Raw genomic sequence first — 54,780 nt, 5'->3', positions numbered from 1 at the left:
CGAGGCCGAGTCGGGCGGACCCACCCCGTCCTGGCACGCCTGACGGACGGCGCGGAGCCGGCACCGCCCGACGGACGGCGCGCCGTCCGTCACATGCTCAGCGAGCGCGCGTAGTTGAGCTGTCCCATCACCCAGTGGATGGTGTCCGGGCCGGTCGCCGGGATCATCGTCGAGTGGTGCCGGCCGCCGCTGGTCACCGTGACCTGGATGAAGCCGGTCGTGGACTTCTCCTTCATCAGCAGGAACAGCAGGCCGAGCAGGCAGAAGATGAAGAAGATGACGGCCAGGACGATCGCGACCGTCGGCATCTTCTCCTCGGTCCGCGACATGTCCATCGCGTTCCACACCGCGCCCTTGAGCGGCATGTTGCCGGCTGGGGTGATGATCTGGTCGCCGACCACCGTGATGTCACCGAGGCTCAGCACGGGCCCCCCGCCGCCCATCGGACCGTGCTGCGGTGGCAGCTGCACGCCACCGGGCAGGGTCGGCTGGTAGGGCGGCGGCGACTGCGGGTACCCGTACCCGGGCGTCGCGTCCTGCGGGTAGCCGTACCCGGGCGTCGCGTCCTGCGGGTAGCCGTACGCGGGCTGCCCGGGCGCCCCGCCCTGCTGCCCCGGCCCCCACTTGTACTCACCGTCCGCGTAAGGGTTCGGCTCGCTCATCAGTCCCCGTCCTCCACAAAGAAAAAAGCCCGCTCCTGCACGCCGCAGCGTACAGAAGCGGGCCGGAGCACCGGACCAGGCGGTCAGAAACGACGCGTGATGAGCGCGCGCTTGACTTCCTGGATGGCCTTCGTGACCTCGATGCCACGCGGGCACGCGTCCGTGCAGTTGAACGTCGTGCGGCAGCGCCACACGCCGTCCTTGTCGTTCAGGATCTCCAGGCGCTGCTCGCCCGCCTCGTCACGCGAGTCGAAGATGAAGCGGTGCGCGTTGACGATCGCGGCCGGACCGAAGTACTGGCCGTCGTTCCAGAAGACCGGGCAGGACGACGTGCACGCGGCGCACAGGATGCACTTGGTGGTGTCGTCGAAGCGCTCGCGGTCCTCGGCGGACTGGAGGCGCTCGCGCGTCGGCTCGTTCCCCTTGGTGACCAGGAACGGCATGACGTCCCGGTACGCCTGGAAGAACGGCTCCATGTCCACGACCAGGTCCTTGAGGACCGTGAGGCCCTTGATGGCCTCGACCGTGATCGGCTTCTCGGGGTTGATGTCCTTGATCAGCGTCTTGCAGGCGAGCCTGTTCTTGCCGTTGATCCGCATCGCGTCCGAGCCGCAGATGCCGTGCGCGCAGGACCGACGGAAGGTCAGCGTGCCGTCGACGTCCCACTTGATCTTGTGAAGGGCGTCGAGGACGCGCTCCTTCGGGTCGATCTCGATCTGGAAGTCCTCCCAGACCGACGCGTCCGACACCTCGGGGTTGAAGCGGCGGATCCGCATGGTGACCGTGATGTACGGGGAGGCGGCGGACTCCGCCTCGACCTTGTCCAGTACGGGGGTAGCCATCAGTACTTACGCTCCATCGGCTGGTAGCGGGTCGTCACGACCGGCTTGTAGTCGAGACGGACGGTCTCGGAGCCGTCCTCGCCGACCTCGCGGTACGCCATGGTGTGGCGCATGAAGTTGACGTCGTCGCGGTTCGGGTAGTCCTCGCGGTAGTGACCGCCGCGGGACTCCTTGCGCGCCAGGGCCGAGACGGCCATGACCTCGGCCAGTTCGAGCAGGTTGCCCAGCTCGATGGCCTCCAGGAGGTCCGTGTTGAAGCGCTTGCCCTTGTCCTGGATGGACACGTTCTCGTAGCGCTCGCGCAGCTCGGCGATCTTGTCGACGGCCGTCTTGATGGTCTGCTCCGTGCGGAACACCATCACGTTGGCGTCCATCGTCTCCTGGAGCTCGCGGCGCAGCTCGGCGACCCGCTCGCTGCCCGTGGAGTTGCGCAGCTTCTCGATCTGCGCGACGACGAGCGACTCCGGGTCCTCCGGCAGCTCGACGAAGTCGTGCTTGGCGGAGTACTCGGCGGCGGCGATGCCGGAGCGCTTGCCGAAGACGTTGATGTCGAGCAGCGAGTTCGTGCCGAGGCGGTTGGCGCCGTGCACGGAGACGCAGGCGACCTCGCCGGCCGCGTACAGGCCCGGGACGACGGTGGTGTTGTCCGAGAGGACCTCACCCTCGACGTTCGTCGGGATGCCGCCCATGGCGTAGTGCGCGGTGGGCTGGATCGGGATCGGGTCCGTGTAGGGCTCGATGCCGAGGTAGGTGCGCGCGAACTCCGTGATGTCGGGCAGCTTGGCGTCCAGCTGCTCCGGCGGGAGGTGCGTCAGGTCGAGGTAGACGTGGTCGCCCTCGGGACCGCAGCCGCGGCCCTCGCGGATCTCCGTGTAGATGGAGCGGGAGACGACGTCACGGGACGCGAGGTCCTTCATGACCGGCGCGTACTTCTCCATGAAGCGCTCGCCGTCCTTGTTGCGGAGGATGCCGCCCTCACCGCGGGCGCCCTCCGTCAGCAGGATGCCCATGCGCCAGATGCCCGTCGGGTGGAACTGGAAGAACTCCATGTCCTCCAGGGGCAGACCGCGGCGGTAGCACGCGGCCTGGCCGTCACCGGTCAGGGTGTGGGCGTTGGAGGTCACCTTGAAGAACTTGCCGGTGCCGCCGGAGGCGTAGATGACGGCCTTGGCCTGGAAGATGTGGATCTCGCCGGTGGCCAGCTCGTAGGCGACGACGCCCGCGGAGTGCTTCACACCGTCGACCTCGGTGATCAGCTGGTCCAGGACGTAGAACTCGTTGAAGAACTCCACGCCCTCCTTGACGCAGTTCTGGTACAGCGTCTGGAGGATCATGTGGCCGGTGCGGTCCGCGGCGTAGCAGGACCGGCGGACCGGGGCCTCGCCGTGGTTGCGGGAGTGACCGCCGAAGCGGCGCTGGTCGATGGTGCCGTTCGGGGTGCGGTTGAACGGCAGGCCCATCTTCTCCAGGTCGAGGACGGCGTCGATGGCCTCCTTCGCCAGGATCTCGGCGGCGTCCTGGTCGACCAGGTAGTCACCGCCCTTGACCGTGTCGAAGGTGTGCCACTCCCAGTTGTCCTCCTCCACGTTCGCCAGCGCGGCGGCCATGCCGCCCTGCGCGGCGCCCGTGTGGGAGCGGGTGGGGTAGAGCTTCGTGAGCACCGCGGTGCGGCTGCGCTTCGTCGACTCGATGGCGGCGCGCATGCCGGCGCCGCCGGCGCCGACGATGACGGTGTCGTACTTGTGGATCTTCATGACGTGGATTACCTCAGCCCCGTGCCTAGCGGATGTTCGGGTCGAAGGTGAAGATCACCAGCGTGCCCAGAAGGATGGTGAACACCGTGGCGGTGTACAGCAGGCCCTTGAGCCACAGGCGCGTGTTGGCCCGCTCCGCGTAGTCGTTGATGACCGTACGGAGACCGTTGGCGCCGTGCAGCATGGCGAGCCAGAGCATCAGCAGGTCCCAGACCTGCCAGAACGGGGACGCCCAGCGGCCGGCCACGAAGGCGAAGCCGACCTTGGAGACGCCGCCGTCCAGGAAGAGCTGGATCAGCAGGTGGCCGAGGACCAGGACGACGAGGACCACGCCGGAGAGGCGCATGAAGAGCCACGCGGCCATCTCGAAGTTGCCGCGGGTCGCGCGCGGGGTCTTGCCCGTGCGCTTACGGGGGGCCTCGATGTACGGCGCGGGGTTGTCCACGTCGTAGTGCGCGCCGCCCTCGACGGGGCCGATCGCTGCGGAGGTCGTGTCAGCGGACATGAGTGGCGTCAGCTCCCGAACAGTTCACGTGCGGCGTGGCCGAGGATGGGGTACAGCGATCCGGCCATCAGCACGACCCAGATGCCCACGACGGTCCAGAGCATCTGCTTCTGGTAGCGCGGGCCCTTGGACCAGAAGTCCACGGCGATGACCCGGAGGCCGTTCAGCGCGTGGAAGAGGATGGCGGCGACCAGGCCGTACTCAAGGAGAGCCACGATCGGCGTCTTGTAGGTCGCGACGACCTCGTCGTACGCCTCGGGGGAGACGCGGACGAGAGCGGTGTCCAGCACGTGTACGAACAGGAAGAAGAAGATGAGGACGCCGGTGACTCGATGAGCCACCCAGCTCCACATTCCTTCCCGGCCGCGGTACAGCGTTCCAGCCGGCACGGAAAAACCCTCCGGGAGCGGGGATCGGGGTCGGCCGGCTTCTCTGTCGGTCTGACCCGGCCGGGTACGGTCCACCGGCCCCGGTCATCGTAGCGACGACTTGTCGGTTCGCTCGCGCGGGGTCCGCCAGTGTGATCAAACAGGCACGGACGGGCTATCGCGCAGGCCCGAATCGCCGCATTCCGGTCGAATTCACGGCGTGGTGACGGCGAACGTGAGGCGCGCCCGGGCCAGCCGGCGCAGCTCGTCGGCGGCCACCACGCGCTCCTCCTCCGGTTCGTTGCCGAGACGTGACCGGATACCGGCCAGTACGCGGTCGAGACGCTCCTCCGGCCGGACGCCGTCCAGGCTGATCACGAACGCGTGTCCGAAGCGGCTCTCGTACGCGGCGTGGGCCGCGCCGAGCGCCATGAGCGCGGCCGGCGGGGCGCCGGGGTGCGGGGCGGCGGCGGACTCGGCCGCGAGCGCCTCGTCCAGCTCGGCCCGGGACAGGTCGTAGGCGGCCTCGTCCGCGGCGGCGAGCAGCGCGTCGAGCGTCGGGTACGGGCGGTGCGCGCTCAGCCGCTCGGCCCATCGGCGGCTCGCGCAGCAGTCGAACAGGAGGGCCTCCGCCACTCCGGCCGGAGCGGCGTTGAAGCGGACGAGACCGGAGACGTGCCGCGCGGTGCCCTGCTGGGCAGGTATGGCAGGCGTGTCCGTGGAGCCCGGATTCCGGCAGGGGGCGTGCGTGTCGCTGGTCAGCGTGGGCTCCGGTGCTCCGGGACGAGTGGGGTGGGGTGGATGGGTGTGACGCAACGTTATCGACGGGATGAGGGAAGTGTCCGACGGATGCGCGATTTTCACCCGGAAGGGAGAGTTTCGGAACAGATGATGGACGATCGGGTTCCGGTCCTCCGCTTCCCCCGATTGGCCGGACCGTCGTTCGTGCGGGAGGATTCCGGGTGATGCGGTACTCCGTCCGGGGGTCCCACCGGGGCCCCGCACTTCTGGCGACCGCGGTGACACTGGCCACCGTGGCGGCCTGTTCGAGCGGTTCTCCGTCAGGTCCGTCGAGTCCCTCCGTGCCGTCCTCCGCGGGTGCGTCGTCGAGCGCGCCCGCCACGAGCGCCCCGCCGCCGAGCCCGACGCCGACGCCCACCCAGCAGTACCCGCTCTCCAGCGCGCCGCGCGCGATCCCCTCCGTCCGCTCCCACGAGGCCGCCCGCGGCCCCGGCTGGAAGCCCGCGCCCACCGGCGGGGTCGTCCTCGCCGCGCACAGCGAGGGCCTCGCCGACGAGGGCCGGCTGATCGCCGGGGAGCTCGGCATCCCGTATCGGGGCGCCGCCAAGGCCGGACCCGGGGACGTCGAACTGGCCCTCGGCGGGACGGGCGCCCCCGAGTCGTACACCCTGACGGTCCGCGACGGCCGGGTCCGGATCGCCGGACCCGACGAGGCCGGGGTCTTCTACGGCACCCGCACGCTCAAGCAGTCCGTGAAGGCCTCCGGGACGATGCCCGAGGGGACGGTGAACGACCGGCCGGCGAAACCGCAGCGCGGGCTCAACGTCGACATCGCCCGCAAGCCCTTCACCGCCGCCTGGCTTGAGGACCGGATACGCGAGATGGGCGACCTCAAGCTCAACCAGCTCGGGCTGCACTTCTCCGACGACCAGGGATTCCGGATCGAGTCCGCGAGCCACCCCGAGATCGTGTCGGCGGAGCACCTCACGAAGGCCGAGGTCCGCCGGGTCCTCGCCCTCGCGGCGAGCCGCCACATCACCGTCGTCCCCGAGATCGACTCGCCCGGACACCTCGGCGCGGTGATCGCCGCCCACCCGGACCTCCAGCTCAGGAGCGCGAGCGGCGGGACCCCGCGCGGGGCCGTGGACATCTCCGACCCCGACGCGGCCCGGATCGTCGACGACCTGCTGCGCGAGTACAGCCAACTCTTCCCCGGCTCCTACTGGCACCTCGGCGCCGACGAGTACGTCGCCCTCATGGCGAAGAACCCCGAGGCCAGCTACCCGGACCTGGCGGCGGCCGCGCGCGCGAAGTACGGCCCCTCCGGCCGGGTCCAGGACCTCGCGACCGGCTGGCTCAACGACCGCGCGGCCGTCGTCCGGCCCACCGGCAAGACCCTCAAGGCGTGGAACGACGGCTTCTTCACAGGCGGGGTGGTGAACGCGGCCCGGGACCTGGAGGTGGAGTACTGGACGGGCAAGGAGATCGGCGCCCGGCAGCCCGTCGCCTACCTGAGCGCGGGCCGGAAGCTGGTGAACCTCAACGACGAGTACCTGTACTACGTCCTCGGCCAGCCCAACGACTTCACGTACCCCACCGGCCGCCGGATCTACGAGCAGTGGACGCCGCTCGTCGTGCGCGGCACCACCCCCGTGCCGGCGCGGTACGACGCCCAGATCCTCGGCGCCCGCTTCGCCGTCTGGGGCGACCTGCCGAAGGCGCAGACACCGGCGCAGGTCGCGAACGGCATCCGACTGCCGCTCACCGCGCTCGCGCAGAAGCTCTGGAACCCGACGAAGCCCCCGCTGACCTGGGAACAGTTCACGGCGCTCGCGGCGAAGGTGCGCTGAGCCGAATTGCCGGCAGATCGGTGGCTGTGCGACGAAACTGGTCGCATGGCCACTCTCTACGTGCGGGACCTGTCCGAGGAAGTGCTGACCGAGCTGAAGACAAGGGCCGCCCAAAACCGGCAGTCCCTACAGGCGTACGCGCGCACCCTCCTGGAGCAGGAGGCCGCGACGCCGTCGCTCGAGACCGTGATCGCCCGCGTCGAGGAGCGGGCCACGGCGCGACTCCGCGCTGAGTCCGTCGCCGACGCGGGGCCGCCGGTGCGGCCCTGAGGGCGCGGTACGCGAACCTCTCCGCCTACGACGCCGTGTACGTCGCACTCGCCGAGGGGTACGACGTGCCGCTGGTGACGAGCGACGGCCGGATCAAGGACGGAGCAAGGGCCACCCGCGCGAAATGCGCGGTCGAGGTGTTCAACGACAGGACCCACGGTGCGCCGTAGGGGTGTCGTCCGACCTCTATGCAGCACGGCAGGGCCACTGGCATGATTCCGGCCGCGCAGTGACGAAAAAGCGCCCCCCGGCGCAGTAGGGGACGTACTGCGTCCGTATCGGGTGGCGAGGAGGCGTCCATGACGTCGGGGAACGGCCGGAGCCTGCTGGAACTGATCGACGGGGCCGACGAGCGGGGACTGGCCGCGGCCGGACTCGCCTGCCTCGACCGCTGTCTGCCGCTGCTCGCCCCCGACGGCGCCGACGCCCTGCGCCCCGTGTGGGCGGCCGTCGCGCGCGGCGACGGGGGCGCCTGGGGCGAGGCCGTCGCCAAGGCCCGCGTCGAGCTGGCCGCCGACGCCGACGGCACCGGGGACGCCGCCACCGTCCGCGCGATGCTCGCCGGGGCCCCGGAGGCCTGGACCGCCGCTGCCCTGCGGGTCTGGGCCGCCGACTGCTCCGTCGCGGCGCTCGCCCTGCACGGGCGGTACGACGCGGCCGGGACGCCCGACGGCCTCGTCGAGCGCTGCCGGGCCGGGGCCCCGGACGGCGCGGGCCCGCTGCTCGCCGGGGAGCTCCGCCGTCAGCAGGCCGTCCTGGAGACGGTCGCCCACGGCCCGACCGGACTGCGCCGGGCACGTGAGCTCTCCGTCGAGGGCGGCCGGGTCCTGCGCGCGGTCGTCTCCCGCCGGGCCCGTACGGCCTGACCGCGGTACTCGGACGCGGGCCCGCGGTCGTCTCCCGCCGGGCCCGCACCGCCTGACCGCGGTACTCGGACGCGGGCCTGCGGTCGTCTCCCGCCGGGCCCGCGTCCGCCTGACCGGGCTACTCGGACGCGGGCGCTTCGACCGTGACCGAGGCGACCGCCTCCGCGATCTCCCGCTCCGTCGTGGCCTTGTCCAGGCCGAGCCCGCTCAGCACGCCCCGTCCGTCCTCCTGCTCCAGCAGGGCCAGCAGGATGTGCTCGGTGCCGACGTAGTCGTGGCCGAGGCGCAGGGCCTCGCGGAACGTGAGCTCCAGGACCTTCTTGGAGTCCGCGTCGAAGGGGATCAGCGCGGGGACCGTCTCGGACCGCGGCGGCAGCGCCGGGGTCACCGCCTCGCGCACCGCCTCCTCCGTCACGCCGTGCCCGGTCAGCCACCGCATGGCGAGCGACTCGGGGTCGGCGAGCAGGCCGAGGGCGAGGTGGGCGGGCACGATCTCGGCGTGGGAGGCCGCCCGGGCCTCCTCCTGGGAGACGACGACCACCTTGCGGGCGCGCGGGGTGAAGCGGCTGAATCCCGCGTTCGGGTCCATCTGGGCGTCGTCGGGGCCCTTCGGGACGAAGCGCTTCTGGGCCGCCTGCCGGGTGACGCCCATGCTGCGGCCGATGTCGGTCCAGGAGGCGCCGGAGCGCCGGGCCTGGTCCACGAAGTGGCCGATGAGGTGGTCGGCGACGTCGCCGAGGTGGTCCGCCGCGATGACCGCGCCGGAGAGCTGCTCCAGGGCGTCCGGATGGACCTTCTTGATCGCTTCGATGAGCTCGTCGAGACGGACGGGGATCTTCGGGCCGACTGGATTCGTCATGAGGCAACCCTAGGTTGACACCCCTCCACTGTCAACGGTCGGTTGACAGTCGTCGCCGTCAATGGCCGGTTGACGATCGTCCGGCGACCACGGCCGGTCGACACTCGAAGGGTGGACTCCGCCCCGGGGCGCGCGAGATCGCGCGATCGGGTGAGAGGAGGCGCGGGAAGCACCGGCGCGGGGGAGGGAAAAGGGAGACGACCGGGGCCGCCACCCCCCACAGGAGAGGCCCCGGTCGTCGCCCACGGAGCCGCAGCACGACTCCGTACTCCTATCAGCGCCAGGGGTGCGGTTTCTGTCACACTCGCGCGGGCCACGCGAAGGTTGCAAGTTGTACAAAGACCCCGGACCGCGTGGACGTGACGCCGCGCCACGACGTAGCGTGCAGATGCGCGAGGCCGCGTGGCGGTGGTGACCAGCCGCGATGACTCGGGGCGCGACCACGTCACCGACGAACAGGGTTTGGGGAGTGCTGGGGGACGACGCGGAGCTGACCGCCGCGGTGCTCGCTGCGCAGGACGGGGACGAGGACGCCTTCCGTACTGTGTACCGCGCCGTGCAACCCCGGCTGCTCGGCTACATACGGACGCTGGTCGGCGAGGCCGACGCCGAGGACGTCGCCTCCGAGTCCTGGCTCCAGATAGCCCGCGACCTCGACCGCTTCGACGGTGACGCCGACCGGTTCCGCGGCTGGGCGGCCCGGATCGCCCGCAACCGCGCCCTCGACCACATCCGGATGCGCGGCCGCAGGCCCGCCGTGGGTGCCGACGAGACCGAACTGACCGACAAGCCCGCCGACTCCGACACGGCCGGCGAAGCCCTGGAGGCCCTCGCCACCGGCGACACCATGCACCTGATCGCCCAGCTGCCGCAGGACCAGGCCGAGGCCGTCGTCCTGCGCGTCGTCGTCGGCCTCGACGCCAAGAGCGCCGCCGACACCCTGGGCAAGCGCCCCGGAGCCGTGCGCACCGCCGCGCACCGGGGGCTCAAGAAGCTCGCCGAACTCCTCGGGGCCGACGGCGGGCAGGACGGTCCTGAGGGCACCGGCGCGGCCGTCGTCCCGCTGGACGGTGTCCCTCCGCAACGCGGACGCGCGCCGGGGGCCGTGGCCCCCGGCGGTGTGACGCAATCACGTCCGCGTACGCAGAAGGACATGTGATGGCCGACGAGCGCTACCAGTGGCTCGACCAGGAGGCCGCGGAGCGGCTGCTCCGGGGCGAGCCGGTCGAGGCCCTCGACGACCGGGCGCGCCACCAGGCCGAACGTCTCGCCCAGGCCCTCGGCGCGGCCCGCGTCCCCGCGACCCCGCCGGCCCCGGACGCCGAACTCCCGGGCGAGGCGGCCGCCCTCGCCGCCTTCCGCGAGGCCACCGCCGAGCGGGCCGCGACCGCCGCGCCCTCCGCCCTGTCCGCCGCCGCGGGCCGCGGCCGCGACCTCGGCCGGGTGCGGCTCGCCCCCGCCACCGCCCCGGCGCGCCGCTGGGGGCGCTCCGTGCGGTACGGCCTCACCGCCGCCTTCGCCGCCGTCACGGTCGGCGGCGTCGCCGTCGCCGCGGGCACGGGCGTGCTGCCGCTGGTCGGCCCGGCGCCCGCCACCTCCGTCTCGGCGGAGGAGACGGCGGACCGGCTCGTCTCGAAGGAACCCGGCATAGGCCAGGACCCCGAGGCACCTCCGACGGACCCGGGCCGGGGCGATCCCACGCCCGGTCCCTCGCCCTCGGCCGAAGGGTCCACCCCACCGACCCCCGGCGCCTCCGCGGGAGGCGGTCCGACGACCCCCGCCCCGCGCACGCCGGAACCGGGCAGGACGACCCCCCGCCCCGGCGCCACGGAAGACTCCGGCGCCACGGGCGACCCCGGCTCCGCGGACCTGCGGGAGAAGGTCCTCAAGGCCTGCCGGCAGTACCGCACGGGCCGGCTCGACGCCTCCGGCCGCCGGCAGCTCATGAACACCCTGCGCGGCGGCGAGACCCTGCGCCTCTACTGCGACCGGATCCTCTCCGGCGACACCGGCACCCCGAAGGGCGACGGCTCCCAGGGCAGGCCCGAGGGCGACGGCAAGGGCGACGAGGGCACCGACGGCGGCCGCAAGGGCGGCACCGGGCGCGGCGGCGAGGACCGCGCCCCCGGGGAGAACCACGGCGGCATCGGGAACGGCGGCACCGGCGGCATCCGGGACCGGGCCGGAAGCACCCTCCCCGACGCCCGGCTCCAGTCCGGAACCGCCGCCGCGGCGCCCGGCGGAATCACCACCGGGGCACGCCTCCCGCTCGGGGTGTAACACTTCTCGACCCGTCGGCGCAGTACGTAATGCCGACTGGTCATCGGCCGCGCAGCGAGCCGGGGTTCCCCCCGTACCTACGGCTCCGCGCACCCGGCGCGGGTGGGACACGTTCCCCCGGTCCCACCCGCGCCCTCTCCTCACTCCCGTCCGGCTACCAGTGGACGACGACCTTGTCGCCGGGCTTCACCTGGTCGAAGAGGGCCGAGAGCTTCGCCCGGTCCCGGACGTTGACGCAGCCGTGCGAGGCCCCGGCGTAGCCGCGCGCCGCGAAGTCCGCCGAGTAGTGCACCGCCTGGCCGCGGCTGAAGAACATCGCGTACGGCATGGGCGTGTGGTAGATCGTCGACGTCCATTCGCGCGCCTTCCACTCGACCTTGAAGAGGCCCTCGCGGGTCGGCGTGTTCTCCGAGCCGAAGCGGACGTCCATCGACGAGACGACGCGGCCGTCGATCATCCAGGCCAGCGTCCGGCTCTCCTTGCTGATGCAGAGCACCCGGCCGGTCATGCACCGCGGGTCCGGGGTGTCCAGCTTGTTCGTGGTCGCCGGCTTCAGCTCGTCGGCCGTCGGCTTCCGGCTCGCGGACAGCAGCTGCGACCAGGTCGCCTCGTCGACCGTGCCGGTCTCCGGCAGCCCCCGGCGCGCCTGGAACTTCTTGACCGCGCCCGCCGTCATCGTCCCGTAGAAACCGGTGGGGGCCCGGTCGAAGAAGTCGAGCTGCCGCAGGCGCGCCTGGAGCTCGCGCACCTGCTCGTTCTCGTCCCCGTCGCCCAGCAGCCGCTTCGCCGACGGCGTCCCGGACGGGTCGGCGGAGGCCGGATCGGACGGCGACTCGGTGGGGTAGGTCGCGGACGGGGACGGCGGCTTGCCGTCCGAGGTCGGCGCGTCGGTCGGCGTGGCGCCGGGCGTCCCCGCCGAGGCCGAGGGCGGCGCGGCGGGCGTACCGGTCCCCGTGCCGGACCCGTCCGGCGTACAGCCGGCGGCGAGCGCCACCGCCACCGCTGCCAGAACCACTCTGTGTATGACGGCCGAAGACCGCTTCATCGTTGCCCCCCGTGGTGCGTCGTGTGTACGTAGGGATGCTTCCCGCGCGCGTGCGGTTGCGCGCGACGGCCGCGGACCGCGCATCCTGTGAGGAGCAGGTCTATCGGGAGGCACACGCATGGCGCGCGAGTCGGAGTCGGGGCTGCCCATCGAGCCGGTGTACGGGCCGGACGCCCTCGACGGCTGGGATCCCGCGGAGAAGCTGGGCGAGCCGGGCGCGTACCCCTTCACGCGCGGGGTGTACCCCTCGATGTACACCGGGCGGCCCTGGACCGTGCGGCAGTACGCCGGCTTCGGCACGGCCGCCGAGTCCAACGCCCGCTACCAGCGGCTCATCGCCCACGGCACCACCGGCCTGTCCGTCGCCTTCGACCTGCCGACCCAGATGGGACACGACTCCGACGCCCCGATCGCGCACGGCGAGGTCGGCAAGGTCGGCGTCGCCGTCGACTCGCTCGACGACATGCGCGTCCTGTTCGACGGGATCCCGTTGGACCGGGTCTCCACGTCGATGACCATCAACGCCCCCGCCGCCCCGCTCCTCCTGCTCTACCAGCTCGTCGCCGAGGAGCAGGGCGTCCCTGCGGACGCGCTGACCGGCACGATCCAGAACGACGTGCTCAAGGAGTACATCGCCCGGGGGACGTACATCTTCCCGCCGAAGCCCTCGCTGCGGCTGACCGCCGACATCTTCCGGTACTGCCGGGCCGAGATCCCGAAGTGGAACACCATCTCGATCTCCGGCTACCACATGGCCGAGGCCGGTGCCTCGCCCGCGCAGGAGATCGCCTTCACCCTCGCCGACGGCATCGAGTACGTCCGGACGGCCGTCGCCGCCGGCATGGACGTCGACGACTTCGCGCCCCGCCTGTCCTTCTTCTTCGTGGCCCGGACGACGATCCTGGAGGAGGTCGCGAAGTTCCGCGCGGCCCGCCGGATCTGGGCGCGGGTGATGAGGGAGCGGTTCGGCGCGGAGAACCCCAAATCGCTGATGCTGCGCTTCCACACCCAGACCGCCGGCGTGCAGCTCACCGCGCAGCAGCCCGAGGTGAACCTGGTCAGGGTCGCCGTGCAGGGCCTCGCCGCGGTCCTCGGCGGCACCCAGTCCCTCCACACCAACTCCTTCGACGAGGCCCTCGCCCTGCCGACGGACCGGTCCGCCCGCCTCGCCCTGCGCACCCAGCAGGTCCTCGCCCACGAGACGGACGTCACCGCGACCGTCGACCCGTTCGCCGGCTCGTACGTCGTCGAGAGCCTGACGGACGACGTGGAGGCGGCGGCGCTGGAGCTGATGGGCCGGATCGAGGAGATGGGCGGCGCGGTCGCCGCGATCGAGCGCGGCTACCAGAAGGACGAGATCGAGCGCTCCGCCTACCGGATCGCGCGGGAGACGGACTCCGGCGAGCGGGTCGTCGTCGGGGTGAACCGCTACGCGATGGACGTCGAGGAGCCCTACGAGCCGCTCCGCGTCGACCCCGCCATCGAGGCCCGGCAGGCCGAGCGCCTCGCACGGCTGCGGGCCGGGCGCGACGGCGCGGCCGTGGACACGGCGCTCGCCGCGCTCCGGGCGGCCGCCGAGGGCACGGACAACGTCCTGTACCCGATGAAGGAGGCGCTGAGGGCCCGGGCCACGGTCGGAGAGGTCTGCGACGCCCTGCGCGCCGTCTGGGGCACGTACGTCCCGACCGACGCGTTCTGACGGTTCACGCGGTCTGCCCGATTTCGCCTGTTGAAACTTAAAGCGGAGGGTCGTACCGGTGTGCGACACTCCGCCTCATGCTGGGTGTCACCGATCTTCCGACCTATCTCGCCGGGCTCGTCCTCATCATCCTCCTCCCGGGGCCGAACTCGCTGTACGTGCTGTCCGTCGCCGCCCGCAAGGGCACCCGCACCGGATACAAGGCCGCCGCCGGGGTCTTCACCGGCGACGCCGTCCTGATGACGCTCGCCGCGCTCGGCGCCGCGTCGCTGCTCCAGACCACCCCGTTCCTCTTCATGATCGTGAAGTACGCGGGCGCGGGCTATCTGACCTGGATGGCGATCGGCATGCTGCGGGCCGCCCTGGCCATGTGGCGCACGAGGCACGAGGCCGCCGTCGAGACCGTGGGCGAGGCGGACGCCGGACCCTCCGAGCACCCGTACCGCCGGGCGCTGATCATCAGCCTGTTCAACCCGAAGGCGATCCTCTTCCTGATCTCCTTCTTCGTGCAGTTCGTGGACCCCTCCTACGCCTATCCGGCGCTCTCCTTCCTGGTCCTCGGCTCGCTGCTCCAGCTCGGCAGCTTCTTCTACCTGACCACCCTGATCTTCGGCGGCACCCGGCTCGCCGCGGCCTTCCGCCGCCGCAAGCGCCTCTCCGCCGGAGCCACCTCCGCCGCCGGCGCCCTCTTCCTCGGCTTCGCCGCGAAGCTCTCGCTCAGCAGCGCCGCTTGACCCTCACACCGTGTGAGGCCGTTCCGTAGGGGGCGTCATGTTCACCATCGGAGACTTCGCCCGGCACGGGCGGGTGTCGGTCCGGATGCTGCGCCACTACGACGCCATCGGACTGCTGCGCCCGGCCCACGTCGACCCGCACAGCGGCTACCGCTTCTACTCGGCGGACCAGCTCGCCCCGCTCAACCGCGTCATCGCGCTCAAAGACCTCGGCTTCACGCTCGTTCAGGTGGGGGCGATCCTCCGGGACGAGATCGGCGCGGAGGAGCTGCGGGGGATGCTGCGCCTGCGCCAGGCCGAGCTGGAAGCGGCCCTGGAGGCGGCGCGGGCCCGGCTCGCCCAGGTCGGTGCGAGGCTCCGCGCCATCGAGAGCGAGGGACGCATGTCCACCCAGGACGTCGTCGTCAAGAAGATCCCCGCCGTCCGCGTCGCCGAGCTGAGCGGGGTCGCCGCGAGCTTCGGGCCCGAGGACATCACCCCGGTCGTCGGACCGCTGTACGAGGAGCTGTGCGGCCGCCTCGAGGCCGCGGGCGTCACCGGCTTCGGCCCGGCGGTCGCGTACTACGAGGACGCCGGCGCGGGGGACGGTTCGGTCCGCGTGCACGCGGCGACCACCGTGCCCGAGGGCACCGTCGCCGAGGGCGTGACGGTGCACGTCCTGCCCGGCATCGAGGAGGCGGCGACCATCGTCCACCGTGGTTCCATGGACGCGATCCTGCCGACCGCGCAGACCCTCGCCGCCTGGATCGACACCAACGGCCACCGGTCCGCCGGCTATGCCCGTGAGCTCTACCTGGAGTGCCCGGAGGACCCGGCGGGCTGGGTCGCCGAGATCCAGGAGCCGATCGTCCGCGCCTGACCGCGCCCCCGCGGGCCCGGGACCCCCGCACGGGTTCCCGGGCCCGCCGTCCGTGGCGGGTCCGCTACCTCTTCAGCGCCTTGCGCAGCCGCAGCGCGCGGCGCGCGAGGCGGCGGACCTGCGGATGGCGCGGGATCGGCAGTCCGCCCGGCAGGTCCAGGACGGTGAGCCGGCGCCGGGTGAAGTGGTGCCGGGTGCGCTCGGCGAGCGGGCCCGAGAGGTGCCGTACGGCGGGCTCCCGCAGCTCCGGGCGGATCTTCGGCTGCATCGCGAAGCCCACCGCCGCGACCAGGTCGTTCAGCTCCTCCGTGCCGATCCCGGCGTCGGCGCCCCCGTCCTCCAGGGGCGGGACGACCGCGTCGACGACCGTGAGCGGGATCCGGTTGCTGTTCTGGAACGGTGCGAGCCGCTCCAGGAGGCCGCGCGTGCCGACCCGCGCGACCGGCAGCCCGTAGAAGGTCGCCGCCGTGAGCAGTGCCGTCGAGAAGCAGCCGACGACGAGCGCCGGCCGCAGCTCGCGGTAGAGCACCTCCGCGAGGACGGGCCGGTCCTCCACGGTCAGCTCGGCGCCGAGCTCCGCCGCCGTCTCCACGAGCGTCCGCGTCCAGGCGTCCGGGGCCGTCGGGTGCGGCTTGAAGACGAGCCGCCGGTGGCCGCGGGCGACCGCGCCCCGGACCATCCGCAGGTGCAGCTCCTCCTCCTCGGCGGCGGTCATCAGGTTCAGCGCCGCCAGGTACTGGCCCAGGAGCAGCACGGGGCCGTCCTCCCCGGTCCCGGCGGCCGGTCCGGCCAGCTCCGCGACGACCTTCGTGAAGGCCTCCGCCGGGACCGCCTCGGGCACCGCGCCGAACTCGGCGAGCAGCAGCGGCCGGAGCCCGGGGACGAGGTCGAGGTGGAGCAGCCGGCCCACGCGCCCGCCGATCAGCGGGTCGATCTTGTTGCGGGTCGGGCCGTAGCTCATGAGGCCGTCGGCGTAGACGGTGACCGGCGCGTCGGGAAGGAGCTGGGCGAGGGCGAGCGCGGGCGTCACCTGGAGGGACTCCAGGGCGATCTCGACGTGGTCGTCGCCGAGGTCCCAGAGCTTGCGCAGGTGCCGCTGGAGCATCGGCAGGTCGCTCGGGCGCGGGGTCCAGCCGGCCGGGTGGAGCGGGAAGATCGTCTCGTTCCAGGACAGCACGGAGTCGAAGCGGCCGCGCAGCCGCCCGAAGCCCTCGGCCTCGTCGAGGGCGGGGGTCGTCTCCGGCACGGCCGCGTTGTTGGTGACCAGCAGGACGCGCCGGGCGGCGGGCGCGAAGGCGCCGCTGTCGAGCGCGGCGGCGAGCGTCACGGCCCCGTAGAGGGTGGAGGCGCAGAAGATCTGGGTGGTGCGGCGGCCGTTCACGCGGCCACCTCCGGGGAGCCGGCGCCGCCGTCGCGGACCGGTGCCGCCGGTGGGGGCGCGGGACGGCGCCGGCGCAGCCGCCTGAGCGTCGTCGCGCGGTCCCCGCCCATCGCCGCCAGGGCCTCGTCGAGGACCCCCTGCGGCATCCGCCGCAGCGCGCCCGCGCTCATCGCCTTCAGCCGGCGGGCCACCTCGGGTTCGAACCTGTCGATCGAACCGACATGGTGGGAAATCACCGCGCAATAGGTACGGACGGCTTTCGGGAGAAGAAGATCCGCGTCTTTGTCCCGGGCCGTTTCCTCGATCACCTGGTCGAAGGCGCGGATGAAATCCAATTGCCGGACGTCGCCGATCTGGGTGAGTGAGGTCGACACCCCGCGCCGGTAGAACACACCGAGTTCTCCGAGGGCCGCGAACGATTCCGCCTCGCGGTGCAGTTTCCAGATCCACGGCCGGTCCTCCGCCGTCCGCAGGCCGTGCGGGAAGTGCAGCAGCCCCCGGTCCAGGAGCCGCCGGTGGTAGATCCCGGCCCAGGCGTACGGGTAGTCGACGGAGGTCGTCCGGTGCGACGGCAGAATCGCGTCCCGGGGGCGCAGCACCTCGCCGCGCCGGGGGACCGGCACCCGGCGCACCGCGCGGTTGCGGCCGGTCACCGTGACGTGGTCGGTGCGCAGGAAGTCGCAGCGCAGCTCCTCGGCGGCGGCGACGAGCCGGTCGTAGTAGCCGGGGGCGAGCCAGTCGTCGCCGTCGAGGAAGGCGATGTACTCGCCCCTGGCGGCGTCGAGGCCGGTGTTCCGGGCCGTGGCGAGGCCCTCGTTGCGCTCGTGCCTGATCAGGACGGCACCCGGGATCTCGCGCGCGGCCCGTTCGAGGAGCTCCGGGGTCCCGTCCGACGAGCAGTCGTCGACAAGCAGGAACTCGAAGTCCTCGCGGGCGTTGGCCCGCAGGCTCGTGAGGGTGTCGGGGGCGTATGTCTGCACGTTGAAGAACGGCACGACGACGGAGAGCTTGACCACGCGGCCGACGCTAGGCGCCGCCCCGGCATGGCCGCCGACCGCCGGGCGGCCTTTCGGTGAACACCAAGCGGCGGGCCGATTAACCGCCTTTACCCGCAGGGGAAATCAGCCGCGGCACGTCCGGAAAGCGATCTGCTTCAGCGGTCGGAGAGGCTCTGTTCACCGTTTGTTGTGGCCCAGTTGGGCCGAAAAGCGGAATGCCCTTCTAGCGTCCTCGACGTGCCAGCAAGTACCAGAGAAGCGGTACGGGTCGCCGTACTCGCCGACTCCGACACCCGGTGGAAATGGGGCGCCCTCACCGCGCGCCGCATCACCGCGGCCACCGCCGAACCCACCGGCTTCGTCCTGCGGGGAAGGGCCACGCCCACCGCGCGCCAGCTCGCCGAGACCGGGGTGTCCACGACCGCCCCGCGCGAGGTGACGGGCGCGGACTTCCTCCGGGCGATACGGGACGCGGAGGAGCGCGGCGAGGGCTACGACGTCCTCGTGCTCGCCCTGGTCGGCGGCACCGTCCGGGCCGTCCTCCAGGGGCTGGCCGACCTCGGCCTCCGGCGGCGCCCCGTGGTCGTCACCGGCTATGTCGGCGTCGTCTACGAGAAGCTCACCGACGGCCTCCTGCTGCGCCACGGCGCCGACGTCGTCCTCGCCAACTCCCGGCACGACGCGGAGCGGTTCCGCGCGGTGTACGAGGGCGTCGGCGCCGGCGCCGACTCGGTCGTCGAGGCCGCGCTGCCCTTCCTCGGCGGCACCCCGTACGCCCCCGAGCAGGGCCGCGACACCCTGGTCTTCGCCGCCCAGCCCTCCGTGCCCGCCACCCGCGCCGAACGCGCCTACGTGCTGCGGCGGCTGATCGGACACGCCCGCCTCCACCCGAGCCGCGAGGTGCTCCTCAAGCTCCGCTCCAAGCCGGGCGAACACACCACGCACCTGGAGGAGTTCCCCTTCCAGAAGCTGGTCCGCGAGCTCGACCCGCCGGACAACTTCCGCCTCGTGTACGGGCACATGGGCGAGGTCCTCGACCGGACCGACCTGCTGGTCACCGTCTCCTCGACGGCCGCCCTCGAAGCGCTGCACCGCCGGATCCCCACCGCGATCCTCACCGACCTCGGCGTCCGCGAGGCGCTCGGCAACCACCACTTCGTCGGCTCCGGCCTGCTCACCTCCTTCGACCGGCTCGACGAGGGCGGCGCGCCGGTCGCCGACGCGACCTGGCTCGCCCGGCAGGGCGTCGCGTCCGACGGTTCGTACGAGGGGGCCTTCGACGCCGCCCGCGACCGGGTCGCCGCGCTCCTCGCGCTCCCCGCGCTGCCCCCGATCAGCCCCTACTACACCGCGGAGACGGCCGCCGGCTACCTGCCCGGGATCCTCGCCCGCCACCGCCTGGACGTCACCGCGCCCGAGCCCCGCGAGAGCGGGCTGCGCCGGGTCGTCCGGGAAGCCGCCCGGGGCGCGTACCGCCACGGCGTGCAGCGCGTCGCCCCCGTCATCCGCCGCCTGGGAGAACTGTGATGCCGACCCCGACCGTGCTCGCCGTCGTCCCCGCCCGGGGCGGCTCGAAGGGCGTGCCCGCCAAGAACCTCACCCCGGTGGCCGGGATCCCCCTGGTCGCCCGCGCCGTCCGCGCCTGCCTCGGCGCCCGCACCGTCACCCACGTGGTGGTCTCCACCGACGACGCCGCCATCGCCGCGGCCGCCCGCACCGCCGGGGCCGAGGCCGTCCGGCGGCCCGCCGCGATCGCCGGCGACACGGCCACCAGCGAGGCCGCCGTCCTGCACGCGATGGACGCCTTCGAGGCCACCCACGGCCGCCCCGTCGACGTGGTCCTCCTCGTCCAGTGCACCAGCCCCTTCCTCACCTCCGCCGAGGTCGCCGAGACCGCCGGACGGATCGTCTCGGGCGCCGCCGACACCGCCTTCACGGCCGCCCCGTCCCACGGCTTCCTCTGGCGCGAGGACTCCGAAGGGGCCACCGGCGTCAACCACGACAAGGCCCACCGCCCGCGCCGCCAGGACCGGGAGCCCGAGTACCTGGAGACCGGCGCCGTCTACGCGATGGACGCGGCCGGCTTCCGCACCCACGAGCACCGCTTCTTCGGCCGCACCGCGCTCGTCGTCACCGACCCCGCCCGCGTCCTGGAGATCGACGACCCGCACGACCTCGCCCGCGCCAAGGCCCTCGCCCCGCTCCTCGACGAGCCCGTCACGCCCGGCTTCGCCGACGTCGACGCCGTCGTCCTCGACTTCGACGGCACCCAGACCGACGACCGGGTCCACCTCGACGCCGAGGGCCGCGAGTTCGTCTCCGCGCACCGCGGCGACGGCCTCGGCATCGCGGCCCTGCGCCGCGCCGGACTGCCCGTCCTCATCCTCTCCACCGAGCAGAACGCGGTGGTCGCCGCCCGCGCCCGCAAGCTCAAGATCCCCGTCCTGCACGGCATCGACCGCAAGGACCGCGCCCTCAAGGAGTGGTGCGAGGCCGAGGGCATCGACCCGCAGCGCGTCCTCTACGCCGGCAACGACGTCAACGACCTGCCCTGCTTCCACCTCGTCGGCTGGCCCGTCGCGGTGAGCAGCGCCCACGACTCCGTACGGGCCGCCGCCCGCGCGGTCACCGTCACCCCGGGCGGCTCCGGAGCGATCCGCGAGATCGCCGCCTGGCTCCTCGGACCCGAGCTGAACACCCCCAACCCGTAAGGAAGCACCATGAACACCCGTCTGCGCACCCTCGGCACCAAGACCGCCGGCCCGGGCCACTCCGTCTACGTCTGCGGCGAGATCGGCATCAACCACAACGGCGACCTCGACAACGCCTTCAAGCTGATCGACGTGGCCGCCGAGGCCGGCTGCGACGCCGTCAAGTTCCAGAAGCGCACCCCGGAGATCTGCACCCCGCGCGACCAGTGGGACATCGAGCGCGACACCCCCTGGGGCCGGATGACGTACATCGACTACCGCCACCGCGTGGAGTTCGGCGAGGACGAGTACCGCGCCATCGACGCGCACTGCAAGGAGCGCGGCATCGACTGGTTCGCCTCCCCGTGGGACACCGAGGCCGTCGCCTTCCTGGAGAAGTTCGACGTCCCCGCCCACAAGGTCGCCTCCGCCTCCCTCACCGACGACGAGCTGCTGCGCGAGCTGCGCGCCACCGGCCGCACGGTCATCCTCTCCACCGGCATGTCGACGCCGAAGCAGATCCGCCACGCGGTCGAGGTCCTGGGCAGCGACAACATCCTGCTCTGCCACGCCACCTCGACCTACCCGGCCAAGGCCGAGGAGCTCAACCTCCGCGTCATCCAGACGCTCCAGGAGGAGTACCCGAACGTCCCGATCGGCTACTCCGGCCACGAGACCGGCCTCCAGACCACGCTGGCCGCCGTCGCCCTCGGCGCCGCCTTCGTCGAGCGCCACATCACCCTCGACCGCGCCATGTGGGGCTCCGACCAGGCCGCCTCCGTCGAGCCGCAGGGCCTCCAGCGCCTCGTCCGCGACATCCGCACCATCGAGACCGCGCTCGGCGACGGCGTGAAGAAGGTGTACGAGTCGGAGCTCGGCCCGATGAAGAAGCTCCGCCGGGTCCAGGGTGCCGACGCCGCATGACCCGGCAGCTGGCGTTCGTCGAGAGCCCGGTCCAGCTGCTCAACGTCCTGGAATGGGCACACACGCAGAACCCCGCGGCGGGCTCGCGCCCCGCGGGGGTCCCCACGGCGCCCTCGCACGGGGTGCCGTCGCCCGGTGACCCGACGGCCACCGGCCCCACGGACGCGGCTCGCACGGCCACCGCCGGCACGACCACCCCGGCGGACGCGGCTCGCGCGGAGACCGGGCCGGTGGATGGCGCTCGCGCGGACGCGGGCCTCGCGTACGGCCGCACCACGGAGAGCGCCGCCGACGGCGGCCCCGTGGACGGCGGCTGCGCGGGCGTCACCCCGCCCCTCACCGTCGTGGTCCTCTCGCCGACCGACCCCATGTCGCGGGGCCAGCTGCGCCGGATGGCCCAGCTGGCCCGCGACCAGGGCCTCACCGTGCGCTGGCAGGAGGCCCGCGGCGGCCGGGGCTCGCTCGTCCGCACCCTGCGCGAGCTCGCCCGGCCGCTGCGCTCGGCGGAGCGGGTGATCATCGGGGACCCCTTCTCCCGGTACGTCCAGCTGCTCCTGACCCTCTTCGCCCCCCGGCACCTGACCGTCGTCGACGACGGCACCGCGACCATGGAGTTCGCCGCCCAGCTGGGCCGGGGCGAGCGCCTGGTCCGCTGGCACCGCAAGGGCAGCCTCGGCCCCCGCGAGCTGGTCCTCGCCCCGGTCACCAGCCTCGCCCGGCGCAAGCTCGCCCCCACCCGGGGCCGTACCGTCGAGATCTTCACCTCGCTGCCCGTCGAGGCCCCGCCGGGCGTCACGGTCACCGAGAACACGTACGCCTGGACCCGCGACACCTTCGGTCCGCCGAAGCTCACCGGGGGCGCCGACCTGGTCGGCACCTCGCTCGTGGAGACCGGCGTCGTGGACGCCGACCACTACGCGCGCGTGGTGAACGAGCTGGCCCGCGCCCACGGCGCCACCCGCTACTTCGCGCACCGCCGGGAGAGCGCCGAGAAACTGCACCGGATCGCGGTCGAGACGGGCCTCCAGGTGGTCCGGCCCGACCTGCCGCTGGAGCTGATCGCCCGGCGCGGCCCCATCGGGCGCACCGTCGTCAGCTTCCCGTCCACGGTCGTGCACACCCTGCCGCTGGCCCTCGCCGGGACCGGCGTCAAGGTCGCCGTCATCGAGATAGCGCCCGAGTGGCTGCGGGCGACCGCCTCGCCCCGCGCCCAGGGCTTCCTGTCCGGTGTGGCGGGCACCGCGGCCCACGAGGTCGACCGCCTCACCGCCCGGGCGGCCTCACCGGCCGACCGGCTCGAATTCGGCTGAGAGTACCCACAAGGAGTGAGCTTCATGCCTGAGAAACCGAGATTCTTTCCCCTAAGGGGCTGAAATTCTCGTGATCAACGGGCAGTTGACCTCTCCACGGGCCTACCCTTCAAAGGGTGAACCAGTTGAAGTCCCGTGAGCCAGGCTCCGTCACCCTGCCCGGAACGCTGTCCGACTCCCTGCGCGCCGAACTCGTGGCCTTCCGCAGGGACTTGCACATGCACCCCGAGCTCGGGAACCAGGAGTTCCGTACGACCGCCGCGCTCAAGGCCCGCCTGGAGGCGGCCGGCCTCGCGCCGGAGGTCCTCCCGGCCGGTACCGGGCTCATCTGTGACATCGGCACCCGGGACCCGGGCCGGGGCATGCTGGCGCTCCGCGCCGACCTGGACGCACTCCCCATCCCCGACGTGAAGACCGTCGCCTACCGCTCCACCGTGGCCAACCGCGCCCACGCCTGCGGACACGACGTCCACACCACGACCGTCCTCGGCGCCGGACTCGTCCTCGCCGATCTCGACCGCCGGGGCCTCCTGCCGAACGCCGTGCGGCTGATCTTCCAGCCCGCCGAGGAGGTGCTGCCCGGCGGCGCCGCCGACGCCATCGAGGCCGGGGTCCTGGACGGCGTCGGCCGGATCGTCGCCGTGCACTGCGACCCCCGCGTCGACGCCGGGAAGATCGGGCTCCGGATCGGCCCCATCACCTCCGCCTGCGACCGCCTGGAGATCACCCTCGACGGCCCCGGCGGCCACACCGCGCGCCCGCACCTCACCACCGACCTCGTGACCGCAGCCGCCCGGGTCGCCACCGACGTCCCCGCGGTCCTCGCCCGCCGCGTCGACGCCCGCTCGGGCCTCTCGGTGACCTGGGGCCGCATCGAGGCCGGTCACGCCCCCAACGTCATCCCGCAGCACGCCGAGCTCTCCGGCACCGTCCGCTGCCTCGACCTGCCCTCCTGGCGGGACGCGCCCGACCTGGTGCACGCGGCCATCGACGAGGTCGCCACCCTGCACCGGGCCAAGTCGACCGTCACCTACGTCCGGGGCGTCCCCCCGGTCGTGAACGCCCCGGTCGTCACCGAACTCCTCCGCGACGCCATGACGGCCCGCCGCGGAGCGCAGGCGATCGAGGACACCGAGCAGAGCCTCGGAGGCGAGGACTTCTCCTGGTACCTGGAGCACGTCCCCGGCGCCATGGCCCGCCTCGGCGTCCGCACCCCCGGCGACACCCGGGTCAGGGACCTGCACGCCGGCGACTTCGACGTCGACGAGCGGTGCATCGAGGCCGGGGTGGAGCTCTTCACGGCCGCGGCCCTGCTCGACGCGACGCCCCAGCACTGATTTCCGGCCGGACGAGCGGGCCCCGGGACACCCCGGGGCCCGCTCGCCCGTCCGGCCCCGCACGCGTCCCCCGTCCGGCCCACTCCCCGGCGCGTCGGCTCCCCGGCGCCGTCGGGCCGCCCCGTCCGGGCGCTATAACCGGCGGTACCGGGCCGAACGCCCCCAGTCGCCTCGGCTGGCCGGTTCGCGACGATCCGATAACGACTCATGAACGGGTCTTTAACTGACATCTACGCGCGTTACGATCGCCGCGAAACCAGCGCCGGAAGAGGCGCTTTCGGTCAGTCTTGAAGGGACCCTCCTCTTGCGCCGGATCACCAGGATCACGACCGTGGGCATCGCCACCGCGGCGCTCGCGCTCTCCGCCACCGCCTGCGGCAAGTCCTCCACCGACTCGGGTGCGAGCTCCAGCTCCAGCTCGGACTCGAAGGCGACCAAGGTCGCCATCGCGTACGACATCGGCGGCCGCGGCGACCAGTCCTTCAACGACGCCGCCTACGCCGGTCTGAAGAAGGCCGAGGACGAGCTCGGCGTCAAGGGCTCCGAGGCCGAGCCCTCGCAGGGCGAGAGCGACGCCGACAAGGTCGCGCGCCTCACCTCGCTGGCCCGCGCCGGGAACAACCCGGTCATCGGCGTCGGCTTCTCCTACGCCCCGGCCATCGCGAAGGTCGCCAAGTCCTTCCCGAAGACCACCTTCGGCCTCATCGACGACACCTCGGTGACCGGCCCGAACATCGCCAACCTCGTCTTCAACGAGGAGCAGGGCTCCTACCTGGCCGGCGTCGCCGCCGCCAAGGCCTCCAAGACCGGCACGGTCGGCTTCATCGGCGGTGTCGAGGTCCCGCTGATCAAGAAGTTCGAGGCGGGCTTCACCCAGGGCGTCAAGGACACCAACCCCAAGGCGAAGGTGCTCACCCAGTACCTGACCCAGCCGCCGAACTTCGACGGCTTCTCGAAGCCCGACCTCGGCAAGGCCGCCGCCCAGGGCCAGCTCGACAAGGGCGCCGACGTGATCTACGCCGCCGCCGGTCTCGCCGGTTCCGGTGCCATCGAGGCCGCCTCGGCCGCGGGCAAGTGGGCCATCGGCGTCGACTCCGACCAGTACAAGCAGGCGGGTCTGGCCTCGTACAAGAACCAGATCCTGACCTCGGTCACCAAGGACGTCCAGGGCTCGGTCTTCAACGTGATCAAGTCCGTCAAGGACGGCAAGCCGCAGACCGGTGAGATCCGCTACGGCCTCGCCACCAACGGCGTCGGCCTGGCCGACTCCAACCCGGCGTACGTCAAGATGACCGACGTCACCGCCGCCGTCGAGAAGGCCAAGAAGGCCATCGTCGACGGCAAGATCACGGTCAAGACCGCTCCGTAAGGACACCCAGGTCACGACCTGTAGTCCGGGCCCGGCGTCCGGTGGCATCCCCACCGGACCCGGGCCTCGGACCCATTCCCGCACTGGTTTTCACTTTTCGGCAGCGCTACGCGTGTAGATGTCTCCCTGGCACGATAACTTCGCCCCGCCCTGCCCTCCCGCTCCCACTCCTTCCGGCCAAGGAGAGTGCGTCATCAACGCGTCCAGCCCCCCTGCCGTAGAACTGCACGGCATCACCAAGCGATTCCCCGGCGTCGTCGCCAACAGGGACATCGCCATCACGGTCCGCAAGGGCACCGTGCACGCCCTCATCGGCGAGAACGGTGCCGGCAAGTCGACCCTCATGAAGATCCTCTACGGCATGCAGAAGCCGGACGAGGGCACCATCGCGGTCGACGGCGAGCAGGTCACCTTCTCCAGCCCCGGTGACGCCATCGCGCGCGGCATCGGCATGGTGCACCAGCACTTCATGCTCGCCGACAACCTCACCGTCCTGGAGAACGTCGTCCTCGGCGGCGAGAAGCTCCACGGCATCGGCGCCAAGGCGCGGAAGAAGATCCAGGAGATCTCCGACGCGTACGGCCTCGGGGTCCGCCCCGACGCGCTCCTCGAAGACCTCGGCGTCGCCGACCGTCAGCGCGTGGAGATCCTCAAGGTCCTCTACCGCGGCGCCAAGATCCTCATCCTCGACGAGCCGACCGCCGTCCTCGTCCCGCAGGAGGTCGACGCGCTCTTCGACAACCTGCGCGAGCTCAAGGCGGAGGGCCTCACGGTCATCTTCATCTCGCACAAGCTGGGCGAGGTCCTGAAGGTCGCCGACGACATCACCGTCATCCGCCGGGGCACCACGGTCGGCACCGCCGACCCGAAGACCGCCACCACCAAGCAGCTCGCCGAGCTGATGGTCGGCAGCGAGCTGCCCTCGCCGGAGACCCGCGAGTCGACGGTCACCGACATCGCCATGCTCAAGGTCGAGCACCTGACGCTGCTGGAGAGCGGCGCCTCCGGCGCCCCGCTGACCACCGCCGCCCCGGCCGACCCGTCGGCGAGCATCACCGTGCACGAGGACATCGCCACCGGCCGCAAGCTCCTCGACGACGTCTCGCTCACCATCCACAAGGGCGAGATCCTCGGCATCGCCGGCGTCGAGGGCAACGGCCAGACCGAGCTCATCGAGGCCCTCATGGGCATCGCCACGCCCGACACGGGCGCCGTCATCCTCGACGGCGAGGACATCTCCAAGGTCTCGGTGCGCAAGCGCCGCGAGGGCGGCATCGGCTACATCCCCGAGGACCGCCACCGCCACGGCCTGCTCCTGGAGGCCCCCCTCTGGGAGAACCGGATCCTCGGCCACGTCACCGAGGCCCCCAACTCCAGGCGCGGCATCCTCGACCCGAAGGCCGCCCGCAAGGACACCGAGCGGATCGTGCGCGAGTACGACGTCCGCACCCCCGGCATCGACGTCACCGCGTCCTCCCTCTCCGGCGGCAACCAGCAGAAGCTGATCGTCGGCCGCGAGATGAGCCACAACCCCAAGTTCCTGATCGCCGCCCACCCCACCCGCGGTGTGGACGTCGGCGCGCAGGCGCAGATCTGGGACGCGATCCGGGACGCCCGCCGCGAGGGCCTCGCCGTGCTGCTGATCTCGGCCGACCTCGACGAGCTGATCGGCCTCTCCGACACCCTCCGCGTCATGTACCGCGGCAAGCTGGTCGCCGACGCCGACCCCGCCACCATCACGCCCGAGCAGCTGGGATCCGCCATGACCGGCGCGGCCACCGGCCGTCTCGAAGGCACCGAAGAGCAGCCCGAAGACGGTGACGCCCGATGATGAAGATCGACAAGGACAAGCTGATCATCGGGGCCGCCGGCCCGGTGCTCGCCCTGGTCACGTCCTTCGTGCTCACCGTCCTGGTGCTGCTCGCGACGGGCCTCGACCCGATCGAGCCGATCCGGCTGATGATCGAGAACGCCGGGTACTCCGACGTCCAGGTCCTCATCGTCAACCAGACGGGGATCTACTACCTGGCGGCCCTGGCCGTGGCCATCGGCTTCCGGATGAACCTCTTCAACATCGGCGTCGAGGGCCAGTACCGCCTCGCCGCGATGGTCTCGGCGCTGGTCGGCGCCGCCGTCGAGCTGCCCGGTCCGCTGCACATCCTGCTCATCGTGGTCGTCGCCATCGCCACGGGTGCCCTCTGGGCCGGCATCGCGGGCATCCTGAAGACCACCCGGGGCGTCTCCGAGGTCGTCTCCACGATCATGCTCAACGCCATCACCACCTCCCTGGTGGCCTGGCTGATCCTGCCGAAGAACTTCGGCGTCCAGCCCGCCGGCTCCAACGACCTCACCACCGGTCAGATCGCCGAGTCCGGCTGGTTCCCCGGCATCGACATGGGCGACGGTGGCCAGATCTACGGCTTCACCTTCGTCGCGCTCGCGCTCGGCGTCGTCTACTGGTTCGTCATCAACCGCACCCGCTTCGGCTTCGACCTGCGCGCCACCGGTGAGAGCGAGTCCGCGGCCCAGGCCAGCGGCGTCGACGCCAAGAAGATGATCCTCACCGCGATGCTGATCTCGGGCGGTCTGGCCGGTCTGGCCGGCATGCCGATCCTGCTCGGCGAGTCGCACACGTACAGCCTGGCCTTCCCGGTCAACGTCGGCTTCACCGCCATCACCGTCGCCCTGCTCGGCCGCAACCACCCGGTCGGCATCCTCTTCTCGGCCCTCCTCTTCGCGTTCCTCGACAAGGCGTCCTCGAACCTCGACGTCTCGGGTTACCCGAAGGAGATCACCCAGATCATGCAGGGCATCATCGTGATCGCCGTGGTCGTCTCCTACGAGCTCGTCCGCCGTTACGGCACCCGTCGCCAGCAGCAGAAGGTCGGCGAGGAGCTCGCCGCCGGCGGCGCCATCAAGACCGACAAGGAGGTCTCGGCATGAGCACCGGCACTGTCGCCAAGCCGAGCGCCGCGCCCCAGAAGGCCGGACGCCGCAAGCTGACCTGGCCCTGGATCCTGCTGATCGTCGCGGCCGGCCTCGTCCTCTTCTCGCTCGTCCGCGTCGTCTCCGGCGCCGACGACCTCACCTCCGTCGGCCAGATCTCCGGCGCCCTCCAGCTCGCCGTGCCGATCGCCATGGCCGGTCTCGGCGGCCTGTGGGCCGAGCGCGCGGGCGTCGTCAACATCGGCCTCGAAGGCATGATGGTGCTCGGCACCTGGTTCGGCGCCTGGGCCGGTTACCAGTGGGGCCCCTGGACGGGTGTCCTCGTCGGCATCCTCGGCGGCGCGCTCGGCGGTCTGCTGCACGCGATCATCACCGTCACGTTCAACGTGAACCACATCGTGTCCGGTGTGGCGATCAACATCCTGGCGGTCGGCTTCACCCAGTACCTGTCGAACTTCACCTTCGACAAGGCCGAGGGCGGCTCCTCCAAGCAGTCCCCGCGCATCGATCCGATCACCGACATCACCATCCCGGGACTCTCCGACTGGCTGATGGACCTCCAGCAGAAGCACTGGTTCCTGATCTCGGACATCGCCGGCATCCTCGGCGGCCTGGTCACCAACCTGTCGCTGCTGACGATCGTCGCCGCCCTGCTCATCCCGGCCACCTGGTGGGTCCTCTGGCGCACGGCCTTCGGCCTGCGGCTGCGCTCCTGCGGTGAGAACCCGGTCGCGGCCGAGTCCCTGGGCGTCAACGTCTACAAGTACAAGTACATCGCCGTCGTCGTCTCCGGCGGCCTCGCCGGTCTCGGCGGAGCGTTCCTCGCGATCGTCTCCACCGGTATCTACCAGGAGGGCCAGACCGGCGGCCGAGGCTACATCGGTCTCGCCGCGATGATCTTCGGCAACTGGATGCCCGGCGGCATGGCGCTCGGCGCGAGCCTCTTCGGCTTCACCGACAGCCTCAAGCTGCGCGGCGGCGCCGAGAACGTCCACGCGCTGCTGCTGCTCGTCGCGCTGCTCCTCGTGATCGCCGCGCTGTGGCAGCTGTACCGGAAGAAGTACGTGGTCGCGGCCGTCTCCGCCGCCTTCTCCGCGGCCTTCTTCCTCTGGTACTTCCTGACCGACGAGGTCCCGAGCCAGTTCGTCGACGCCGCCCCGTACATCACCACCCTGCTCGTGCTCGCCCTCTCGGCGCAGCGCCTGAGGATGCCGAAGGCGGACGGGCTGCCGTACCGCAAGGGCGAGGGCAAGTGACGACGGCGCCCGACTGGGACCTGCTCCGGGAGACCGCCCGCGCGGCGATGTCCCACGCGTACGCCCCGTACTCGGGCTTCCCGGTCGGCGCGGCGGCCCTCGTGGACGACGGCCGGGTGGTCTCCGGCTGCAACGTGGAGAACGCCTCCTTCGGCCTCGGCCTGTGCGCCGAGTGCGGGCTGGTCTCGCAGCTCCAGGCCACGGGCGGCGGCCGGCTGACGCACTTCGTGTGCGTGGACGGCCGGGGCGAGCCGCTGGTCCCGTGCGGGCGCTGCCGTCAGCTGCTCCACGAGTTCGGGGGTCCCGAGCTCGTCCTGGAGACCCCGGCCGGTCTCCTGACCCTGGCCGAGATGCTCCCGCAGGCCTTCGGCCCGGAGCACCTCGCCAAGTAGTTCCTCGGAGCGGCCCTTCCGGCACGATGGGAAGGGTCGCTCCCCCTTTCCCCCTCTATGCGCGTAGAAAGAGGCACCACCATGGACGTCATCTCCGTCATCCGCACGAAGCGGGACAGGGGCGAGCTGAGCCCCGAGCAGATCGACTGGGTCATCGACGCCTACACCCGCGGTGCGGTCGCCGACGAGCAGATGTCCGCCCTGGCCATGGCCATCCTGCTGAACGGCATGAACCGCGCGGAGATCGCCCGCTGGACCGCCGCGATGATCGCGTCCGGCGAGCGCATGAACTTCGACGCCCTCTCCCGCCCGACCGCCGACAAGCACTCCACCGGCGGCGTCGGCGACAAGATCACCCTCCCGCTCGCCCCGCTCGTCGCCGCCTGCGGCGCGGCCGTCCCGCAGCTCTCCGGCCGGGGCCTCGGCCACACCGGCGGCACGCTCGACAAGCTGGAGTCCATCCCGGGCTGGCGCGCGCTGCTCTCCAACGAGGAGATGCTGCACGTCCTCGACACCACCGGCGCGGTCATCTGCGCGGCGGGCGATGGTCTGGCCCCCGCCGACAAGAAGCTGTACGCGCTCCGCGACGTCACCGGCACGGTCGAGGCGATCCCGCTGATCGCCAGCTCGATCATGTCCAAGAAGATCGCCGAGGGCACCGGCTCCCTGGTCCTGGACGTCAAGGTCGGCACCGGCGCCTTCATGAAGAACATCGAGGACGCGCGCGAGCTGGCGCGGACGATGGTGGGTCTCGGCACCGACAGCGGCGTCAAGACCGTCGCGCTCCTCACCGACATGTCCACCCCGCTGGGCCTGACCGCGGGCAACGCCCTGGAGGTCCGCGAGTCGGTCGAGGTCCTCGCGGGCGGCGGCCCGAAGGACGTCGTCGACCTGACGATCGCCCTCGCGGCCGAGATGCTCGCCGCGGCCGGCATCAAGGACGCCGACCCGGCCAAGGCCCTCGCCGACGGCTCGGCGATGGACGTCTGGCGCCGGATGATCGCGGCCCAGGGCGGTGACCCGGACGCGGCCCTGCCGGTCGCCCGCGAGCAGCACGTCGTGACGGCGCCGTCGACCGGTGTCCTGACCCGCCTCGACGCGTACGACATCGGCATCGCCGCCTGGCGCCTGGGCGCGGGCCGCGCCCGCAAGGAGGACCCGGTGCAGGCGGGCGCGGGCGTCGAGCTCCACGCGAAGCCGGGCGACACGGTCACGGCGGGCCAGCCGCTGCTGACGCTGCACACCGACACCCCGGAGAAGTTCGACTACGCCCTGGAGTCCCTGACGGGCAGCTGGGACATCGCGGCCCCGGGCACGACCTTCACGGCGAACCCGATCGTGCTGGACCGCATCGCCTAGGCATATGCCTATGACACCTTCGGGTGAACGGGGCCGGTGGACCACCACCGGCCCCGTTCGGCATGCTGGGATCGGTGACGACCGAATGAGGAGCACACCATGAGCGCACTCGCCACCGAGGCCGGGCAGGGTTGGGACGATGTCGTCCACCTCTGGCACGAGATGGACTGGCCCGAGGGCTGCAAGGTGGAGATCATCGAGGGGATCATCACCGTGGCACCGTCACCCGCCAACCAGCACAACAGCATCGCGGAGGAGATCCAGCGCAGGTTGTACCGGGTGATTCCGGATGAGTGGGGCATCTACCAGACGCAGGCCGTCGCGATCCCGGCGCGGTCGGGCATGTACATCCCCGACCTGCTGGTCGCTCCCAGGGCGGCGCTCATGGGGTCCGGTCATTTCATCCCGGCCGCGGAAGCGGAGCTGGTGGTGGAGATCACCTCGCAGTCGAACGCGAACCACGATCGCATCGCCAAGGCCGCGGGATACGCGACGGCCGGCGTACCCCTCTACCTCCTGGTCGACCGCTGGGTGCCGGGCGGGCCGACGGCCACGCTCTACGGAGAGCCCTCCGACGGCGTCTACCGCGTCCTGAGGGCGATCCCCTTCGGCGAGCCGATCCACCTCCCCGCTCCCTTCGACCTGACCCTCGACACGGCGGAGTTCCCCGTCGGCTGAGCGGCACCACCCTCAGCGATGAGTTCCGCGCACCCGGACGGTCGTACGGAACGTGGACACCAGTCAGCCCCTCGTCGTGACCCTGCCCGCCCGGCCCGGCCGGGAGGACGTCGACCTGCTCTGCGCCGAGCTCGCCGCCGCCCCGCCCGGCGCGGTCGTCTGCGAGGCCGGCGCGCTCGCGGGCGCCGACCTCACCGCCGTCGACGCCCTCGCCCGACTGCGCCTCGCCGCCGGCCGGCGCGGCCACCGGATCCGCTTCGAGGGGGTACGGCCCGAGCTGCGGGCCCTGCTCCACCTCACGGGCCTCGCCGAGACGCTGGAGCTCTAGCCGTCCAGCCGCGCCGGCAGGTCGAACAGGGGGAACCACCGTGCGGTGTCCAGGAAGAAGTCCATCCCGGCGACCTTGCCGTCCCGCAGCTCCAGGACGATCAACGCCCACGGGCTGAAGCCGCCCTCCGGGTCCGGGTGGTAGTGCGCGAACGCCGGCGAACCGTTCGCCACGGTGGCGACCAGCTTCGAGCCCCGGCACACGTCCCCGACGCCCAGCATCCAGCCCACGATGTCGTCGTGGCCGCGCAGCCACAGGTCGTACGGCGGCATGGACATCGTCGCGTCCTCGTGGAGGAGCGCGGTCAGCGCCTTCATGTCGTAGCCCTCGAAGGCGGCGACATAGCGCTCCAGGAGCGCCTGCTGCTCCTCGTCCAGCGGATTCGCCGGGTCGGAGGCGGCCGGCGCCTGCTCGGCGAGGGTCGCGCGGGCCCGCTGGAGGGCGCTGTTGACCGAGGCGACGGAGGTGTCCAGGAGCTCGGCGACCTCGCTCGCCCGCCAGGCGAGCACCTCCCGCAGGATGAGCACGGCCCGCTGCTTGGGCGGCAGGTGCTGGAGCGCGGCCACGAAGGCGAGCCGCACGGTCTCGCGGGAGACGGCCGTCTCCGCCGGGTCGCCGGCCGAGGGCAGCACCCGCCCGTCGGGAACCGGCTCCAGCCAGGTGATCTCCGGCTGCTTGACGAGCTGCGCCTGCGCGACGGGCGTCGGCCCGGTCAGGTCCATGGGCCGTGCCCTCCGGTTGCCCGCGTTCAGCGCGTCCAGGCAGACGTTGGTGGCGATCCGGTACAGCCAGGACCGCAGCGAGGAGCGGCCCTCGAAGGAGTCGATGGCCTTCCAGGCGCGCACCATCGTGTCCTGCACCGCGTCCTCCGCCTCGAAGGAGGATCCGAGCATCCGGTAGCAGTAACCGGTCAGCTCCCTGCGGTACTTGTCGAGTTCCTCGGTCGTCGCGGTCGCGGCGTCGCTCATCGGGTCCACACCCCACTCACCCCTCACCGGCACCCGTTCGGTGCCGGTGAGAGGGAAGCTACCGCAGCGCACTGACAGCGGGGGTCAGGTTCCCGGCTTGCGGCCGTAGACGAACACGTCGTCGCCGTTCCTGAGCAGGTTCCAGTAGGCCTTGGCGTCCTTGGACGTCATGTTGACGCAGCCGGCGGAACCGGGCGGGTTCCACATGGACTTGGTCGTCGAGTGGAAGGCCTGCCCGCCGTCGAAGAACTGCGCGTACGGCATGGACACGTTGTACAGCGTCGACCAGTGGTTGATGTTGCGCCAGTAGATCTTCTTGGCGCCGGTGCGGGTCTCGGCGCCGTCCCGGCCCGTGCGGACCGGCACCGGTCCGTACTTCAGGCGCGAGCCGTCCTGGATCCAGCTCAGCTGGCGGGTCAGGTCGACGCAGGCGATCCGGCCCTTGTTCGTCGGACACGTGCGGTCCTTGTTCGGGTTCGACCCGGCCGCCTTCTGCTGGATCATCGTGTTCATCGTGCGCCAGGTCAGCGGCCCGGCGTACCCCACGGTCGGGGTGATGCCGTGCTTGCGCTGGAAGGCCTGGATCGCCTGGCAGTCGGCGAGCGACTGGCGCCCGTCGGCCGTCCGCCCGAGGAACTTCTCCACCTGCTTCTGGTACGGCCCCGTCGTCACGTTGCAGGACGCCGCCTGCGCCGGGGCCGCGCCGAGCGCGATCGTCATCGGCACCACGAGCCCCGTGATCCCGGCGGCGATGCCCGCCTTTCTGCCCATCTGTCGTGCCACTCGGTTCATGATCGTCAACTCCCCCTAGAGTCCCTGTTCTTGAGGACGTACGGGGGAGTGTGACGGTTGCGGCCCAGAAGGGGAACCATGCCCTCCTGGATGTTGCTAGACCGTGGCCGGATGCGGCCGCCGGGCCGCGACACGGGCGCTGTGCGAGCCGTACAGCGTGACCGAGACGACGCCGAGGACCGCGACCAGGCCGATCAGGACCGTGCCCGCCCAGCCGCCCGCGTGGAAGGCCATCGCGCCGAGCGTGCCGCCCGCGCTGCTGCCCAGGTAGTACGCGGACTGGTACAGCGCCGAGGCCTGCGCGCGGCCGGTCGTCGCCGTGCGGCTCACCGAGGAGGAGGCGACCGCGTGGCCCGCGAAGAAGCCGGCCGTGATCAGGACCAGGCCCACGAGGACCAGGGCGAGGGAGTCCGAGAGCGAGAACAGCAGGCCCGCCGCCGTCGTCGACACCGCCAGGTACAGCGCCCCGCGCCGCCCGAGCCGCCCGACGAGCCGCCCGGCCGCCGCCGAGGAGACCGTGCCCACCAGGTAGACCAGGAAGATCGAGCCGATCACGCCCTGCGGCAGCGAGAACGGCGCCTCCACCAGGCGGTAGCCGATCACCGTGTACACGGCGCCGAAGACCGTCATGAACAGCGCGCCGATCACGTACAGCCGCATGAGCAGCGGGTCGGCCAGGTGCCCCCGCACGGTCCGCGCGAGCGCCCTCGGGTTCAGCGTGCCGGGCGTGAAGTGCCGGGCCTTCGGGAGCAGCGCCCGGAAGGCGAGCGCGCACGCCAGGGAGGTCAGGCCGACGGCGGCCAGACCCGCGCGCCAGCCCCACATCTGCGCCACCCAGCCGGTCACGAGCCGGCCGCTCATGCCGCCGATCGAGTTTCCGGCGACGAAGAGGCCGATCGCGGCGACCAGCGCCCGCGGCTTCACCTCCTCCGCGAGGTACGCCATCGCCGAGGCCGGGAGGCCGGCGAGCGCGGCGCCCTGCACCGCGCGCAGCGCGATCAGGGACTCCAGGTTCGGGGCGAGCGGCACCAGGAGCGCCACGGCGACCGCGACCGAGAGGGAGGCCGTCATCATCGTGCGCCGCCCGAGGCGCTCCGAGAGGGCGCTGAGCGGCAGGACGCAGAGGGCGAGGGCGCCGGTCGCGGCGGAGACCGTCCAGGAGGCCGCGGAGGCGGTGGCGCCGAACTCGGCCGAGATGGCCGGGAGGAGGGCCTGCGTGGAGTAGAGGAGGGCGAAGGTGGCCAGTCCTGCGGCGAAGAGCGCGAGGCTCGTCCGGCGGTAGCCGGGGGCACCGGGGGAGAGGCGGGTGTCGGCGGACGCGGTGGTGGCGGCCGCCTTGGTACTGGCGGAAGGCATGTCACGAACGTAGGACGGTCCGTTTCATGCGTCCAATGCACGGAACTGCTGTAATCGTTCCCATGGTGCATGAGTACAGGTCACAGCCTCGCCTGTCACCGAACAGTAACGAAGAAGACATGGGACCGCTGCTCGCTCCGCGGCTCGCGTACTTCGCGGCCGTCGCCCGGCACGAGCACGTGACCCGCGCCGCGGCCGAGATGGGCGTGCCGCAGTCGACGCTCTCGCGGGCCATCGTCCGGCTCGAACAGGACCTCGGAGTGACCCTCTTCGCCCGGCGCGGCCGCACAGTCTCCCTCACGCCCGCGGGCCGCCGCTTCCTCACCGCGGCCGAGCGTGCCCTCGCCGAGGTGGAGCGGGCCGCCGACACCGTACGGGCCGACGCGGACCCGACGGCGGGGCGGGTCGCCTTCGGCTTCCTCCACACGATGGGCTCCGAGACCGTGCCCGGTCTCATCCGCGCCTTCCGCGTGGACCACCCGAAGATCCGCTTCACCCTCGTCCAGAACTACGGCGAGGCCATGATCGAGCGGTTGCGCGCCGGGGACCTCGACCTCTGTCTGACCTCCCCGGTGCCGGACGCCCCCGACCTGGTGGCCCGGCGCCTCGACGAACAGCGGCTGCGGCTCGTCGTCCCCGACGACCACCGGCTCGCCGGCCGGAAGCGGGTGCGGCTCGCCGAGGCGGCGGAGGAGACCTTCGTGACGCTGGAGCCGGGATACGGGCTCCGCCGCATCACCGACGACCTGTGCGCGGAGGCCGGATTCAGGCCCCGGGTCGCCTTCGAGGGCGAGGAGGCCGAGACCCTGCGCGGGCTCGTCGCCGCCGGGCTCGGCGTCGCCCTGCTGCCCCCGCCCGCCGTCCCCCGGCCCGGGGTCGTCGAGCTGACCGTCACCGCGCCGCGCGCGGTCCGCGAGATCGGCGTCGCCTGGCTCGACGGCCACCCGGACACGGCCCCGGTGGCCGCCTTCAAGAAGTTCCTGCTCGGCCGGCGCGGCCATCTGCTCCCGAAGGAGCCGTCACCTCCGGCGTGAACCCCCGAAGCCCGCCGCCAGCGGCATCCGCAGGCCGAGCGGCGGGGGAGCCGCCATCGCGTCGGTCAGCGGACGGGCGACCGGCCGGGAGAAGAGGGCGCCGAGCACGAAGTCCCCGGCGAGGGCCCGGACCTCGGCCGCGTACTGGCGCAGCGCGTGACCGTCCGAGTGGACCTCGAAGCGGCAGGTCTCGCGGTTCGCCTTCTTCGCCCGCTCGGCGAACCGGAACGACAGCTCCGGGTCCGTCCGCGCGTCGTTCGTGCCGTGCACGAGCAGCACCCGGCGCCCGACCAGCTGCCGCACCGGCTCCGGCTCGGCGGCCACGTCGTCCTCCGGGAGCCAGGGCGCGAGCGCGAGGACCGCGGCGACCGCCGGATGCCCGGCCGCCCGCAGCGCCGCCCGCGCGCCCATCCCGTGCCCCAGCAGGCAGACCGGGACGTCGCCGTAGCGGCGTACGGCCTCCTCGACCGCCCAGGAGGCGTCCGTGACGAGGTCCGCGTCCGTGCCGTTCCAGCCCCGGGCCCGGTAGCGCACCACGTGCGCGGCGAGCCCCTCGGACCGGCCGGCCCGGACCAGGGCGCGCCCCAGCGGCAGCATCGCCGCGTGGGTCCGGGCGGAGGGCCGCCGCGCCGACACCGGCTCGCCGTCGGGCAGGAGCAGCACCACACCGCCCGCCACCCCGGCCGAACGGGAACTGACGGGCCGTCCCAGCCGGGGTCTCCGGGATTCGGGCGGTCCCACGAGTGCGATGTGCGCCATGGCAGAACAGTCTCAGAAGCGGAGGTGTACGCCAGCCGTACGCGCGGTCTCTGTTACGTATCGTCCGGGGAGCGAACGCCCTTTGTTCCTATACCCGTTCGAACCGGGCCACCACGCCGATCAGCCGGAACCCCTTCCGCGCGTACCAGCGGTGCGGCCAGTCGCCCGCGAAGGCGGTGAGGAAGCGGGTCCCGCAGCCCGCGGCGGCGGCCTCGTGGAGGGCCGAGTCCAGCACCCGGCCCGCGTACCCGCGCCCGAGCTGGGACTCCACGGTGACCAGGTCCTCGATCTGCGCGATCCCCGCCGCCGGGTCCATGTACAGGTCCGCCCAGGCCGCGACCTCGCCCTCCGGGGTGTGCGCGGCGAGGAACCGCACGTCGTCGGCCCCGCGCCGCCGCGCGGTCCGCCGCTCCACCAGGTCGCGGATGTGCTCCGGCGCCGCCTTCGGCGCGAACCTCGGCCAGGACGCGGTGACCGGGCCGCGCAGCTCGTCGAAGCCGACCTCGCGCGCCCCGCCGTGCTCCGGCACCGGGCCGCGGTGCGCCATGACCAGCGTGGTGGCGTGCCGGTACCCGGCCCGCTTCATCGGCGCCACGCACGCGGCGGCGACGGTCTCGTCCAGGACGTACACGCAGCGGTACGGGAGGTGGCCGAGGGTCTCCTCCGCGTACCCGGGCAGCGCCTCGGGGTCCACGGCCCCGTGGGCGAGCAGGTGGTTGTTCCCCCGGGAGTGGGGATAGGCGTCGTCGAGCACCGCGAAGGCGCCGGGACGGTCGACGGTACGGGCCGCCTGCCGGCGGTGGAAGTCGGCCAGGAAGCGGTGGACGCGGGGGAGTTCGGGCGGGGTGGAGGTCATGCGGGCAGGCTAGGCGGGGCGGTCCGGGTCCTGCCACGAGAAATCCGGGCGCCGCACGGGGTGTTCTACGCGCGTAGGGGCTAGAGTGCGGAAATGACGAGCCAGACCCCCAACGTCCCCACCGCGGACCAGATCCGCCGTGCCCCGAAGGTGCTGCTCCACGACCACCTCGACGGCGGACTGCGCCCCGGCACGATCATCGAGCTCGCCCGGGAGCAGGGCTACGAGCAGCTCCCCGAGACGGAGCCCGACAAGCTTGGCGTCTGGTTCCGCGAAGCCGCCGACTCCGGGTCCCTGGAGCGGTACCTGGAGACCTTCGCGCACACCTGCGCCGTCATGCAGACCCGGGACGCCCTCTTCCGCGTCGCCGCCGAGTGCGCCTTCGACCTCGCCGAGGACGGCGTCGTCTACGCCGAGGTGCGGTACGCCCCCGAGCAGCACCTGGAGAGCGGCCTCACCCTCGAAGAGGTCGTGGAGGCCGTCAACGAGGGCTTCCGCGAGGGCGAGCGCCAGGCCAGGGCCAACGGCCACCGGATCAGGGTCGGCGCCCTCCTCACCGCGATGCGGCACGCCGCCCGCGCCCTGGAGATCGCCGAACTCGCCAACCGCTACCGCGACTCCGGTGTCGTCGGCTTCGACATCGCCGGCGCCGAGGCCGGCTTCCCGCCCACCCGCCACCTCGACGCCTTCGAGTACCTCAAGCGCGAGAACAACCACTTCACCATCCACGCCGGCGAGGCCTTCGGTCTCCCGTCGATCTGGCAGGCGCTCCAGTGGTGCGGCGCCGACCGGCTCGGCCACGGCGTCCGGATCATCGACGACATCGAGGTCGCCGACGACGGCTCCGTCCGCCTCGGCCGCCTCGCGGCGTACGTCCGCGACAAGCGGATCCCGCTGGAGATGTGCCCCTCCTCCAACCTCCAGACCGGGGCCGCCGCCTCGTTCGCCGAGCACCCCATCGGACTGCTGCGCCGGCTCCACTTCCGGGCCACGGTCAACACGGACAACCGGCTCATGAGCGGGACGAGCATGAGCCGTGAATTCGAGCTGCTGACCGAGGCATTCGATTACACGCTCGACGACATGCAGTGGTTCACGGTCAATGCGATGAAATCAGCGTTCATTCCTTTCGATGAACGCCTCGCCATGATCAATGAGGTCATCAAGCCCGGATATGCCGAGCTCAGGTCCGAATGGCTGTTCCAGCAGACCGCCACGACCAGCGATTCTTCCCGTACGGAGAGCTGAGGGACACCCCGCGCAGGGGACGGAGGCGGCCGGGTCGGCACGACATCCGGCCGCTTTTCGGTGTTTGCGGTGGTGACGTTCGCTGGTTAGGTTGCAGAGCCGCTGTCCATTCCCAGGATTTCCCCTCCCGGCTTTCCCCGAAGCCCCCGGATTCCCCAAGGAAGATTTTCTGATGAAGCAGTCTGCCGCCAAGAAGCTCGGTGTCGCCGCCCTCGGTGCCGCGTTCGTCGCCGCCGGTGCCGGCGCGGCCTCCGCCGCGTCCGCCCTGCCGCTCGACGCCGACGCCCTGGGCACGGTGACCAAGGCCGTTCCGCTGGGTGACGGCCTCACCACGCTCCCTGACGGCGCCTCCGAGTCCCTCGGCGCCGGCCAGGGCGCCGTCGGCCAGGGCCTGGACCAGGGCGTGAAGACGCTCCCCGCCGCCGCCGGCCAGGCCACCCAGAACCTCCCGCTCGACGCCGCCGCCGGCGGCCTCGGCGCCACCCCGCTCGGCGGCCTCCTCGGCGGCCTGCCGCTCGGCGCCGGCGGTCTCCCGATCGGCTGACCCCCGCCGTACACCCCGAAGGGGCGCACACCCGGAACCCCGGGTGCGCGCCCCTTCGGCGCGTGGACCGGGCGGCGGCTACCAGGCCGCGCTCGTGGTCCGCTCGGCCGGCAGCAGGAACCACAGGGCCAGGTAGAGCAGGAACTGCGGGCCGGGCAGCAGGCACGAGACCAGGAAGATCACGCGCATCGTCGTCGCGGAGGTGCCGAAGCGCCGGGCCAGCGCCGCGCACACTCCGCCGAGCACGCGTCCGTCACGGGGGCGGGTCAGTGCGGCCATGGTGGGCTCCTTCGGAGTTCGGTCCGGGAACCGCTCCTTCGGGCTCCCGATGACTCCATACTGCCGCCGGAGAAGGGGACGAAGCGTCGGTCTACGGGGCGATCGGGACCCTGGTAATCGTCGGGGTCGCACCCTGAGAACCCTCGGTCCGCGACGGGGCCGAACCCTGGTCCGGCCCGTGCCGCTCCGCCCACCTGCGGCGCAGCCGGGTCCGGCCGGCCGGGACGAGCAGGAGGTGTGCGAGGGCGACGCCCGCGGTGTTCAGGAGTACGGAGTCCACGTCGACGACCTGCCCCGGCACCGCGGTCTGCAGCAGCTCCAGCGCCAGCGACACGAGGGCGCCCGCGGCGGTCGTACGGGCCAGGGAGGCCCACCCGGAGACGCGCAGCCGTCCGTCGGCCATCGGCAGCAGCACCCCGAGCGGGGCCAGGAGCAGCAGTCCCTCGCCGATCAGACGGGCGGCCGCGGCGGGACCGAGCGCGAGGTCGGCGCGCAGGCCGTGCAGCGGGATCGTGTTCGGTGCGGTCACCCAGGCGACGTCGCGTGGGCGGAGGCCGGTCCAGGCGACGAGCAGCAGATGCGTGACGAGGAGGACGAACCCCGCCACGCGGACGACCGTGGCGGCCTGGCCGCCCGAACCTTGACGCTGCACGCCCCCCAAGACGCCCGTCCCCCCGGAATCGGTTCCACCACGCCACCCCTGCGGGGCCCCGCCGCGCCGACGCTCCCGCCGGGCCTCGTTGTGGGCGGCGCTCCCGTCGAGCCTCGTTGTGGGCAGGCGTTCCGCAAGGGGCGGAACGGGTGGGCACAACGGACCCGCGCCCTTCCGGCGCCAGAGGCTCCTGCGCCCGAACCCGCACCGATCGTGGCCGTCACGCGTGGTGCGGGTCGGGGCGCAGGACGCGGAGGCGCCGCTAAGGGGCGCCGTCCCGTGTGCCCACCCGTCCCGCCCCAGCGGGACGATTGCCCACACGGGCAGCGGGCGAAGGCCCCACATGGGCGTGGGCGACGGGCCCACGAGGGCGCGGGCGCACGCGGGCCGAAGGCCCCAGGGGCGCACGCGCACACGGGCGGCGGAACCGCACAGGGCGAAGGGCCCGCAACGGGCCGTGGGCGACGGGCGGCGGCCGCACGCGCACACGGGGCGGCGGAACCGCACGGGGCGAAGGGCCCGCAACGGGCCGTGGGCGGCGGGCGGCGGGTGCACGCGCACGGGCGGCGGGCCCGCACGGGGCGAAGGCCCGCACGGGCAGCGGGCGAAGGTCCACGCGGGCGCCGCGCGGCGGCCCGCACCGGGGCCGGGGCGGGGCGGTCAGCCGGAGGGGGAAGCCGTGGGTGGGGCCGTCGGCGGGGTCGTGTCCGGGCGGTCCCGGAGGTCCGACGTGCACCGGTACCGCTTCGGCGCGTACGCCCCCGGCCCGCCCAGCAGCACCGTGTGCCCGCCCGCGCCGGCCGAGCTCTCCGCGAAGGTGCAGACGAGCTGCGACAGTGCCGTCGGCGCCAGGTCCTCCGGCTGCCGGCTCAGCCGCAGCGTGCCCGCCGGGTCGCCCCGGCGGCCGCCGCCCACCGTCAGCGGCCCGCGCACCTCCGTCGAGTAGCCGGCCTCCCGCTCGCTGTCCGAGGGCTCGGCGAGCAGCTGCGCGAGCAGCCCCCCGGCGGTCCGCACCGGGTCACCGCCCGCCTTCTCCTCCGGCAGCGGCGACCGGCGGTCCACCTGCTCCAGCTGCGAGCCGCACACCAGGAACACCCGGACCGGCACGCCCTGCGCCGCCGCCCCCGTCGTACCGTCGTCGGTCACCTGGCACGGGACCCGGGACGGGGCCGCGCCCGCGTCGACCGGGACCGACGTGGTCCGGATCCCGCAGCCGCCGGCCAGCGCGGCGAGCGCCGCCACCGCCAGGACATGGACGCGACGCCTCACGCTTCCTCCACCTCGCCCTGGCTGCTGCGGGTCTGCACCTCGCGCGTGATGCCCGAGGCGTCCAGCGGCAGCCGCAGCACGAACACCGCTCCGTCGACCGCGCCGTCCTCGCCGACCGAGTTCGACGCCGTGATCGAACCGCCGTGGATCAGCGCGTTCTCCATGGCGATCGACAGGCCGAGCCCGCTGCCGTCGGACCGCGGCCGGGAGGCGCTCGCCTTGTAGAAGCGGTCGAAGACGTGCGGCAGCACGTCCTCCGGGATGCCGGGACCGTGGTCCCGTACCGCGATGACCAGCTCCTCCTCGTCCGTGCGGACCGAGACCCGGACCGGTGAGCCGCCGTGCTTGAGCGCGTTGCCGATCAGGTTCGCCAGGATCACGTCGAGGCGGCGCGGGTCGAGCGGCGCGACGATCCCGCGCTCCGCGTCGAGGTCGACGGCGTCCAGCCAGGCCCGTGCGTCGATGCACGCGGTGATCTGGTCGGCGATGTCCACCTCGTCGAGGACGAGCCGCGCGGTGCCCGCGTCGAAGCGGGTCACCTCCATGAGGTTCTCCACCAGGTTGTTGAGGCGCCGGGTCTCGCTGACCACGAGCGCCACCGCCGGGGCGATCATCGGGTCCAGGGAGTCCTGCTCGTCCTCCAGGACCTCGGTGACGGCCGTCAGCGCGGTCAGCGGGGTCCGCAGCTCGTGCGACATGTCGGCCACGAACCGCCGGGACGACTCCTCCCGCGCGCTCATGTCCGCGACCTTCTTCTGGAGCGACTCGGCCGCGCTGTTGAACGTGCGGGTGAGGTCGGCCAGTTCGTCCGCGCCGGTGACCCGCAGCCGGGTGTCGAACTTGCCCTCGCCGAGCTGCCGGGCCGCCTCGCCGAGCCGGTGCACCGGGCGCAGCACGGTGGTCGCCGCGACCTGCGCGAGCAGCACCGAGCCGGCCACGGCGAGCGCGGTGGCGATCCCCAGCGACCAGGCGAGCGAGTTCAGATCGGCCTTCTCGGCGGCGAGCGACTTGAACATGTACCCGGCGGGGCCCCCGCCGTCGATCCGCGCCCCGCCGACCAGGTAGGGCGTCCCGTTCCGCTCCGTGCGCTGCCAGAACAGGTGGTGGACGTACGGATTGGCGTCCGTCACCGCCCGCTTCGTGTCCACGGCCTCCTGGAGCGCGCGCGGCACGTCGGCCAGCGTGAAGTCGTCCGGGTCGGAGGCGCCCACGATCGGCTTGCCCGCGGCCCGCTCGCCGAGCAGCAGCACCTGGTACTGGGCGGGGCTGCCGGCCGCCATCTGCTCGGCGGTCCGCCGCAGGTCGTCCTGGGTGGGCCGGAGCGGCAGGGTCGCCGCCCGGTTCTGCATCTCCTGCCGGAAGTCGTTGAGCGCCCCGTCCTGGGTGCGCGTCAGCACCGCCTCGCGGTTCAGCCAGTAGGCGATGCCGGAGGCGGCGACGGCCGCGGTGAGCGCGACGAGGGCGAAGACGACGACGAGCCGGAGCCGCAGGCTGGAGAGCCGCAGCCGGGTGTAGATCCCCTTGCTCACGCAGGAACGTCCAGCCGGTAGCCGACCCCGCGGACGGTGCGGATCAGCGTCGGCGAGGACGGCACGTCCTCCACCTTGGCGCGCAGCCGCTGCACGCAGGCGTCGACGAGCCGCGAGTCGCCCAGGTAGTCGTGCTCCCACACGAGCCGCAGCAACTGCTGCCGGGACAGCGCCTGTCCGGGCCGCCGGCTCAGCTCCAGGAGCAGCCGCAGCTCGGTCGGGGTGAGCTGGAGGTCCTCGCCGTTCTTGGTGACGGTCATCGCCGAACGGTCGATCACCAGGGAGCCGTACGTCGCCGAGTCCGTGGACTCCCGCTCCCCGCGCCGCAGCACGGCCCGGATGCGGGCGTCCAGCACCCGTCCCTGCACCGGCTTCACGACGTAGTCGTCGGCGCCGGACTCCAGACCGACGACCACGTCGATGTCGTCGCTGCGCGCGGTCAGCAGGATGATCGGCAGCTGGTCGGTCCGGCGGATGCGCCGGCAGACCTCGAAGCCGTCGATGCCGGGCAGCATGACGTCGAGCACGACCAGGTCCGGCCGCTGCTCGCGCAGCAGCTGGAGGCCGTCCTCACCCGTCGCGGCGGTGGCCACCCGGTGACCCTGCCGGGACAGGGAGAGTTCGAGGGCCGTGCGGATGGCGTCGTCGTCCTCGATCAGCAGCAGAAAAGGCACGCCGTCATTCTGGCCCATGGGGCCGTCCGAGATCGACCGCTCATCGACTCCCGTCTGTCCCGACCCCTGTGACACGGCTGTGACAGTCGGCGGACACCGCCATGAAGGTCGGCGGGCAAGCTTCTTGGCACACGGACCGAAACACACTCCAACCGACGGGGGGCGCGAGATGAACGCACTGCACAGCACCACCTCAAGCGCAGTTGTCACGCGTCTCCACGACGTCGTGCGGAGCACGGAGAAGTCCGGCGGTGTGAACGGGCGGGGGTGCGTTCGCAACGTCGGGCGTCAGCGCAAGGCGCCGTACATGGTGGCCGTTGCTGACGGGGGAGCGGCGTACGGGGAGGTCACGGGGGAGCGCACCTGCTCGGAGGCCGAGTTCACGGCCTACGTCCAGGAGCGTCGTGCCTCCCTGTACGCCACCGCCTACCACCTCACCGGTGACCGTTTCGAGGCCGAGGACCTGCTCCAGAGCGCGCTGTTCTCCACGTACCGCGCCTGGGACCGGATCAGCGACAAGGCCGCGGTCGGCGGCTACCTCCGCCGCACCATGACCAATCTGCACATCAGCGCCTGGCGCCGCCGCAAGCTCAACGAGTACCCGACCGAGGAGCTGCCGGAGACGGTCGGCGAGACGGACGCGATGCGGGGCACGGAGCTGCGCGCGGTCCTGTGGCAGGCCCTGGCCCGCCTGCCCGAGCTCCAGCGGACGATGCTGGTGCTGCGCTACTACGAGGGCCGGACCGATCCGGAGATCGCGGAGATCCTGGACATCAGTGTCGGCACGGTGAAGTCGAGCATCTGGCGGTCGCTGCGGCGACTGCGCGAGGACGAGGTGCTGAGCTTCGGCCGTGACGAGGAGGAGTCCTTCGGCGAGCTGGTGGCCTGAAGGTCGGGGGGAACGACCCCACGGAGCCACGGGGGACACGCGGCTCACGGGGGACGGGGGAAACACGGGGGACCGTACGGGGGTACGGGAAAAGCGAAGCGGGTCGTACGAGTCCGGGGGGTCTCGTACGGCCCGCTTCGTCGTGCGCGCCGTGCGGAGCGTCAGCTCGCGGCGGGGGTGCGGTGGCGGCCGGCCGCGGCGGCGGCCAGGCGGCCCAGGGCCTCCGGCTTCGCGCAGGGGTGGGCGCCCAGCGCGGCCTGGCGGGCGACGATGGTGCGTTCGGCGCGCATCAGGCGCCAGCCGCGGCGCAGCAGGAACGGCACGGACTTGCGGCCCTCGCGCAGGTCGCGCAGGAGCCGGCGGCGGAAGGTCGTCGAGGGCCGGCCGCGCAGGCAGAGCGCGTCCGCGAGGACGTGGAGGTCGCGGCAGCGGGTCACGACCTCGGCCGCGAAGATGCCCTCCGCGACGAAGAGCGGGGTCCGCGCGATGTCGAGCCGCTCGCGGCCGGTGCGGGAGCTGGTCGCGATGTCGTACACGGGGACGTCGGTCCGTCCCGTGCGGCACAGTTCGACGATCGCGGCGACGGCGGCGTCCGCGTCCCAGGACCGTGGGGAGTCCCAGTCGACGTCCGTGGAGCCGTCGACGAGCGGGAGCGTCGGGTCGCCTGCCTCCTTGTAGAAATCGTCGAGGCGCAGGACCGGGAGGCCGGCGACGGCGGCGAGGGACGACTTGCCGGAGCCGGAGGGGCCCGCGAGCAGGACGACCCGGGTCGGGATCGGTAGGGAACTCACGGAACACCAGTGTGAGGCATTCCCCCGTCCAGGGGACCACCGAGGAAGGCCGTTGGTATCGAGCATCACACCTCGACTACTGTCGGTGCCCGTCCGTTCACCCGCTGGAAGGATCTTCATGGCGCGTCACGCAGAGCCCCGGACCCCCCGCCGCAGCGCCCTGCTCAAGGCCGGTCTCACCTTCACGGCGGCGGGTGCCGCGGTGTTCGGCGCGGGCGCGGCGGCGCAGGCCGCCGCCCCGGTGCCGCTACCGGTCGACTCGCTGAGCAGGACGGACGCGGGAGCGGCGGGAGCGGGCGCGCTGGCGGGCGTCACGCAGGGCCTGGGCCCGCTGACCCGCCTCCAGCTCGACCCGCTGGCCAACACGGGCGTCGACCCGCTCGACAACGGCCTCGGCACCCAGATCGCCGACTTCAAACCGGTCGGCACGAACCTGGTCACCGACCACCTCACGAAGGGCGGCGCCGTGGCCGATCTGCCGGTGGTCGGCGGGGTCGCGCGGGGGCTGCTGCCCTAGCACGCCGACCGGACGGGTGGAGGCTCAGCGCCTGGCCCGCCGGATCCAGCTCGTCACCGGGCCCGGCTGCCTCAGCCGCGCGCGCCACGGTCCGTCCGCCCGTCCCAGATGGACGAGGACCGGGCCCTCGGGCAGCGACAGGGTCTCGCGCCGTCTGCCGATCTCGTTGATGTACGGCCACCGGGACTTCGGGAGGGTCGTGGGGTCCTCGTGGCCCGCCAGTGCGTAGGTGTCGACGATGAAGTTGCTGTCGCCGCGGTAGTGGAAGGCGACGTCGGTCGTCCCCCCGGTGTGGAGCAGGACGTCCGGGCCCCAGCCCTCCAGGGTCTCCTCGGTCAGGCGCCGGGCCGCCGCCAGTGGCAGGACCCGGGCCTGCCAGGGGCCGTCCGCCCCCAGCTTCAGCCGCAGTTGCCCGTCCTCGGGGACGACGAGCAGGCGGCCCCGGAAGTCCTTCGCCGTGGTGTTGACGAGGAGGTCCTTCTGCTTGTTGCTCCCGGTGAGGGTCCAGAGCGACGTGTGCCGGTCGGTCCTGAGGGCCAGTTCGACCACGAGGGGGCCGGGCGGGAGGTCCTCCACGGTGATCACGTCGTTGTCCTCGCCGCTGAGCGTGTGCGGCTCGAAGAAGGCGCCGAAGGTCCAGTCCGTGACGGTCGCGGGCGGAAGGGCGGGCGCCGGGGCGGGGGCCGTCAGGACCTGGGCCGGAGGTCCCTGGCTCTTCGCCGGGGTCTGTGGGGGCGCGGGCCGGGGTGCTTCCGGGATCCCGGCCGGGGTCTGCGGGGCGGGCTCCGGCCGTTGTTCCTCGGTCACGTCCACGCCGTGGTCCGCCGCCAGGCCCTCCAGGCCGTCCACGTACCCCTGGCCGACCGCGCGGAACTTCCAGCCGCCCGAGCGGCGGTACAGCTCCGCGAGGACCATCGCCGTCTCGGGGCCCGCGTCGGTGACCTCGTACGCCACGACCGTCCCGCCGTCCGGCCCGGAGACCTCCACGGACAGGCCGCGCGCGTCCCGCAGCGCGCCCTCGTCCGCCGACACGACCACGAGGAGGCGTGCGATGTCCTCCTCGACGTGCGCGAGGTCGGCGTCCAGCCGGACCGCCTCCCGCGCGTCGCCGGCCGCCGCGCCCTCCTCGTCGCCGGACAGCCTGACCGCGCCCGACGGGTGCGCCGGAGCGCCGTCGAACACGATGTCGGCGTCGCCCCGGACCCGGCCCCCCTCGGTCACGAGCAGCGCCGCGACGTCCACTCCGCTCCGGACCGTGACGCGCAGCGCGGCCGTCGGCACGAAGGCGTTGTCTCCCTTGATCAATCCCCTGAGCATGACCGGATCCTGCGATCGATCGCGGGCATGCGCAAGGCCCCCGGGCAGTGCTGCTGCCCGGGGGCCCGGTGCGAGGGGACCGGTACGGTCAGTACGAGGAGCCGCTCGCGCCCAGCGAACCCGTCGGGTGCCAGACCGTCTTGGTCTCCAGGAACGCGGTCATGCGGTCCGTGCCCGGGGACTCGGCGAAGTCCTCGGTGCGGGGACGCAGGACGCGCTTCAGGTTGTCCGCCGCCGCGATCTCCAGGTCGCGGGCGAGGTCGCCCTCGGTCGCGCCGGTCAGGTCGATCGCGTTGACGTCCTGGTGGGCCGCGAGGTGCGGGCCCATCTCGGAGGCCTTGCCGGAGAGGATGTTCACGACGCCGCCCGGGAGGTCCGAGGTCGCGAGGACCTCGCCCAGGGACAGGGCCGGGAGCGGGGACTTCTCGCTCGCGATCACGACGGCCGTGTTGCCCGTCGCGATCACCGGGGCGATCACCGAGATCAGGCCCAGGAAGGACGAGTCCTGCGGGGCCACGACCGTGACGACACCCGTGGGCTCCGGCGTCGACAGGTTGAAGTACGGGCCCGCGACCGGGTTGGCGCCGCCCACGATCTGGGCGATCTTGTCGGTCCAGCCCGCGTACCAGACCCAGCGGTCGATCGCCGCGTCGACGACCGCGGCGGCCTTCGACTTCGACAGGCCCTCCGCGTCCGCGACCTCGCGGACGAACTGGTCCCGCCGGCCCTCCAGCATCTCGGCGACGCGGTAGAGGATCTGGCCGCGGTTGTAGGCGGTCGCGCCCGCCCAGCCGCCGAAGGCCTTGCGGGCCGCGACGACCGCGTCACGGGCGTCCTTGCGGGAGGAGAGCGGGGCGTTCGCCAGCCACTTGCCCTTGGAGTCGCTCACCTCGTACACCCGGCCGCTCTCGGAGCGGGGGAACTTGCCCCCGACGTACAGCTTGTAGGTCTTGAAGACGCTCAGCCGCGTCGCCGACTCAGACATCGAGGTAGGCCTCCAGACCGTGGCGGCCGCCCTCGCGGCCGAAGCCCGACTCCTTGTAGCCGCCGAAGGGCGAGGTCGGGTCGAACTTGTTGAACGTGTTGGCCCAGACGACACCGGCCCGCAGCTTGTTGGCGACCGCGAGGATGCGGGAGCCCTTCTCCGTCCAGATGCCCGCCGACAGGCCGTACTGGCTGTTGTTGGCCTTCGCGACCGCCTCGTCGGGGGTACGGAAGGACAGCACCGACAGGACCGGGCCGAAGATCTCGTCGCGGGCGATGCGGTGCGCCTGCGTGACGCCCGTGAAGAGCGTCGGGGCGAACCAGTAACCGGCCGACGGGATGTCGCACGCGGCGGTCCAGCGCTCGGCGCCCTCCGCCTCGCCCTGCTCGACCAGGGACGTGATGCGGGCCAGCTGCTCCGAGGAGTTGATGGCGCCGATGTCGGTGTTCTTGTCGAGCGGGTCGCCCAGGCGCAGCGTCGACAGACGGCGCTTCAGGCTGTCGAGCAGCTCGTCCTGGATCGACTCCTGGACGAGGAGGCGCGAGCCCGCGCAGCAGACCTGGCCCTGGTTGAAGAAGATGCCGGTGACGATGCCCTCGACGGCCTGGTCGATCGGGGCGTCGTCGAAGACGATGTTGGCGCCCTTGCCGCCCAGCTCCAGGGTCACCTTCTTGTCCGTGCCGGCGACCGAGCGGGCGATGGCCTTGCCGACGGCGGTCGAACCCGTGAAGGCGACCTTGTTCACGTCGGGGTGCCCGACCAGCGCGGCGCCCGTCTCCCCGTACCCGGGAAGGATGTTGACGACGCCCTTCGGCAGGCCCGCCTGGCGGCAGATGTCCGCGAAGAACAGGGCGGAGAGCGGGGTCGTCTCGGCCGGCTTCAGCACGACCGTGTTGCCGGTCGCGAGCGCCGGGGCGATCTTCCACGCCAGCATGAGCAGCGGGAAGTTCCACGGGATGACCTGGCCGGCCACGCCCAGCGGGCGCGGGTTCGCGCCGTAGCCCGCGTGGTCGAGCTTGTCGGCCCAGCCCGCGTAGTAGAAGAAGTGCGCGGCGACCAGGGGGAGGTCCGCGTCGCGGGTCTCCCTGATCGGCTTGCCGTTGTCCAGGGTCTCCAGGACGGCCAGCTCACGGCTGCGCTCCTGGATGATCCGGGCGATGCGGAAGAGGTACTTGGCGCGCTCGGAGCCGGGCAGCGCCGACCACTTCTCGAAGGCCTTCCGGGCCGCCTTCACCGCGCGGTCGACGTCCTCGGTGCCCGCCTGGGCGACCTCGGCGAGGACCTCCTCGGAGGAGGGGGAGACGGTCTTGAAGACCTTGCCGTCGGCGGCCTCGGTGAACTCGCCGTCGATGAACAGGCCGTAGCTCGGCGCGATGTCGACGACCGAGCGCGACTCCGGCGCCGGCGCGTACTCGAATGCAGATGCCATGTTGATCAGTCCACCGTCACGTAATCGGGGCCGGAGTAACGGCCGGTCGCCAGCTTCTGGCGCTGCATCAGCAGGTCGTTGAGCAGGCTGGAGGCGCCGAAGCGGAACCAGTGGTTGTCCAGCCAGTCCTCACCCACGGTCTCGTTGACGAGAACCAGGAACTTGATCGCTTCCTTGGTGTTGCGGATGCCGCCGGCCGGCTTCACGCCGATCTGCACGCCGGTCTGCGCGCGGAAGTCGCGCACGGCCTCCAGCATGAGCAGGGTGTTCGCCGGGGTGGCGTTGACCGCGACCTTGCCGGTCGAGGTCTTGATGAAGTCCGCGCCGGCCATCATGCCGAGCCAGGAGGCGCGGCGGATGTTGTCGTACGTGGACAGCTCGCCGGTCTCGAAGATCACCTTGAGGCGGGCGCGGTCGCCGCACTCCGCCTTGATCGCGGCGATCTGCTCGAAGACCTCCAGGTAGCGGCCGGCGAGGAAGGCGCCACGGTCGATGACCATGTCGATCTCGTCGGCGCCGGCGGCGATCGCGTCGGCGGTGTCGGCCAGCTTCACGGGGAGCGCGGCGCGCCCGGCCGGGAAGGCGGTGGCGACCGAGGCGACCTTGACGCCCGAGCCCGCGACGGCGGCCTTGGCGGTGGCCACCATGTCGGGGTAGACGCAGACGGCCGCGGTCTTCGGGGTCGTGCGGTCGGTCGGATCGGGGTTGACGGCCTTGGCGGCGAGCGCCCGGACCTTGCCCGGGGTGTCCGCGCCTTCGAGCGTCGTCAGGTCGATCATGGAAATGGCCAGGTCGATGGCGTACGCCTTGGCCGTGGTCTTGATCGAGCGGGTGCCGAGGGACGCGGCGCGCGCCTCCAGGCCGACGGCGTCGACGCCGGGCAGCCCGTGGAGGAAGCGGCGCAGCGCACTGTCGGACGCGGTCACGTCGGCGAATGCGGATGCTGCGGATGCAGTGGTGGGCATGGTCACCAGTCGAGCATATCTACGCGCGTAGCGACCTGTACAGGGGTGCCCCTTCATCGAGCCCGAGGTCACAGCGGGTCCGACGGCGTGGTGACTCCTGTCACAGGGCCGTGACGTGGAGCGGACGGCTCCCGAATACAAGATCAATAGATTCTTTCTCAGCAGCCAGCCAGACCTCACCGGACACCGTCTGACCGAGAAAAAGCGGCATGCGACTCACCCCGACCACCTACCTGAATCACAGGAGTCGTTATGCGCACCGCCCTTCGCACCGCCGTCGCCACCGCCCTCGTCGCGGGCGTCGCGCTCACCACCCCGGCCCTCGCCGCCGGCGCCGCGTTCGCCGCCGCCGGCCCGGTGGCCGCGCATCCGGTCCTCCCCGGGACGGTGAAGGTGGCGGGCCCCGGGACGGGTTCTCCGAAGGCCGGGACGGTGGAGGTGGAGGGCCCGAGCACGGGGGCGCCGAAGGCGGAGGCGCCGAAGACCGAGGTCCCGAAGCCTGAGGTCCCCGACACGGAGGCCCCGAAGACGGAGGCCCCGAAGACCAAGGCCCCGAAGACGGAGGCCCCGGACGACGCGCCCGCCCCGGGTCCCGTCGTCACCGTCGGCGAGTGCTCCGTCCGGCAGGACGTCCCCTCGGTCTTCGCGCTGATGACCGTGACGCTCACCCGTGACCTGGAGAAGGGGCCGAAGGCCGTCCTCAAGGACGAGGCCGGAAAGCCCGTCGCCACCGTCGACCGGGCGCACCCGGCCGACACCGGTATGGGCCTCACGCTCAAGGGCGCGGACACCGTCACGCCGCAGCTCGGTCAGCGCACCCAGGGCGGTGACACGCCTTACGCGTGGACGGCCTTCCCGAAGCTCCCCAAGGGCTGCGAGAAGGACGCCACGCCCACCCCGGCCCCCTCGGTCACCACGCCGGCCTCCTCGGGCGGCACCGGCATCACCGTGAACAACGGCGGCCAGACCTCCGTCGTCCCGAAGGGCGGCGTCGCGGCGGGCGCCGAGTTCGCCGCAGAGGGCGACTCCACCGCGCTGATCGCCGTCGGTGCCGGGGCGGCCTCGCTCGCCGCCGCGGGCCTCGGCTTCGTCGTCCTGCGCCGCCGGGCCGCCGGCCGCGTCTGACCCCGCACGGGGCCCTTCCGGGCCCCGCACCGCGCCTCCCCCGCTCCTCACCCGAGCGGGGAAGCGGACCGCACCTCCCCGCTCCTCACCCGAGCGGGGCCCGCACCGCACCGCCCCTCGCCCCGAGCGGGGGAGCGCACCGCACCTCCCCGCCCCTTGACCCGAGCGGGAGCACACCCACCCCCGGCCGGTCGCCGCGCCCCACGCGGCGGCCGGCCGCACCCGTCCCGCCCCGTCCGGAGCCTTCCCGTGAGCCGTCGCCCCGCCCGTACCCGTACCGCCCTCCTCCTCGCCGCCGCGCTCGCCGCGCTCACCGGATGTTCCGCCGCGGGCGAGGCCCCCTCCGCCACCCCGCCCGCCCACATCGCGCGGGCCACCGCCGCCCCCGCGCCGACGGCGTCCACCGTCCCCGTCCGGCCGCTGGCGCGCTCGCTGCCCGTGCGGGTCCGGGTGCCGTCGGCCGGGGTCGACACCGGTCCGGTCCTGGACCTCGGACTGAACGCCGACGGCACCGTCGAGGTCCCCACGGTCGCCGACGCCGACCGGGTCGGCTGGTACGACAAGGGCGTCACGCCGGGCGAGACCGGCCCCGCCGTCCTCATCGGCCACTTCGACACCGTCCGCGGCCCCGCCGTCCTCAAGGACGTCTCCCGGGTCCGGACCGGCGACGAGATCACCGTGACCCGCGCCGACGGCACGACCGCCGTCTTCCGGGTCCGGGAGCTGGAGCAGGTCGACAAGCACGCGTTCCCGACGGCCAAGGTGTACGGGAACACCACCCGCCCCGAGCTGCGCCTCGTCACCTGCGGCGGGGAGCTGACCGACGGCCACCGCCCCGACAACATCATCGTGTACGCGGATCTCGTGGCCGCGCGGGCCGCCTGAGCCCCCGTCCCGTCCGCTGAGGCACAATCGGCGGCATGACGACCCCCGAGCCGACCCCCGAGCCCAGCCACGAGCCGAGCCGCGAGTCGACCCCCGAGCAGCCGTCCGCGGGCGGGACCCCCGCGGCGCCCGCCCCCGACGACAAGGTCTACCGGTCGCCCCTCGGGATCGCCGGCGGGGTCTTCCTGCTGCTCCTCGCGACGCTGTTCGCCGTGGACGCGATGGTCCGCGGCGAGGGCCGCGCGCCCTGGCTCGCGCTCGCGGGGCTCGTCCTGGCCGTCCCGCTGATCGTCGCCTTCACGATCCGGCCGGCCGTGTACGCGAACGCCGACCGGCTCCGGATCCGCAATCCGTTCCGGTCGATCACGCTGCCCTGGGCCTCGGTCGCCGACGTCCGCGCCGGGTACTCCAGCGAGGTCTTCACGCAGGACGGCGCCAAGTACCAGCTGTGGGCGATCCCCGTCTCGCTGCGCCAGCGGAAGCGGGCCGCCCGCACCGCCGCCCGCGCCTCCCAGGACGACCCGCACGGCCGTACCTCCGTCACCGCCGACGTGCGGGACAGCGCCGCCCGGATCGCGCCCAGCGACAAGAACGTCGCCGACCTGCGCGAGTTCGCCGAGCTGCGGGCCAAGAACCCGGGCGCGCGGGGCGAGCCCCAGGTGCGCTGGGCGTACGAGATCGTCGGCCCCGCCGTGGCGGGGCTGCTGCTCCTCGTGATCCTGATCGCCACGGGCTGAGCGGACCCGGCCCCGGGGCCGGGGACCAGGAACGCGCGAGGGCCCGTACGGATCGATCCGTACGGGCCCTCGCGCCGTGTCCTACAACCCGGCGGCCTCCGCCAGGTCGCGCTTGATCGCGGCCAGCACCTCGGCGCCCTTGGCGCGGGCCGTCGCCAGCTCGCTGCCGTCGCCGACCGGGACCACGACCTCCAGGTAGCACTTGAGCTTCGGCTCGGTGCCCGAGGGGCGGACGATCACCCGGGCCCGGTAGGCGCCCTCCAGGTGGTAGCGCAGCCCGTCCGTGGGGGGCAGCGACTCCGTGCCCTTCGTCAGGTCCTCGGCCGAGACGACCGTCAGACCGGCGAGGGAGGCCGGCGGGCGCTCGCGCAGCGCGGCCATCGCGTTCGCGATGATCCCCAGGTCCTCGACCCGCACCGACAACTGGTCCGTGGCGTGCAGACCGTGCGCCACGGCGAGGTCGTCGAGCAGGTCGGTCAGCGTCCGTCCCTGCTCCTTGAGCACCGAGGCCAGCTCGGTGACGAGCAGCGCGGCCGTGATGCCGTCCTTGTCGCGGACGCCCTCCGGGTCGACGCAGTAGCCGAGCGCCTCCTCGTAGCCGTACCGCAGGCCGTCGACGCGGGCGATCCACTTGAAGCCGGTCAGGGTCTCCTCGTAGCCGACGCCCGCCGCCTCGGCGATGCGGCCCAGCAGCGAGGACGACACGATCGACTCGGCGAACACGCCCGTGGCGCCCTTGTGCACCAGGTGCGCGGCGAGCAGCGCGCCCACCTCGTCGCCGCGGAGCATCCGCCAGCCGCCCTCGGCCGCCGCGTCCGGCACGGCGACGGCGCAGCGGTCGGCGTCCGGGTCGTTCGCGATGACGAGGTCGGGGTCCA

General features: G+C 72.6%; 57 protein-coding genes (2 of these 57 cut by a window edge). 31 read left to right on the top strand and 26 right to left on the bottom strand.

Annotated elements, in window-relative coordinates; translation table 11 throughout:
- Nucleotides 1–43, top strand: partial view of a MarR family winged helix-turn-helix transcriptional regulator gene (locus ACFYXU_RS03885; RefSeq protein WP_389456402.1) — the 3' end only. The gene continues 503 nt to the left of window position 1, outside the view; the window shows 43 of its 546 coding nt (coding positions 504–546); its start codon lies off the left edge, out of view; the stop codon is at nucleotides 41–43.
- Between the two features lie 46 nt (nucleotides 44–89).
- Here the strand turns inward: ACFYXU_RS03885 and ACFYXU_RS03880 are convergent, their stop codons facing one another.
- From ACFYXU_RS03880 to ACFYXU_RS03855, 6 genes are all read right to left on the bottom strand, one after another.
- Nucleotides 90–662 (bottom strand): hypothetical protein, encoded by a 573-nt coding sequence (locus ACFYXU_RS03880; protein WP_389456400.1) that lies wholly within the window; start codon nucleotides 660–662, stop codon nucleotides 90–92.
- 83 nt (nucleotides 663–745) lie between these two features.
- Complete coding sequence (locus tag ACFYXU_RS03875; protein WP_030318427.1) at nucleotides 746–1,504, bottom strand: succinate dehydrogenase iron-sulfur subunit; 759 nt, start codon at nucleotides 1,502–1,504, stop codon at nucleotides 746–748.
- On the bottom strand, nucleotides 1,504–3,258 hold the full coding sequence (gene sdhA, locus ACFYXU_RS03870; RefSeq protein ID WP_329854278.1) for a succinate dehydrogenase flavoprotein subunit: 1,755 nt from the start codon (nucleotides 3,256–3,258) through the stop codon (nucleotides 1,504–1,506). Before sdhA ends, ACFYXU_RS03875 begins: the two co-directional genes overlap by 1 nt.
- Before the next feature lie 25 nt (nucleotides 3,259–3,283).
- Nucleotides 3,284–3,763 carry a succinate dehydrogenase hydrophobic membrane anchor subunit gene (locus tag ACFYXU_RS03865; protein ID WP_329854277.1) on the bottom strand — a complete coding sequence of 160 codons (480 nt, stop codon included), beginning with the start codon at nucleotides 3,761–3,763 and terminating at the stop codon, nucleotides 3,284–3,286.
- Between the two features lie 8 nt (nucleotides 3,764–3,771).
- Complete coding sequence (sdhC, locus tag ACFYXU_RS03860) at nucleotides 3,772–4,152, bottom strand: succinate dehydrogenase, cytochrome b556 subunit (RefSeq protein WP_073809812.1); 381 nt, start codon at nucleotides 4,150–4,152, stop codon at nucleotides 3,772–3,774.
- 192 nt (nucleotides 4,153–4,344) lie between these two features.
- Nucleotides 4,345–4,947 (bottom strand): 2-oxo-4-hydroxy-4-carboxy-5-ureidoimidazoline decarboxylase, encoded by a 603-nt coding sequence (locus ACFYXU_RS03855; RefSeq protein ID WP_389456398.1) that lies wholly within the window; start codon nucleotides 4,945–4,947, stop codon nucleotides 4,345–4,347.
- Nucleotides 4,948–5,096: 149 nt separating this feature from the next.
- Here ACFYXU_RS03855 and ACFYXU_RS03850 point away from each other — a divergent pair, with 149 nt between their 5' ends.
- From ACFYXU_RS03850 to ACFYXU_RS03835, 4 genes are all read left to right on the top strand, one after another.
- Nucleotides 5,097–6,722 (top strand): glycoside hydrolase family 20 protein, encoded by a 1,626-nt coding sequence (locus ACFYXU_RS03850; RefSeq protein ID WP_389456396.1) that lies wholly within the window; start codon nucleotides 5,097–5,099, stop codon nucleotides 6,720–6,722.
- A gap of 45 nt (nucleotides 6,723–6,767) precedes the next feature.
- Nucleotides 6,768–6,992 (top strand): antitoxin, encoded by a 225-nt coding sequence (locus ACFYXU_RS03845; RefSeq protein ID WP_389456394.1) that lies wholly within the window; start codon nucleotides 6,768–6,770, stop codon nucleotides 6,990–6,992.
- A gap of 35 nt (nucleotides 6,993–7,027) precedes the next feature.
- Nucleotides 7,028–7,162: a hypothetical protein gene (locus ACFYXU_RS03840; protein WP_389456392.1), complete on the top strand. Its 135-nt coding sequence runs from the start codon at nucleotides 7,028–7,030 to the stop codon at nucleotides 7,160–7,162.
- Between the two features lie 129 nt (nucleotides 7,163–7,291).
- On the top strand, nucleotides 7,292–7,858 hold the full coding sequence (locus ACFYXU_RS03835; RefSeq protein WP_384567027.1) for a hypothetical protein: 567 nt from the start codon (nucleotides 7,292–7,294) through the stop codon (nucleotides 7,856–7,858).
- Between the two features lie 118 nt (nucleotides 7,859–7,976).
- Here the strand turns inward: ACFYXU_RS03835 and ACFYXU_RS03830 are convergent, their stop codons facing one another.
- Nucleotides 7,977–8,717, bottom strand: a complete 741-nt coding sequence (locus tag ACFYXU_RS03830) for a Clp protease N-terminal domain-containing protein (RefSeq protein WP_389456389.1) — start codon at nucleotides 8,715–8,717, stop codon at nucleotides 7,977–7,979.
- A gap of 469 nt (nucleotides 8,718–9,186) precedes the next feature.
- Here ACFYXU_RS03830 and ACFYXU_RS03825 point away from each other — a divergent pair, with 469 nt between their 5' ends.
- Both ACFYXU_RS03825 and ACFYXU_RS03820 read left to right on the top strand, forming a co-directional pair.
- Nucleotides 9,187–9,876: an RNA polymerase sigma factor gene (locus ACFYXU_RS03825; RefSeq protein WP_376507751.1), complete on the top strand. Its 690-nt coding sequence runs from the start codon at nucleotides 9,187–9,189 to the stop codon at nucleotides 9,874–9,876.
- The gene (locus tag ACFYXU_RS03820) at nucleotides 9,876–10,997 is read left to right on the top strand and encodes a hypothetical protein (RefSeq protein WP_376507752.1); all 1,122 of its coding nucleotides are present in this window, start codon (nucleotides 9,876–9,878) and stop codon (nucleotides 10,995–10,997) included. The genes ACFYXU_RS03825 and ACFYXU_RS03820 overlap by 1 nt, the downstream gene beginning before the upstream one ends.
- A 154-nt stretch (nucleotides 10,998–11,151) precedes the next feature.
- Here the strand turns inward: ACFYXU_RS03820 and ACFYXU_RS03815 are convergent, their stop codons facing one another.
- A complete protein-coding gene (locus ACFYXU_RS03815) occupies nucleotides 11,152–12,042 on the bottom strand; it encodes a peptidoglycan-binding protein (protein ID WP_376507753.1) in 891 nt (296 codons plus the stop codon).
- Between the two features lie 118 nt (nucleotides 12,043–12,160).
- Here ACFYXU_RS03815 and ACFYXU_RS03810 point away from each other — a divergent pair, with 118 nt between their 5' ends.
- From ACFYXU_RS03810 to ACFYXU_RS03800, 3 genes are all read left to right on the top strand, one after another.
- Nucleotides 12,161–13,741, top strand: coding sequence for a methylmalonyl-CoA mutase (locus ACFYXU_RS03810; RefSeq protein WP_376507754.1), 1,581 nt, complete (start codon nucleotides 12,161–12,163; stop codon nucleotides 13,739–13,741).
- Nucleotides 13,742–13,818: 77 nt separating this feature from the next.
- Nucleotides 13,819–14,475 carry a leucine efflux protein LeuE gene (gene leuE / locus ACFYXU_RS03805; RefSeq protein ID WP_376507755.1) on the top strand — a complete coding sequence of 219 codons (657 nt, stop codon included), beginning with the start codon at nucleotides 13,819–13,821 and terminating at the stop codon, nucleotides 14,473–14,475.
- Between the two features lie 37 nt (nucleotides 14,476–14,512).
- Entirely contained in the window at nucleotides 14,513–15,334 is an 822-nt protein-coding gene (locus ACFYXU_RS03800) for a MerR family transcriptional regulator (RefSeq protein ID WP_389456387.1), read from the top strand.
- 64 nt (nucleotides 15,335–15,398) lie between these two features.
- Here ACFYXU_RS03800 and ACFYXU_RS03795 read toward each other — a convergent pair whose 3' ends face one another.
- Both ACFYXU_RS03795 and ACFYXU_RS03790 read right to left on the bottom strand, forming a co-directional pair.
- Nucleotides 15,399–16,715: a polysialyltransferase family glycosyltransferase gene (locus ACFYXU_RS03795; RefSeq protein ID WP_389407415.1), complete on the bottom strand. Its 1,317-nt coding sequence runs from the start codon at nucleotides 16,713–16,715 to the stop codon at nucleotides 15,399–15,401.
- The gene (locus ACFYXU_RS03790; RefSeq protein WP_361396349.1) at nucleotides 16,712–17,731 is read right to left on the bottom strand and encodes a glycosyltransferase family 2 protein; all 1,020 of its coding nucleotides are present in this window, start codon (nucleotides 17,729–17,731) and stop codon (nucleotides 16,712–16,714) included. Before ACFYXU_RS03790 ends, ACFYXU_RS03795 begins: the two co-directional genes overlap by 4 nt.
- A 219-nt stretch (nucleotides 17,732–17,950) precedes the next feature.
- Between ACFYXU_RS03790 and ACFYXU_RS03785 the strand changes: the two genes are divergently transcribed.
- The 13 genes from ACFYXU_RS03785 (at nucleotide 17,951) to ACFYXU_RS03725 (ending at nucleotide 32,302) form a co-directional block, all read left to right on the top strand.
- Nucleotides 17,951–19,240 carry a DUF6716 putative glycosyltransferase gene (locus ACFYXU_RS03785; protein WP_389456385.1) on the top strand — a complete coding sequence of 430 codons (1,290 nt, stop codon included), beginning with the start codon at nucleotides 17,951–17,953 and terminating at the stop codon, nucleotides 19,238–19,240.
- Nucleotides 19,240–20,424 carry a cytidylyltransferase domain-containing protein gene (locus ACFYXU_RS03780; protein ID WP_376507761.1) on the top strand — a complete coding sequence of 395 codons (1,185 nt, stop codon included), beginning with the start codon at nucleotides 19,240–19,242 and terminating at the stop codon, nucleotides 20,422–20,424. Before ACFYXU_RS03785 ends, ACFYXU_RS03780 begins: the two co-directional genes overlap by 1 nt.
- Before the next feature lie 9 nt (nucleotides 20,425–20,433).
- A complete protein-coding gene (locus ACFYXU_RS03775; protein WP_329854256.1) occupies nucleotides 20,434–21,327 on the top strand; it encodes an N-acetylneuraminate synthase family protein in 894 nt (297 codons plus the stop codon).
- The gene (locus tag ACFYXU_RS03770; RefSeq protein ID WP_389456382.1) at nucleotides 21,324–22,637 is read left to right on the top strand and encodes a hypothetical protein; all 1,314 of its coding nucleotides are present in this window, start codon (nucleotides 21,324–21,326) and stop codon (nucleotides 22,635–22,637) included. Before ACFYXU_RS03775 ends, ACFYXU_RS03770 begins: the two co-directional genes overlap by 4 nt.
- Nucleotides 22,638–22,753: 116 nt before the next feature.
- On the top strand, nucleotides 22,754–23,974 hold the full coding sequence (locus ACFYXU_RS03765) for an amidohydrolase (RefSeq protein ID WP_389456380.1): 1,221 nt from the start codon (nucleotides 22,754–22,756) through the stop codon (nucleotides 23,972–23,974).
- Between the two features lie 304 nt (nucleotides 23,975–24,278).
- Complete coding sequence (locus ACFYXU_RS03760) at nucleotides 24,279–25,343, top strand: BMP family ABC transporter substrate-binding protein (RefSeq protein ID WP_361396333.1); 1,065 nt, start codon at nucleotides 24,279–24,281, stop codon at nucleotides 25,341–25,343.
- Between the two features lie 118 nt (nucleotides 25,344–25,461).
- Nucleotides 25,462–27,174: an ABC transporter ATP-binding protein gene (locus tag ACFYXU_RS03755; RefSeq protein ID WP_389407412.1), complete on the top strand. Its 1,713-nt coding sequence runs from the start codon at nucleotides 25,462–25,464 to the stop codon at nucleotides 27,172–27,174.
- Nucleotides 27,171–28,286 carry an ABC transporter permease gene (locus tag ACFYXU_RS03750; protein ID WP_329854249.1) on the top strand — a complete coding sequence of 372 codons (1,116 nt, stop codon included), beginning with the start codon at nucleotides 27,171–27,173 and terminating at the stop codon, nucleotides 28,284–28,286. The genes ACFYXU_RS03755 and ACFYXU_RS03750 overlap by 4 nt, the downstream gene beginning before the upstream one ends.
- Nucleotides 28,283–29,545, top strand: coding sequence for an ABC transporter permease (locus ACFYXU_RS03745; RefSeq protein ID WP_376507765.1), 1,263 nt, complete (start codon nucleotides 28,283–28,285; stop codon nucleotides 29,543–29,545). Before ACFYXU_RS03750 ends, ACFYXU_RS03745 begins: the two co-directional genes overlap by 4 nt.
- Nucleotides 29,542–29,937 carry a cytidine deaminase gene (locus tag ACFYXU_RS03740; RefSeq protein ID WP_376507766.1) on the top strand — a complete coding sequence of 132 codons (396 nt, stop codon included), beginning with the start codon at nucleotides 29,542–29,544 and terminating at the stop codon, nucleotides 29,935–29,937. Before ACFYXU_RS03745 ends, ACFYXU_RS03740 begins: the two co-directional genes overlap by 4 nt.
- 81 nt (nucleotides 29,938–30,018) lie before the next feature.
- On the top strand, nucleotides 30,019–31,296 hold the full coding sequence (locus ACFYXU_RS03735) for a thymidine phosphorylase (RefSeq protein ID WP_389456378.1): 1,278 nt from the start codon (nucleotides 30,019–30,021) through the stop codon (nucleotides 31,294–31,296).
- 99 nt (nucleotides 31,297–31,395) lie between these two features.
- Nucleotides 31,396–31,974 carry a Uma2 family endonuclease gene (locus tag ACFYXU_RS03730; RefSeq protein ID WP_376507769.1) on the top strand — a complete coding sequence of 193 codons (579 nt, stop codon included), beginning with the start codon at nucleotides 31,396–31,398 and terminating at the stop codon, nucleotides 31,972–31,974.
- 52 nt (nucleotides 31,975–32,026) lie between these two features.
- Entirely contained in the window at nucleotides 32,027–32,302 is a 276-nt protein-coding gene (locus tag ACFYXU_RS03725) for an STAS domain-containing protein (protein ID WP_389456376.1), read from the top strand.
- Here ACFYXU_RS03725 and ACFYXU_RS03720 read toward each other — a convergent pair.
- The 3 genes from ACFYXU_RS03720 to ACFYXU_RS03710 form a co-directional block, all read right to left on the bottom strand.
- Entirely contained in the window at nucleotides 32,299–33,270 is a 972-nt protein-coding gene (locus tag ACFYXU_RS03720) for a sigma-70 family RNA polymerase sigma factor (protein ID WP_376507771.1), read from the bottom strand. The two genes, ACFYXU_RS03725 and ACFYXU_RS03720, sit on opposite strands and share 4 nt — an antisense overlap.
- 84 nt (nucleotides 33,271–33,354) lie before the next feature.
- Entirely contained in the window at nucleotides 33,355–34,062 is a 708-nt protein-coding gene (locus ACFYXU_RS03715; RefSeq protein WP_389456374.1) for a L,D-transpeptidase family protein, read from the bottom strand.
- A 96-nt stretch (nucleotides 34,063–34,158) separates the two neighbouring features.
- Nucleotides 34,159–35,418, bottom strand: coding sequence for an MFS transporter (locus tag ACFYXU_RS03710; protein WP_376507773.1), 1,260 nt, complete (start codon nucleotides 35,416–35,418; stop codon nucleotides 34,159–34,161).
- 62 nt (nucleotides 35,419–35,480) lie between these two features.
- Between ACFYXU_RS03710 and ACFYXU_RS03705 the strand changes: the two genes are divergently transcribed.
- Entirely contained in the window at nucleotides 35,481–36,452 is a 972-nt protein-coding gene (locus ACFYXU_RS03705; RefSeq protein ID WP_389407411.1) for a LysR family transcriptional regulator, read from the top strand.
- Here the strand turns inward: ACFYXU_RS03705 and ACFYXU_RS03700 are convergent.
- Entirely contained in the window at nucleotides 36,438–37,211 is a 774-nt protein-coding gene (locus tag ACFYXU_RS03700; RefSeq protein ID WP_389456372.1) for an alpha/beta hydrolase, read from the bottom strand. The genes ACFYXU_RS03705 and ACFYXU_RS03700 overlap by 15 nt on opposite strands.
- 88 nt (nucleotides 37,212–37,299) lie before the next feature.
- Nucleotides 37,300–38,067 carry a GNAT family N-acetyltransferase gene (locus ACFYXU_RS03695; protein WP_329854234.1) on the bottom strand — a complete coding sequence of 256 codons (768 nt, stop codon included), beginning with the start codon at nucleotides 38,065–38,067 and terminating at the stop codon, nucleotides 37,300–37,302.
- A gap of 93 nt (nucleotides 38,068–38,160) precedes the next feature.
- On the opposite strand from ACFYXU_RS03695, the gene ACFYXU_RS03690 reads away from it, so the two are divergent.
- On the top strand, nucleotides 38,161–39,315 hold the full coding sequence (locus ACFYXU_RS03690) for an adenosine deaminase (RefSeq protein WP_389407409.1): 1,155 nt from the start codon (nucleotides 38,161–38,163) through the stop codon (nucleotides 39,313–39,315).
- Between the two features lie 172 nt (nucleotides 39,316–39,487).
- Nucleotides 39,488–39,859, top strand: a complete 372-nt coding sequence (locus ACFYXU_RS03685) for a hypothetical protein (protein WP_329854232.1) — start codon at nucleotides 39,488–39,490, stop codon at nucleotides 39,857–39,859.
- A gap of 78 nt (nucleotides 39,860–39,937) precedes the next feature.
- On the opposite strand, the gene ACFYXU_RS03680 is transcribed toward ACFYXU_RS03685, so the two are convergent.
- The 5 genes from ACFYXU_RS03680 to afsQ1 form a co-directional block, all read right to left on the bottom strand.
- Nucleotides 39,938–40,138: a PspC domain-containing protein gene (locus tag ACFYXU_RS03680; RefSeq protein WP_329854231.1), complete on the bottom strand. Its 201-nt coding sequence runs from the start codon at nucleotides 40,136–40,138 to the stop codon at nucleotides 39,938–39,940.
- Between the two features lie 91 nt (nucleotides 40,139–40,229).
- Nucleotides 40,230–40,790, bottom strand: coding sequence for a VanZ family protein (locus ACFYXU_RS03675; RefSeq protein ID WP_389407408.1), 561 nt, complete (start codon nucleotides 40,788–40,790; stop codon nucleotides 40,230–40,232).
- A 660-nt stretch (nucleotides 40,791–41,450) separates the two neighbouring features.
- Nucleotides 41,451–42,059, bottom strand: coding sequence for a hypothetical protein (locus ACFYXU_RS03670; RefSeq protein WP_376507778.1), 609 nt, complete (start codon nucleotides 42,057–42,059; stop codon nucleotides 41,451–41,453).
- Nucleotides 42,056–43,588 (bottom strand): ATP-binding protein, encoded by a 1,533-nt coding sequence (locus ACFYXU_RS03665; RefSeq protein WP_389456369.1) that lies wholly within the window; start codon nucleotides 43,586–43,588, stop codon nucleotides 42,056–42,058. The genes ACFYXU_RS03670 and ACFYXU_RS03665 overlap by 4 nt, the downstream gene beginning before the upstream one ends.
- Nucleotides 43,585–44,262 (bottom strand): two-component system response regulator AfsQ1, encoded by a 678-nt coding sequence (afsQ1, locus tag ACFYXU_RS03660; protein WP_017239746.1) that lies wholly within the window; start codon nucleotides 44,260–44,262, stop codon nucleotides 43,585–43,587. Before afsQ1 ends, ACFYXU_RS03665 begins: the two co-directional genes overlap by 4 nt.
- Nucleotides 44,263–44,431: 169 nt before the next feature.
- Here afsQ1 and ACFYXU_RS03655 point away from each other — a divergent pair, with 169 nt between their 5' ends.
- The gene (locus ACFYXU_RS03655; protein ID WP_329854227.1) at nucleotides 44,432–45,151 is read left to right on the top strand and encodes a SigE family RNA polymerase sigma factor; all 720 of its coding nucleotides are present in this window, start codon (nucleotides 44,432–44,434) and stop codon (nucleotides 45,149–45,151) included.
- A 161-nt stretch (nucleotides 45,152–45,312) separates the two neighbouring features.
- On the opposite strand, the gene ACFYXU_RS03650 is transcribed toward ACFYXU_RS03655, so the two are convergent.
- Entirely contained in the window at nucleotides 45,313–46,008 is a 696-nt protein-coding gene (locus ACFYXU_RS03650) for an ATP-binding protein (protein WP_329854225.1), read from the bottom strand.
- Nucleotides 46,009–46,060: 52 nt separating this feature from the next.
- On the opposite strand from ACFYXU_RS03650, the gene ACFYXU_RS03645 reads away from it, so the two are divergent.
- On the top strand, nucleotides 46,061–46,459 hold the full coding sequence (locus ACFYXU_RS03645) for a hypothetical protein (RefSeq protein WP_389456367.1): 399 nt from the start codon (nucleotides 46,061–46,063) through the stop codon (nucleotides 46,457–46,459).
- 24 nt (nucleotides 46,460–46,483) lie between these two features.
- Here the strand turns inward: ACFYXU_RS03645 and ACFYXU_RS03640 are convergent, their stop codons facing one another.
- The 4 genes from ACFYXU_RS03640 to deoC all read right to left on the bottom strand — a co-directional run bounded on the left by ACFYXU_RS03640 (nucleotide 46,484) and on the right by deoC (nucleotide 51,155).
- The gene (locus tag ACFYXU_RS03640) at nucleotides 46,484–47,776 is read right to left on the bottom strand and encodes a TerD family protein (protein ID WP_389456365.1); all 1,293 of its coding nucleotides are present in this window, start codon (nucleotides 47,774–47,776) and stop codon (nucleotides 46,484–46,486) included.
- Nucleotides 47,777–47,864: 88 nt separating this feature from the next.
- Entirely contained in the window at nucleotides 47,865–48,761 is an 897-nt protein-coding gene (locus ACFYXU_RS03635) for an aldehyde dehydrogenase family protein (RefSeq protein ID WP_329854219.1), read from the bottom strand.
- Entirely contained in the window at nucleotides 48,754–50,190 is a 1,437-nt protein-coding gene (locus ACFYXU_RS03630; protein ID WP_376507782.1) for an aldehyde dehydrogenase family protein, read from the bottom strand. The genes ACFYXU_RS03635 and ACFYXU_RS03630 overlap by 8 nt, the downstream gene beginning before the upstream one ends.
- A gap of 5 nt (nucleotides 50,191–50,195) precedes the next feature.
- On the bottom strand, nucleotides 50,196–51,155 hold the full coding sequence (gene deoC, locus ACFYXU_RS03625; protein WP_361396271.1) for a deoxyribose-phosphate aldolase: 960 nt from the start codon (nucleotides 51,153–51,155) through the stop codon (nucleotides 50,196–50,198).
- Between the two features lie 252 nt (nucleotides 51,156–51,407).
- Between deoC and ACFYXU_RS03620 the strand changes: the two genes are divergently transcribed.
- From ACFYXU_RS03620 to ACFYXU_RS03610, 3 genes are all read left to right on the top strand, one after another.
- Nucleotides 51,408–52,280, top strand: coding sequence for a hypothetical protein (locus tag ACFYXU_RS03620; protein ID WP_389456363.1), 873 nt, complete (start codon nucleotides 51,408–51,410; stop codon nucleotides 52,278–52,280).
- 249 nt (nucleotides 52,281–52,529) lie between these two features.
- Nucleotides 52,530–53,165 (top strand): class F sortase, encoded by a 636-nt coding sequence (locus tag ACFYXU_RS03615; protein WP_376507784.1) that lies wholly within the window; start codon nucleotides 52,530–52,532, stop codon nucleotides 53,163–53,165.
- Nucleotides 53,166–53,200: 35 nt separating this feature from the next.
- A complete protein-coding gene (locus ACFYXU_RS03610) occupies nucleotides 53,201–53,902 on the top strand; it encodes a PH domain-containing protein (RefSeq protein WP_329854214.1) in 702 nt (233 codons plus the stop codon).
- A gap of 81 nt (nucleotides 53,903–53,983) precedes the next feature.
- Here ACFYXU_RS03610 and ACFYXU_RS03605 read toward each other — a convergent pair whose 3' ends face one another.
- Nucleotides 53,984–54,780, bottom strand: partial view of a phospho-sugar mutase gene (locus ACFYXU_RS03605; protein ID WP_376516884.1) — the 3' end only. Its footprint extends 856 nt past the window's final position; only the last 797 of its 1,653 coding nucleotides appear in the window; the start codon falls outside the window, past its right edge; the stop codon is at nucleotides 53,984–53,986.

Source organism: Streptomyces sp. NPDC002232, from assembly GCF_042890295.1.
Classification (GTDB): domain Bacteria; phylum Actinomycetota; class Actinomycetes; order Streptomycetales; family Streptomycetaceae; genus Streptomyces.
The sequence above is the reverse complement of the archived record's forward strand: the minus strand, read 5'-3'. Positions and strand labels throughout refer to the sequence as shown.

Coding starts and splice junctions, on each gene's coding strand:
- ACFYXU_RS03640 (WP_389456365.1), bottom strand. CDS start 47,776: ATGCTCAGGGGATTGATCAAGGGAGACAACGCCTTCGTGCCGACGGCC.
- ACFYXU_RS03680 (WP_329854231.1), bottom strand. CDS start 40,138: ATGGCCGCACTGACCCGCCCCCGTGACGGACGCGTGCTCGGCGGAGTG.
- ACFYXU_RS03655 (WP_329854227.1), top strand. CDS start 44,432: ATGAACGCACTGCACAGCACCACCTCAAGCGCAGTTGTCACGCGTCTC.
- ACFYXU_RS03700 (WP_389456372.1), bottom strand. CDS start 37,211: ATGGCGCACATCGCACTCGTGGGACCGCCCGAATCCCGGAGACCCCGG.
- ACFYXU_RS03745 (WP_376507765.1), top strand. CDS start 28,283: ATGAGCACCGGCACTGTCGCCAAGCCGAGCGCCGCGCCCCAGAAGGCC.
- ACFYXU_RS03750 (WP_329854249.1), top strand. CDS start 27,171: ATGATGAAGATCGACAAGGACAAGCTGATCATCGGGGCCGCCGGCCCG.
- sdhA (WP_329854278.1), bottom strand. CDS start 3,258: ATGAAGATCCACAAGTACGACACCGTCATCGTCGGCGCCGGCGGCGCC.
- ACFYXU_RS03830 (WP_389456389.1), bottom strand. CDS start 8,717: ATGACGAATCCAGTCGGCCCGAAGATCCCCGTCCGTCTCGACGAGCTC.
- ACFYXU_RS03685 (WP_329854232.1), top strand. CDS start 39,488: ATGAAGCAGTCTGCCGCCAAGAAGCTCGGTGTCGCCGCCCTCGGTGCC.
- leuE (WP_376507755.1), top strand. CDS start 13,819: ATGCTGGGTGTCACCGATCTTCCGACCTATCTCGCCGGGCTCGTCCTC.
- ACFYXU_RS03835 (WP_384567027.1), top strand. CDS start 7,292: ATGACGTCGGGGAACGGCCGGAGCCTGCTGGAACTGATCGACGGGGCC.
- ACFYXU_RS03780 (WP_376507761.1), top strand. CDS start 19,240: ATGCCGACCCCGACCGTGCTCGCCGTCGTCCCCGCCCGGGGCGGCTCG.
- ACFYXU_RS03635 (WP_329854219.1), bottom strand. CDS start 48,761: ATGTCTGAGTCGGCGACGCGGCTGAGCGTCTTCAAGACCTACAAGCTG.
- ACFYXU_RS03715 (WP_389456374.1), bottom strand. CDS start 34,062: ATGAACCGAGTGGCACGACAGATGGGCAGAAAGGCGGGCATCGCCGCC.
- ACFYXU_RS03815 (WP_376507753.1), bottom strand. CDS start 12,042: ATGAAGCGGTCTTCGGCCGTCATACACAGAGTGGTTCTGGCAGCGGTG.
- ACFYXU_RS03620 (WP_389456363.1), top strand. CDS start 51,408: ATGCGCACCGCCCTTCGCACCGCCGTCGCCACCGCCCTCGTCGCGGGC.
- ACFYXU_RS03845 (WP_389456394.1), top strand. CDS start 6,768: ATGGCCACTCTCTACGTGCGGGACCTGTCCGAGGAAGTGCTGACCGAG.
- ACFYXU_RS03645 (WP_389456367.1), top strand. CDS start 46,061: ATGGCGCGTCACGCAGAGCCCCGGACCCCCCGCCGCAGCGCCCTGCTC.
- ACFYXU_RS03650 (WP_329854225.1), bottom strand. CDS start 46,008: ATGCTCGATACCAACGGCCTTCCTCGGTGGTCCCCTGGACGGGGGAAT.
- ACFYXU_RS03810 (WP_376507754.1), top strand. CDS start 12,161: ATGGCGCGCGAGTCGGAGTCGGGGCTGCCCATCGAGCCGGTGTACGGG.
- ACFYXU_RS03695 (WP_329854234.1), bottom strand. CDS start 38,067: ATGACCTCCACCCCGCCCGAACTCCCCCGCGTCCACCGCTTCCTGGCC.
- ACFYXU_RS03730 (WP_376507769.1), top strand. CDS start 31,396: ATGAGCGCACTCGCCACCGAGGCCGGGCAGGGTTGGGACGATGTCGTC.
- ACFYXU_RS03770 (WP_389456382.1), top strand. CDS start 21,324: ATGACCCGGCAGCTGGCGTTCGTCGAGAGCCCGGTCCAGCTGCTCAAC.
- ACFYXU_RS03865 (WP_329854277.1), bottom strand. CDS start 3,763: ATGTCCGCTGACACGACCTCCGCAGCGATCGGCCCCGTCGAGGGCGGC.
- ACFYXU_RS03775 (WP_329854256.1), top strand. CDS start 20,434: ATGAACACCCGTCTGCGCACCCTCGGCACCAAGACCGCCGGCCCGGGC.
- ACFYXU_RS03610 (WP_329854214.1), top strand. CDS start 53,201: ATGACGACCCCCGAGCCGACCCCCGAGCCCAGCCACGAGCCGAGCCGC.
- ACFYXU_RS03820 (WP_376507752.1), top strand. CDS start 9,876: ATGGCCGACGAGCGCTACCAGTGGCTCGACCAGGAGGCCGCGGAGCGG.
- ACFYXU_RS03755 (WP_389407412.1), top strand. CDS start 25,462: ATGTCTCCCTGGCACGATAACTTCGCCCCGCCCTGCCCTCCCGCTCCC.
- ACFYXU_RS03720 (WP_376507771.1), bottom strand. CDS start 33,270: ATGAGCGACGCCGCGACCGCGACGACCGAGGAACTCGACAAGTACCGC.
- ACFYXU_RS03850 (WP_389456396.1), top strand. CDS start 5,097: ATGCGGTACTCCGTCCGGGGGTCCCACCGGGGCCCCGCACTTCTGGCG.
- ACFYXU_RS03630 (WP_376507782.1), bottom strand. CDS start 50,190: ATGGCATCTGCATTCGAGTACGCGCCGGCGCCGGAGTCGCGCTCGGTC.
- ACFYXU_RS03800 (WP_389456387.1), top strand. CDS start 14,513: ATGTTCACCATCGGAGACTTCGCCCGGCACGGGCGGGTGTCGGTCCGG.
- ACFYXU_RS03880 (WP_389456400.1), bottom strand. CDS start 662: ATGAGCGAGCCGAACCCTTACGCGGACGGTGAGTACAAGTGGGGGCCG.
- ACFYXU_RS03735 (WP_389456378.1), top strand. CDS start 30,019: ATGGACGTCATCTCCGTCATCCGCACGAAGCGGGACAGGGGCGAGCTG.
- ACFYXU_RS03705 (WP_389407411.1), top strand. CDS start 35,481: ATGGTGCATGAGTACAGGTCACAGCCTCGCCTGTCACCGAACAGTAAC.
- ACFYXU_RS03875 (WP_030318427.1), bottom strand. CDS start 1,504: ATGGCTACCCCCGTACTGGACAAGGTCGAGGCGGAGTCCGCCGCCTCC.
- deoC (WP_361396271.1), bottom strand. CDS start 51,155: ATGCCCACCACTGCATCCGCAGCATCCGCATTCGCCGACGTGACCGCG.
- ACFYXU_RS03710 (WP_376507773.1), bottom strand. CDS start 35,418: ATGCCTTCCGCCAGTACCAAGGCGGCCGCCACCACCGCGTCCGCCGAC.
- ACFYXU_RS03690 (WP_389407409.1), top strand. CDS start 38,161: ATGACGAGCCAGACCCCCAACGTCCCCACCGCGGACCAGATCCGCCGT.